The organism is Stenotrophomonas sp. Ste86 (assembly GCF_024519465.1).
Classification (GTDB): domain Bacteria; phylum Pseudomonadota; class Gammaproteobacteria; order Xanthomonadales; family Xanthomonadaceae; genus Stenotrophomonas.
Map to the genome: position 1 here is coordinate 55946 of NZ_JALJRW010000007.1, position 57339 is coordinate 113284.

Sequence of the window (57339 nt, forward strand, 5' to 3'; positions counted from 1 at the left end):
GGCAAACGCGCGATCCAGCGTCATGTCGATGTGCTCTACCCGGGTGCCCAGGTGGACGATGGCAAGCAGCTTTTCTGCTACGACGTCCGCTACCCGATCCTCGCGCCTGCGCCGATGGCCAGCATCATCATCCCGACCCGCGACGGACTGGACCTGCTGCGCACCTGCGTCGAATCGCTGCTGGCAATGACCGACTACCCGGCCTACGAGATCATCGTGGTCGACAACGGCTCTACCCAGCCCGAGACGCTGGCGTGGTTGCAGGTGATGTCGCAGCGCGGTGATTTCCGGGTCATCGACGCCGACGTGCCATTCAACTGGTCGGCGCTGAACAACCTGGCTGCCGCCCAGGCACGTGGCGACGTGCTGGTGTTCCTGAACAACGATACCGAGGTCATCAAGGGCGACTGGCTTCAGCGCCTGGTGGAGAATGCGTTGCGCCGCGATGTCGGTGTCTGCGGTCCACTTCTGCTGTACGGAGACCGGACCATCCAGCATGCCGGCGTTGTGATCGGCATGGGCGGCTGGGCCGACCATGTCTTCAAGGGCGAGGTGCCCCAGCACAACCAGAACCTGTTCGTGTCGCCGGTGCTGCAGCGTCAGGTGCTGGCCGTCACCGGCGCCTGCATGGTCATTGCCCGCGACAAATTCGAGCAGGTCGGTGGCTTCGACGAATCGTTCATCGTGTGTGGCAGTGATGTCGAATTGTGCCTGCGTGCCTATGCCGCCGGCTTCCATACGGTCTACGTGGCCGAGTCTTCGATGATTCACCATGAATCCAAGACGCGCGATCCGCGCGCCATCCCGGAGAGCGATTTCGTGCGTTCGGCGCAGGCTTATTCGCCGTACCGCGAAGAAGGCGATCCGTTCTACAGCCCCAACCTGGATTACATGGCGTCCTCACCGCGCCTGAAGCGGAGCGAGGCATGAGTCGTCTGGCTTCGCTCCTGCGACGTGTCGCCGGTCGTCTCGAGGCCGGTGGCCCGGCCAGTGTGGCCCCGGCCACCAGCGTCGGGGAAATAACGCCTTGTGATGCGCGCCACGACCCGTGGCAGGGCAGGCGGCTGAACCTGGTGCTGCCCTCGATCAACCGCCGGCACTATTTTGGCGGCATCCATACTGCAGTGTTGATCTATCGGGAGCTGTGCCGGTTCTTCCCCGCCTCGCGCATCATCCTGGTGGACAGCGAGCCAGATAAGGAGGCGCTGTCGCGCTTCGCCGACCATACCCTGGTGTCCGCCGGCACCACGTCCGATGCACAGCGCCAGATCGTTCCGTTCAGTGACCGCTATGGCAAAACCTTGCCGGTTGCGGGCGAGGACATCTGGGTAGCCACCGCGTGGTGGACGGCATATGCCGCGCAGCGGCTGTCGGCTTGGCAGGGCGCCAACGGCGGGATCGACCGTCCAATGGTCTACCTGATCCAGGATTTCGAGCCTGGCTTCTATGCATGGTCCAGCCAGTACGCGCTGTCGCTCAGCACCTACCGGTGCGACCGTGACATCGCGATCTTCAATACCGGCCTGCTCGCCGACTTCTTCGCCCATCACGGCATGCGGTATGCAACTGCCAGCGTATTCGAGCCGGTGCTGCATGACGGCCTGCGTACTGCCTTGGCCGAGGCGCGCAATGCCAACACCGCGCGCGAGCGGCGGATCGTCGTCTATGCGCGCCCGGGGACCCCGCGCAACGCGTTCGAGCTGATCTGCGAAGGCCTGCGCCTGTGGGGCTGGAAGGATCCGCGATCGGCCCAATGGCAGGTGGCCGCCCCGGGCGAGATTGAAGACGACCTGGACCTGGGGCCGTTCAAGCTCAAGGCGCTGGGCAAGCTGGACATCGATGCGTACGCCGCGCTGCTATCGACGTCGTCGATTGGGCTGTCGCTGATGGTGTCCCCGCATCCGAGCTATCCGCCGCTGGAGATGGCGGCGTTCGGCATGTCGGTGCTGACCAACCGCTACGACAACAAGCGGTTGGACGAGACCGTGGCCAATGTCCATTCGCTGGCGACTATGACGCCCGAGGCTATCTGCGCGGGGCTGAGCGCACTGGTCGACGCGTGCGAAGCGCGTGGCATGATGGCCGCGCCGGTGGCCTCGGGAGACCACCCATTGATGGCGCAGGGCAGTTTCGACCGGATCGCCGCTGGCGTGGCGCAGGCTCTGGCGTAACCACATCGATGGGCGCCGGTGCACAGGGATTGGACAGGGGACGTACATTGGATGTGTTGAAAACACGCATGCGCAGCAAGCGCTGGCTGTTCCTGCTGTACCTGGTGGTGGTGGCGCTGTTTGCCAGAACCCGTTGGCAGTTCGAATTCATGCTGCTGCTTACGGTGTCGCTGCTCACGATGTCGCTGATCGGACACCGGCTGCTCACCTGGCTGGGGATAGTGCCGCAGCCGGGTGCACCGCTGCTATTTTTCAAGGCGTTGCTGGGCCAGTTCGTACTGATCGTGGCGTGGTTGTTGTGCAGCCCGCTGACCTATGCGTGGACGCAGGGCCTGGGCCTGCCATGGGCCCTTCCGTTGCTCGTGATGGGCGTGGCCGGCGCGGCAACGTGGAGCTTACTCAAGGACAGAGGGCGCGGCCTGTCGGGCGGCAACGTTGCGCCAGGATCGGCATTGGCATGGGTCCCGGCAGTGCTGGGCGGGCTGGTCTGTCTGAAGCTGGCTGCGTATTACTCCATGCGTGCCGGCAGCCTGGGGCTGGATACGCACCAGCACATCGCTTTCAGCCTTGACCTGTTCCGCGCCGGCTATCCCAAGCTCAGCGCGGGCAGTACGGACTGGGTGGAAAAGTACCCGAAGATGTTGCACCTGCTCACCTCCTTGTGGGCGTGGCCTGGGCTGGGCCACCACATGGGACCGTTCCTGAAGGTGCAGCCGGTGCTGCAGGCGACGCTGGCGCTGTTTGCACTGTTCGAGCTGACCGGGTGCTGGTTGCGCCGGAGCCTGGTCGATCTGCGGTTGCAGACCGCCTTCGCAGCGTTGGTGTCGTTGCTGTGGTGCTACGTAATGGTGCGCGGCACGTCGTACCTGTATCCAATGCCGGACCTCAACAGTACCGGGCGGCTGGCAGCATTCGGCGTGTTGCTCGCGCCGACCTTGTGCGCCGTGCTGTGCTGGCTGGTACCTGCACGCGCGACCCAGCTGTTGGCATGGACGTTGTTTGCGTTTGCCGGTGCGATGGCGGCAAAACTCAATCCGTCACTGGTCATCGGCTATGCCAGTTATGCCGTGCCGCTGTTTGCGGTGGTGATGCTGGTGCCGTGGTGGAAAACCGGCAGCGTAGGCGGGCGGCTGGGGCGGCCGGCGCTTGGGGTGCTTGCCGGCGGCCTGCTGGGCGGCCTGTTGCTGGCATGCGATCCGTACTACCTCCAACTGCTCGCTGAAGTAAGTCCTACTGTTCATCAGTTTGTCGAGAACACCCTCGGCTTGCGCGTGCTGGAGACCTCGCACGACATCAGCTCGGCCAGTGGCGGCCTCGCGCGCGTGTGGGAAGTGCTGCGCTGGGAACTCTGGTACGGTCCGCAGCCGGCGCTATGGGACCAGGGATTGCCTGCGGCCGCACAGATATTCAGTGCAAAGCTGCTCTGGGCGACGCGTGTGGCTGCGGTCCTATCGCTGCTGCTCAGCCTGGCCTTCATGGTGCTGTTGCCGCGCAGACAGCCACAGCGTAATGGCTTCGTGCTGCTGTTCGTGTTGCAGGTAGGTGCGTTGCTGGCCGTGGTGATCGCGCTGCGCTCGTCCAACATCATCTCGCTTGTGCTGGGCCACGAGACCTTGCAGGCCAGTCTGCTCAGCACCTATACCCAGCGCTACGTGGACCTGCTGGCCATGTACAGCGTGCCGATCCACTGGCTGCTGCTGTGCGCCACCGCCGTGCTCGGCTGGGATGCGCTGCGCTCCCTGCGCGGCGCGCCGGCTGCGGCCGACGCGGCGCCGCGTTGGGCGGGTTGGGCGGTATTACTGGTCCTGCTCGCCTGCACGTTCGCCTTCCGCAAGATCGATGTCCAGGGCCCGCCACCGAAGAGCATGGGCTGGACGCTGCCGGTCACCGAGAAGAAGGTGCGTCAGTTCCGAGCTGCCGAGGCTCGGCTGCCCAAGGACGCCGTGGTCCTGGCGCCTGCCTACAGCAAAGTGCTCAACGGCCGCGAAGACTGGGTGCTGCCGGCGGGTGAAATCGCCTCCTACCTGCCGTTTGGCGCGCGCGACTACCTATTCAACGTGCGCCTGGGCAGTGGCTACTCCTTGCAGGCCCATGACCTGGACGCCGCGTTCTGCCACGCATCGCGTGCCGACGCGCGCGCGCTGCTGCGTCGGCAGGGCATTACCCACATCATTGCCACCCGCGGCAGCGCCCGCGCACCGCTGTTCGACCGGGAGTACTGTTCGCTGAGCTATCGCGACCTGGGCATCTGGGGCAGTGAGGTGTCCGAGGGCCCGGATGGCATCGTGTTCTACCGTATCCTGCCCTGACCGATGATCCGCCGAGACACGCCGATGAGTTCCCTGCCAGTTACTTCCGTCCATCCGCCGCGCGTCGCCGTGGTCATTCCTTGCTACAAAGTGACCCGGCACATCCTCGGGGTGATCGCGGCAATCGGACCGGAAGTAACCGCCATCTACTGCGTCGATGACGCATGCCCGGAGTCGTCCGCAGACCTGATTGAGCGCCAGAACACCGACGCGCGGGTGCGGGTGGTTCGCCGGGCCGAAAACGGGGGCGTGGGCGCGGCTGTGCTCAGCGGCTATGCGCAGGCGGTGGCCGATGGCATGGATGTCATGGTCAAGATCGACGGCGATGGCCAGATGGATCCGCTGCTGCTGCCGCACTTCGTCAATCCCATCCTTCGCGGCGACGCCGATTACACCAAGGGCAACCGCTTCTGGGATCTCACCCAGATCCGACAAATGCCCTGGATCCGACGGGTGGGTAATCTCGGTCTGTCGTTCCTGGCCAAAGCCTCGACCGGCTACTGGGACACTTTCGATCCGACCAACGGCTACACCGCCATCCACGCGCGCGTGGCCGAGCGGCTGCCGGTGGAGGTCATCAGCAAACGCTATTTCTTCGAAACCGATGTGCTGTTCCGGCTCAACACCATGCGTGCGGTGGTGGCCGACGTGCCGATGGACGCGCGTTATGGCGACGAACAAAGCAACCTGAGCATCGGCAAGGTGCTGGGCGAGTTCGCGGTCAAGCACCTGCGCAATCTGCTCAAGCGCATTGCCTACAACTATTACCTGCGTGACCTGTCGATCGCCTCATTTGAACTGGTCGCCGCCGCCATCCTGTTGGTCGGCGGCGCCGCCTACGGCGGCTGGCACTGGTGGCAGGCGGCTTCGCAGGACCTGCCCTCGCCAGTGGGGACGGTTGTCCTGCCGGCAATTGCGCTGGTCAGCGGCCTGCAGTTCCTGCTGGCCTTCATCGGCTATGACATCGCCGCCGTGCCACGCCGTGCTTTGCACGGATCGCTCATTCCGCTGCGCTGAGTCGTACCGGCCCCGAAGGGGCTACGCCCCTTCGGCCGATGCGGAGTGGGTGCCGTTGATTGCACCCACTGACCCGATCCGTCGTGGCGCCTCCCCTACTGGTAGTTGAAGGCGCCGCTGCAGATGCCGGGAAGCACGATCTTCATCGGGCCCGGCGCCAGCGCCGAGCGCGGCGCATAGAGTTTGAAGGGCGCGCCGTAGTCCTTGCTGTCGGCGCCCCTCTCGGGGACTGCCAGGATACCGCGGCCGATGATCCGGTCCTGTGCGTCCAGCAGGTACAGCGTGCTCAGGCTGTGTCCCAGTCGTTCGTCCACCAGGCCGCCCTGCAGGCGTGTCCACCCTTGGGACTGAGGCAGGTCCGTGGTGACCGGGGGCACCACGCCGCAGCCTGCCGCAGGCGCATCAGCGTAGACCGTGCCAATGCTCTCGGAGGCATCGTGGATCCAAGGACTGGCGAAGATGGACAGGTCCTGTGCGGCCGCCTCGTGCGCGATCTGCAGCACGCGTGGTGAATCGGGATACGTCCACATCAGCTGTTCGTCATCGCGGGCTCCCATCTCCAGCGCCATCGCGGCGACGACCCGCTCGAAATCAGCGAGTGGATTGTGCTTGAGCGCGTTCCATTGCAAGGGCACGAAGACCAACGGAATGATGAGCAGCACGCTGGCCCAGTGACCGCGCGCCCAGGCAAAGCGCGTCGACAGGCGGGCCACGCCCAGCGCCAGCACGCAGCCGATGATGAGCAGGGCCGGCGTCGTGTAGCGGCTGGCAACGGCACTCTCCAGCCCGAAAACGATCCGGCTGGTGGCGACCGCGAATGCCGAGGCCCCGAGGTAGGCCAGGAACAGCCCGATGACCAGTTCCATATCCACCGAGACGCGGCGCCGCAGCAACGCGGCCCCGCCAAGCAACGCGGCCAGTACCGTGATCAGGCCGCCACATGCAGCGGCCAGACGGACATTGGGCGCCGCGTCGGGCACCAGGTGTGCGAACGGGCTGCCCAGGTAGGCAAACAGGAACCACAGCACGCCGCGCGGCTGGCGGCCCAGGGTGACCGCCAACGAGTCCTTGCTCGGCGACACGTAGCCATGGAAATAGAGTGCGCAAACGGCGATGGCGACCAGTAGGGCCAGGCCGCTGCGGCGCCAGCCCTGACGGCCTATCACGCAGCCGGCGAAGATCAGCCAGGAGGCGACGACGCCATTGGCCATGCTGCCGGCGGCGAGCACGCCCACGCCCAGGCTTGCGGCAAACCACCAGTGCCGCCGTTGGCCAGGGAGACTGGACTTCCATAGCAACACCAGGCCCACCAGCGGCAACAGCTGGGCAAGGAAGAACTGGCTCTGGAAGCCCCAGGTGAGGTTGTTCTCCTGGGTCCAGAGAAAAGCCAGGCCCAGGATCACCGCCATGGTGATCTTCATGCTGGTGGTGACTGGCGTGGCAATGCGCGATGCGCACCAAGCCAACAGGCCGAACACCACCGCAGCCAGCAGGTAATTGACGATCAACAGGAAGACCGCCTGGCCCCCAAAATACTTGAGGTCCAGGAAGAACAATGCACGGGCCAGCACGATGCGATGCTCGTTGTGCTGTGCCCACCATGCCGATGCATCGATCTGCTGATGCATGTAGAAGCCCAGCGAGCCATCCCACATGTCCCAGAACGGCACGGGACTATGCGCACGCGCACCGGCGATAATGCCAAGCACCGCAAAGGCCAGCGCGAGTGCGAGGCCTGCACAGAACGCGGGATTGTCCGCGAGGTAGCCGAGCACGCCGCGTCGGGAAGCGGCAGACGGTGACGTCGTCATTGACGTGGTTCCTTGGTCTTCTTGAAGGTGAGGTGCTTGTGGCCGAAGTAGCTCACGATCGCCGGCGCCGCGATGCCCAGCGCATGCGCGATCGTCTCAGGGTGGAAGGTCATGCCCAGCCAGGGGAAGACGTAGTGGGTGAACAGCAGGCTGATCAGCAACGTCTGCAGCAGGGCGAGCATGTTCACCGCTACGAACCAGAACACCTGATGGCCCAAGGGCCTGTCTGCGTCCTTGAAGACGAATGCACGATTGAGCGCGAAGGCCGTGGCCATGCCGACGAGGTAGGCAAGCACGATGGACCAGGCGTAGCCCATCACATGGCTGAAGGCAATGCGCGAACCGAAGTTCGCCACCGCCGCAAGGCCGCTGGCGACAACGAACAACATGAAACGCCGATCGATCATGGCGTGGCGTCGCCGTGTTCAGGAAAGGTCATCGGGAGTTCTCCGTGGATGTTGGGGGGGCATCGGGCGTGTGCGGCTGCGCGGGTAGATCTGCCGGTGTCAGGCGGTTGTCGAAAAGGCTCTTCTCGACCAGATGTCGGCACTGGGACGCCGACAAGGGCGCATACCAGAGGTTCTCCATCCTGCCCGTCCAATGCACGGCGGGTCCCTCGCTGGCCTGGCCGGACGTGCAGCGTCGAATTTCCGCGCGCCAGTCCAGCGGGGCGTGCGTGAGACGGCCGTAGAGCACGGTCTGGTGCAAGGGCGCCAGCAGAAGCAGCACGAACAGCACACGTCCCGGCCCGCGTGCATTGAACGCCAATTGGATCAGTATCCAGGCGAGGAATACATAGGGGTAGAAGAAGTAACGCGGTCCGGCAGTGAAGGGGTCCAGCGGATCGATGGGTACCCGGGCCGCGGCGGCCGCCACGGACAGGACGAAGCAGGCGACAAGGCCGGCCAGCACATCCGACCCCTGCCGCCTCTGCGCCCAGGCAGCCAGGGCGATGACCAGAGCAAGGGCCGCCCCGAGTCCTGCAAATAGCGCCGGCTGGCTGTTTTCCGGATGCCAGTAGAGGAAATGCCCCATGAACCGCTCAAGCAGGGGCTGGATGCCCGGCAGGGTCCGATGAGCTTCCGACGCAATCGGGTTGTACAGCACCAACGCGGCCTGCACCGCTGCCGAAGTCCCGGCCGCCAGCAGCATCCACCACTCGTTGCGTTGGCGAAGCAGCAGCGCGCGCAGACCATACAGCGGTGCCATCATGACGATCAGCGGCGAGGAAAATGCGCCGATCACCAACATCGGCATGCGCCAGCGCAGGGAGGGCGCACTACGTTCATCCCAGAACAACGGGATTACAACGAGGAATGCTGCCCACCACAGCACGTAGGCCGAGGTCGTGAACACTTCAGGGTCTGTCGGGACGGCCAGCACCGCCAGCGCGCATGCCCACGCGCCGCGCAGACGCATCGGTGCAACGGCAAGGATGACCATAACTGCGACGGTAACCAGCGCAGCCAGGCCAAGGCTGATCTCCGGCAGCCACCGGAAGGAAATCGTCACCGCAAGCGCGTTGATCAGCTTGTTGGGAATCAGGATGTAGCCGGCCACCGGGTGGAAGAATGTCGCCCAGCCGTACTCAAGGAAGTGCGGCAACAGCTCCTTGCCGTCTTCGACCCACACGTAGGGATGGCTCCACTGTGATGGTCTTCGCAGCATCATCGCCGCAAGCGTCGCAACCGAGATGCAGATTGCTGTCAGGACCGATCGTCTACGACTGCGAACTTCCCGTTCGGTCCCCGGCGCTACCGAGCCGCCAAGCCGAGAGAGCCACGGGTAGAGGATCGCCAGCAGTACCAGCGTGATGCTCACCGGAGGCCATCCACCGAATCCGCCGGCAATGCCCACGCCGATCCAGCCGAAACCCTCTTTGGTCTGGTCGCTGACGACCAATCGGCTTTCCTGCGCCTGCAGTGTCGCAGGCACGTCGATGGTCCAGCGCACCCATCGATCGCCGGCTCGTGGCAGTACGACCGCCTCGCGGTGCCCGTCCGCCCCAATCAATGCGGCGCTGATCCCGGGAGTATCACCGTAGCCGGCGATGTCCACCGTCACCGATCGCGTGCCGGGCGTTATCGGCCCGACGACGAGGTCGGCCAGATCGGCATTCTGCTGGTCGCAGAATGTGATGGCCCTGGGCGAGGCGGACGTGGATTGCTTCAGGAAGTGGGAGTAGGCCTGCGAACACCCACCAGTGATGCTGCCGCGATAGCCATCGTCCGCCAGTCCTATGCTGGCGACGACGATCGCAGCCAGCAGCAGCAGAAGCCGGACGACGGCGGTTTGATTGCTGCCAAGCGCAGCGGCCAGACGTTCGACTCGCATGTTGTTCATTCGTGTTGGTTTCGTGCATTACATGGATGAGATGGACGCCCCACCAGGCAGACACCCCCTCAAGGGTGCGTGAAGGCTCAGCGCTTGAGGACGATGGAGCTGTAGCGCGGGTCGCAGTAGCTCTCACGGATCGCTTCTTCAAACGGCGTCTGGGCCACGCCGAAGATGGCCTCGGTATCGACCCCCTTGAAGTCGTCCCCGGCCGACAGCGCCTTGAGCTGGTCGGCGGTAAACGGAGGCTTGCTGCTGAAGACGCTGTACACCCGCAGCAGGAAGGCAAAGAAGCCGATGGGGATGTGCACGATCACCGTCCGCAGGTTCTTGACCTTCTTGATGGTGCGGATGATGTCCACATAGTCCACCCGGGTGGCGCCGACGATGTCGTAGGTTTCGCCGGTAGGCTCGCGCGCGATGCACTGGGCGATACAACGGCAGAAGTCGCGCTCGTACAGCGGCTGGCGCATGAAGCGGCCGTCGCCCGGGATCGGGAAGACGGGCGTGCGGGCCATGAAACGCGACAACCAGCCCAGGTGCTTGGGATCGAACCAGCCGAACATCAGGGTGGGGCGAAGCACGCAGTGCGCGATGCTGCTGGCGCGTACTTGGGCTTCCTGCAACCTCTTGGTTTCGGTGTAGTCGTCGGTGGCCACCGAGTTGACCACCGAAGAACTGATATGAACCATGAACGGCACCTGGTGCTGGTCGCACGCGGCAAGCACGCGTTCGGTCGCCTGCAGGTTGTTGCGATCGAACAGGGCGCGGAATTTGCCGGTGATCTGGGCATGCAACTGCACCACCACGCGGGCGCCGGCAAAGGCGTCGGCCCACTCGCCCGGTTCGGCCAAGTCAGCCAGGATGGTTGTCACGTCCGGATGCAGGCGGCGCAGGATCGCGAGGTTGTGCTCATGTTTGTCGATCGCCACCAGCTGGGAATACCCCTGCTGCTTCAATTCGACGATGAGGTTCTGCCCCACCAGGCCTGCGGCGCCGGTCAAGACGATCTTGTCACTCTTGTTTGCCATGGACGAACTCTGGAAATGTTGGGAGAACGGGATCAGCGCTTGTACGCCACGACCAGGGCCTGTTTGCCGAGGAAGCGCCACGCCAATGGGATACGCAGGTACAGCGACACCAGCCACGGCGCCTGCGGCAGCCGGCTCTTGGTGGTGTAGGGAAGGAACCTGGGTACGACGACCTTGGGATCCAACCCGGCCATCAGGACGCCTTCGACCAGGCTGCGATCGCTGAGCGCGGTGTGGTGATCGAAGTAGTCCCAGTACTCGTCGTACAGGAAGCGGATGTTCGGCTGCAGAATGATCACGCGGCCGCCAGGGCGAAGCATGCGTGCGCTCTCGCGCAGCGTCTGCAGGACCAGGTCCTTGCTTGGCAGGTGTTCAAGGAAGTTGCTCATGAACACCGCATCGACGCTGCCGCTGGGGATGGAGCTCACCGCCGTGCAGGATTCGTTGATGATGCGGATACCGTCGGCAGCGAACTTGCGCACGTCCGGATTCAGGTCCACGGCAATCTTATGCGCGGCCGGAATGTTGTTGATGAACTCGCAATAGCCGGCACCGATGTCGACCACGGTCTCATTAGGACTGACGAAGCGGCTGAAATACTGACCGCACAGCACCTGCCAGATGCGGTTCTTGCTCGCAAGTTCCTGGGGCGAGAACCGGTGGCGGTAGAGGACGTCGAGATCCTGGTCGATATCGGGCATCGGACATGTTCCTGGGAAGGGGGAAGGCGAAAGGAAAAGCGGATCAAGTCCACATCAAGCTGGAGCGAAGCGCTCTGGATGCAGGCACCCTGGCGCATCCGGCCCGCCACGGGGCGGTAACGGCTGTGCGCGCGTGCATCTTCCGTATGCGTTTTGTCAGCCCTTTGGAGAGCATGGTAGGTCAAGAGGACGGGCTGACGCAGTGCGTCCCCCGCCCCAAAATGAATGGGGGTTCGATCAGGCGCTGGCCACTTCCGCCAACCGGGTGCCGACCGCGATGCTCTCGTTGATGGAACGGTCCTCTGGGTAGTAGTAGGCCGTGTCGGCCATGAAGAAGCCTTCCACTGGCGTCTTCATGGGCGGCAGCATGTCCTGGAACCCCGGCGGGCAGATGGTCTGGGCGTACTCATAACGGTGGCAATGGGTGGCCCGGATCCATTCCGGCTTGAACGCCGGGTTGATCATCGGCAGGTAGCTGATCACCTCGTCGATAAGCTGCTGGTTGCTCCACTGCCACTTGGGGTGGGTTTTGGGCATGTAGTACGGGGCATAGACGATGTGCTCGCCCGGCCCATTGCCCGGGTTGAGGTTGCTGTACTCGATCAGCCCCGGGATGGTGATCCGCTCATCGCTGATGTTCATCCAGAAGTTCTCACTCACCGGCTTGGAGAGCTTGAGGATGACGCAGGCCACCGGGATGTTCTCGATCGCGCCGACCTGTGCGGCAAACGCGGCCGGCAGGCCCGGAACGAGCTTGGGCACATACTGGATCGGCGCGGTCGACACCACGCGGTCGTACGCGATGTGTCCGTCCCGGGTGACGATGCCGGTGACCTTGCCGTCGGTCGAGGCGACTTCCTCGATGGGTTGGGACAGCAGAATCCGGCCGCCGAGTTTCTGCACGTGCGCCGCCATCTTCTGCAGCAGCACGGCCGAACCACCGTCCAGGTAGCCCATGCTTTCATTGAAAAGATTGCGCCGCGACAGGGCCACGCGCTTGATGCGGGTACCAATCCAGGAGGCCGACAGGTCGTTCTGGTACTCGAAGAACTTCAGCGCGAAGGCCTTCTCCCACATCACCTTGTAGGCCTTTGGCCCGATCCAGCGGGTGATCCAGTCGCGCGCGTTTTCCTTGTCCAGCGCGGTCCAGTCCTGGATGCCCTTGGTATGCATCACGTGCAGGGCATAGCGGACCTTGTCGATCAGGCCCAGGTGCGGGAAGCCGAGCAACGCGAACGGGGTACCCCACTTGTGCAGCTTGCCGTCGTAGTAATAGCCCATCTTGGTGTCCGTCCAGTGCAGGCGGTCGGACAGCTGCATTTCATCCAGCAGCTTGAACAACGGATAGTCGGTCTTGCAGATGAAGTGGTAATAGCGCTCGATGCGCAGGCCGTCGAAATCGAAATCCGCGGACATGCCGCCAATGCGGTCGTCGCGCTCGAAGATGTCGACCTGGTGGCCGCGCTTGAGCAGCTCCAAGGCTGCCATGAGGCCCATGGGGCCACTACCGATGATGGCGAATTTGCTCATTGAGGTCATGTCCGTTCGTTGCTGTTTGTTCGGCGCTGCAGCACATTTCAGCTCCAGCGCGGCGGTCGATCAGGTTCCAGCGTGTTCCAGTTCTGTGCCTGTCTGGGCGTGCAGACTGCGCGGCGGGCGCTCGACCTCGGCGGCGGTGTGTGGTGCGTGCAAGGGCGGGCTGTATGGGCTGGCCGTGCGCCAGAGGGCCGCCAGCAGCCCGCCGCACAATGCCACCGTCCCTACGAGATAGCCGATCTGCATGCCTGGCAGGAACGCCCGATCCAGGGCATAGGCCCTCAGTGCCACGGCAATGCTGGCCAGCCCAACGACGTAGAACAACACCTTGCTGGTGCGTGCGAGGGCGACCAGGATCGCGGCCTGCATCAGCAGTCCGCCGGCATAGGCACCTTGATGGATGGAGGTGGCCCCGGCGTCAAACATCGCCACCATCCAGAACACCAGGACCAGTAGCACCGTGGCGAGGATCTTCAGCAGTTCAGTGAGGGCAGGATCGCGCACCCCGCGTGCCCGGCTGCGCCAATACAGCACTGCCAGGCAGGGCGGAAGCAGCAAGGGCGAGGCGAACCACATCGAATAGAACAGGTGGAAGAAGCTGACTTCGATGAACGATGCAGTGGCGGACGCGCTGTTGTTCACCATGACTGAGAGCGCATCCACGGGTGCACTGAGCGCGCCACGGGTGATGATCATGATGTCCTGCAGCCGCGCATGCAGCCACTGCGAAGGCGTCAGGTGTGAGTAGGCATCGACCAGCGCGTGCAGCGCGCTTTCGGTGCCGGGTGGCACCTTGCCGGCGAAATGCCATTTGATGAGACGATCACCGGGAGGATCGATGAAACGCTGGTAGGCGATCCAGGGCAGATAACCTGCCAGGGCGACAGCACCGGTGCGGGTCAGCATGACCAGGCCCGCGCGTCGGTACCATGCCAGTTGCATCAGCGAGGCGCCGGCGAGGAAGAACAGGGCGCCCCCGTGGGACAGCATCGCCATTGCAGCCGCGATACCGGCCTGGCCCCAGCGTCGCGGCATCCCACCAGCTGGGAAAAGGGCGCCGTAGTAGATGAGGCAGAACGCCGCTGCGAGCAGTTTGGGCCAGACAAACAAGGCGTTGACCAGTACCAGTGCGGACAGGCACAGCGCAAACAGGGTGAGCGTTCGAACCGATCTGCCGGCGAAACGATCCAGCAGGGCCGCCAGCGGAAGCAGGAACAGGGTCTGCGCCCAGGTCGAGATACCCTGGTAGACCAAGCCATGGGCCTGGGGCCAGGTGTCGCGCACCATCAGGTACAGGCCGGCCTGCAGCGGGGGGCGGTCGCTGCTCAGCCAGTCGCCGATCATCGGAACATCGAGCCGGCCCTGCGCGAGCATGTCGCCAAACAGCATGGGCAGCCACGCGTCGATCGGGAGCGGGCGCCATCGGCTGGCGCCTTCTGCGTTTGGCATGCCATTGCCATGGAACGGGAACAGGCCGATCCACAGCACCAGCAGCGCCAGCAGCAACACCGGCAGCAGTTCCTTCTGGATCCCTGCAAGCTCGCCGAACGTGCGGCCAGGGCGCCGTCCGGTCCGCAGGGCCCATGCAAACGGAAGTAGCACTGCCACGGCGGATACCACACTGCCGAGCGCGGCCGATCCGACGAAGGCGATGAACACCAGCAGCCAGATGCACCCTGCGGCAAGCAGCCCCGTGAGCGCCCGTTCGCGAGGTGTGCCGACGCGCGGCAGGCAGAACGACAACACGGTCAGCCACGCATTGCCCAACAGTACCGCCAGCAGCAACGGAAGCAGGCCCTGCTTGAACGTGTCTGCGAGCGTGACGGTGGATGCCCCCAACCCGGCCCATCCGTACATGCCGGTTGCGTGATCCTCAAGCACCACGCTGAATGCTTCCCGTGACACGTCCTCGGGGATGGTGAGATTCACGCGCTGCCAGCTTTCCCGAGGAGTGGGCAGCGACAGGATGGGGGCGGTTCTGCCGGATTGACCGACCGCGCTCAGGTTGATGCCGTGGACAGACGGGTAGCCGGTGAGCATCACGTCGATATGCCGGGTACCGGCAGGATAAGGCTGGGTCTGGATCCTGCCGGTCCAGTCATCGCCACCATCGCAGCGGGTGATGCGTCCTTCGACGGACGCATCAACTGGCAAAAAGGGGAAGGTCGATGGCGAGCAGCCACCCTGCATCGCCCGCGCAGGATCCGTCGGTGTGTTGCAGCCGGCCAGCATCAATACGCAGATCAGCAGGGCCAGGCAGCGCGCGCCGAGCATATTTTTGATCCTGGCCCGCGACACGCCACGTCCATCGGCATCGGCGGCCGCGCCGGTGCCTCCCCTGTTGTGCAGTGCAGTCATGTCAGAGCGAGATCTTGCGGAAGACAAACTCAGGAATGTTCTTGATCACCATCATGATCGCCCACCAGAAACCCGGCAGGTAGGCCACCGCGCGCCGCCGGTCGGAGGCGCGCACGATGCCCTGCGCGACCTTGTCGGCCGAGGCCCACAACGCGCCCTTCTTGAAGGCCTGCGTCATCGGGGTATCGACGAAGCCGGGCTTGATGGTCAGCACGTTGATGCCCAGCTTGCCCAGGCGCTGGCCTTGCCCGCTCAGGAACGCGGTGACCGCCGCCTTGGCGCTGCCGTACAGGTAGTTGCTGGCACGGCCGCGGTCACCGGCGACCGAGGAGATCACCGCCAGGTTGCTGCCGGCCGACAGGCGCTGGGCCAGTGCCGTGCACAGCGCGATGGTGGAGGTGCCGTTGGTGATGAACTCACGCATCGCCAGATCGACCGACTGGTCGCAGGCGGCCTGGTCGGGCAGGGTGCCGTGGGCGATCAGCACCGTATCGATACCACCGCTGGCCGCCCAGGCGGCGTCGAGCATGGCGGCGTGACCGGCCAGGTCGTTGACGTCAAGCGCATAGGCGTCCACCTGGTGGGCACCGCGCACGCGCAGGTCGGCGGCGATGGCGTCCAGGCGGTTCGCATTGCGGCCGACCAGGAAAATCGTGCTGGCGCGGGCGGCATACAGCCGGGCCACCGCTTCAGCGATGGCGGAGGTGGCGCCGATGATCAGAACCTTTTGCATGCTTACTCCATGACCCGGCGCCAGAAGCCGGACGAAAAACGGGGATCGATATGGTGGGAGAAGGCCTCCCAGGCCGGGAAGGCCTGGCGGAACAGGGCGCCGGACATGCGCGCATCCTTGGCCGGGTACACCGCCCCGCCCGCCTCGGCGACGATGCGGTCGAGCCGCTCCAGCATCCTGAACAGGTCAGGCCCGGTATTCGGGAAGTCCAGCGCCAGTGTCGTGCCCGGGCGCGGGAAGGAAAGCATACCCGGTGCCGGGGCATCCCCGAATTCCTTCAGGACCGCCAGGAACGAGCCGCGCCCGCTGCGCGAGATCTCCGACAGCAGGGCGGCGGTGGCGTCGCGCGCGGTTGCCGGCGGCAGCACGCACTGGTGCTGCAGGAAGCCGGCCGGGCCGTACATCCGGTTCCAGTCGTTGATGCCATCCAGCGGGTAGAAGTAGCTCTGGTAGTGCGACAGGTGGCGCGTGCGGCGGCCGGGCTGGCGCCAGTAGTACAGGGTATTGAACGGGCGCAGGGTCAGGCCGTTGACCATCGAGACCGGCGGCACGAACGGGATGCTGCGGCGGGGCATCGCGCTGGGCGTGGCCGCCCGCGGGTCGCCCCGGGCATGGTCGCCGCGCAGGAAGTGGCCGCGCCCGAGCTGCTTGCCGGTGGCCAGGCAGTCGATCCACGCCACGGTGTATTCGAAGCCCGCGGCCGAGTCGCGCGAGAGCGTGAAGAACTCGTCCAGCGAGTCGAAACGGATGGACTCGGTTTCGATCCACGGCCCAGGCACGCGCCGCAACTGCAGTTCGGCCCAGGTGATCAAGCCGGTCAGGCCCAAGCCGCCGATGGTGGCGACAAACAGCCCGGTGGCGTCATCGGCACCCAGTGCGATCCGTTGGCCGTCGCTGCGCAGCAGCTCAAAACCCCGCAGGTGGTGGCCGAAACTGCCGGCCCGATGATGGTTTTTGCCGTGCACATCGTTGGCGATCGCCCCGCCCACCGTGGCGTAGCGGGTGCCGGGCGTGACCGGCAGGAACCAGCCCTGCGGCAGCGCCACCTCGATGATCTCGGCCAGCGTCACGCCGGCCTCGCAACGCACGATGCCGGTTGCGGGGTCGAACGCGATGAACCTGTCCAGCGACCGCGCCATCAACAGCGTGCCGCCCGGGTTGAGACAACTGTCGCCATAGCTGCGCCCATTGCCATGGGGCAGCATCAGGCCATCGACGGCCGGCAGCAGGGCAGCACGGTCGGTGACCGGCGCCAGCTGCTGTGTCGCCCGGGGGTAACGCCCCCAGGACTGGCCGCCGGCAGACCTCATATCGCGGCCAGCACGATCACCACGCCCAGCGCGATGACCATCTGGCTGCCACGGTCGGTGGCGGCGAATACAATCGGGTCATCGTGCATGTCGCCGCGATGGGACACGATCCACATGCGACTGATCCAGTACAGCAGGATCGGACACAGCAGCCACAGCACCTTGGGATGGCGGTACAGCTCCATGCTCTCGGGGCTGTTGATGTACAGCGCGAACACCAGCACGCCGATGTAACCGGCTGCCGCGCCGAGCGACTGCACCAAGGGGAGGTCGGCGACCGAGTAGCCGCGTCCGATCGCCAGATCTTTGCCATTGGCCAGGGCCGAAGCCAGCTCGGTGTAGCGTTTGAGCATCGCCAGGCTGAGGAAGACGAACATCGAGAACGCCAGCAGCCAGAACGACAGTTCCGAGCCGATCGCCACGGTGCCGCCGATGATGCGCACGGTATACAGCGCGGCCAGCAGCACCACATCGATCATGACGATGCGCTTGAGCTGCAGCGAGTAGCCCAACGTCATAACGTAGTAGCACAGCAATACCAACGCGAACGACGGGCTGCACAGCAACGCCAATGCGAACCCGGCCAGGGTCAACAGCGGCGCGACCAGCAGACCGTGCAGCAGCGGCAGCGTACCGGCCGCGAACGGACGTTTGCGCTTGCGCGGGTGCATCCGGTCGGGGGTGAGGTCGAGCAGGTCGTTGAGCAGATACACGCCCGAGGCGCACAGACCAAAGGCCAGGAACGCCGTGCCGGCATCCACCAGTGCGGTGGGGTCCAGGAAGCGGTGCGCGGTCAGCAGCGGCACCAACACCAGCAGGTTCTTCAACCACTGATAGATGCGCAGCGCCTTGATCCAGGTCAGCAGGCCCCCATTCTGCGCGGGCAGGTGCGCCAGCACCTCGGTGCGCTTGGCCGCTTCGCGGGCCAGGCCCTCACCGTTGTTGACCACGATGGCGCCGCCGGCGTGCGCCCAGACCTGCAGGTCGACCCGGCCATTGCCCATGTAGTCGAAGCCGCGTTCGCCGAAGCGCTCGGCCAGCGCCTTGCCCTTGTTGTGGCCGGACAGGTTGGTGTGGCCATCGCTGGCCATCACCTCTTCGAACAGGCCCAGATGGTCGGCGATCGGCTGCACCAGCATCTGGTCCGACGCGGTGCACAGCACGCGCGGTCGCTGCGTGGTGGTCCGCAGAATCTCCAGCACGCGCTCGTCGTAGGGCAGGGTCTCGGCAGGCAGCTGCACGCGGGATGCCAGCTGGCGCTTGACCGCCGCCTTGCCGCCGAGCAGCCAGAACGGGATCAGGAACAGATACAGCGGGTTGCGGGCGAGCAGGGCGAGGAGCGATTCATAGAGGATGTCGCTGCGCAGCAGCGTGCCGTCCAGGTCCACGCAGAGGGCACGATGTTCAATGGCCAAGATTCAGGACTCCGGCGGTTGTGGGCACGTTGTGCATGGAAAAAGCAGTGTTCTCGTCCAAGGAAATCAAGCTTGCAGCGCGGTGGTCCACTCAGCGCATCCCGTGGCGGCTGGACGGCAGTTCGAGGCTGAGCATGGCCAGCATCCCCACTGCGACGGCCATCCAGAGGCTGACCAGGCGGATACCGACGGCAGCGGCCAGTGCGACATCGAGCGAGGTTCCCAATGCGCCCAACATCACCACGATGGCCGCCTCGGTGGTGCCCACGCCGCCCGGCACGAACGATACCGCACCTGCAAGCATCGCGACCGGATAGATGCCCAGCGCATGCTGCCAGGCCAGGGGGATGCCCATCGCGTGGCACAGGTAGGCGAATGCGGCTGCGGTGAGGGACCAGGCGAGCGCACCCAGGGCGATTCCTGGGCCGAGGGTGCGCAGGTGCAGCAGCGGTCCGGCATCCCTGGCGCCACTGAGCAGGAAGTTGGCGAGCTGACGAACCCGTTTGCCCGGCAGTCGGGCGGCGACGCTGTCCAGGGTGGCCTGCAGCCACGGCCAAGCGACGGCCAGGCACAGCGCCAGAAGGAATCCCAGCACGACGCCGACCAGCAGGCCAAAAGCCGGGATCAGCGTGGCCGCGCCGAGTCCAAGGAAGACTATGACCAGCAGATCGAGCCCACGCTCGTAGATGAAGGTGCCTAGCACCGTCCTGGGTGGCACCTGGAACATCCCGAAATAGCGGATCCGCAGCAGCTCCCCGGCCTTGCCAGGGGATGCGGTAAAGGCGAAGCCGGCCAGGTACGCGCGTAGGCCCGCCCACCACGGAAACGCGCGATGTCCTTGGGCGGACAGCGCGGTATGCCAGCGCTGGTAGCGAATCGCGAAGCTGAGCAGCACCAGTACCGCGCATACGGCAAGAGGGCCCGACAGGTCCGCCAGCCTCGACAGGATCCCGGTGCCGCGGTCCAGATACACCAAAAGCCCCAGATAGCCGGCACCGATAACCAGCAGAAAAGCTACCGAGCGCTTCCGCTTGGTGTCCGGATCGGGTGCGAGGGGGCTATCGTGAAGCGGGCGCATGGGTCGGAGCTCCGCTTTCTGGCAGCTGCTGGTCGAACCGCAAATTGTACCAAAATCGGGTGTCGTTTTTGAAACAGATGGGCTGGAAGGGGCGCCTCACTGCTTCAGATCCCTGGCATCCGTCGTATCCAGCGGAAGCCGGCCGAATCGGGCGATGTCGGCAACTCAGTCGACGTCGATGACCATATCCATCGACTTGTAGCGTTCGATGACTCGCTTGCTCTCTTCGTAGTAGGTCTTCTGCGACGGCGGGACGTAGTACTCCGAATAGGAGCCGTCGCCATCGGTCAGGATGTATTCGGCGCCGAGGTTGGAGACCTTGTCCACTGCGCACTTTTCGAAAAATGTGCAGCCGAGAAACAGGTTGTGGGCCTTCTTCACCCCGAGCAGGCTGATCAGCGATGGCGCCAGGTCCAGCGAATTCTTGCCGGCCACGTCGATCATCCGGTGCTCGGCACCTTTCCAGTACATCAGCAACGGGATGGTATCGACGAAGTACCCGTGAACGCGGTCATCTGCCCGGACCGCGTTGGGTCCGGGGAAGGTGGAGTGGTCGGCGGTGAACACCAGCAGCGTGTTCTCATGCAGGCGGCTTGCCATGAAACGGTCAATGAACCGGCCGAGATCGCGGTCGTAGGTATGGAAGCGGTTGAGCAGCGGGTTGTCGCCGCCCGCATAGGCGTACTCGCCATCCAGAAACGCGTGCGTCTGAAAGTTGTAGGCAGCGGCGAAGAAGGGCTGGTCGTGGGGCTGCGACTCAAGTTCGGTCAGCATGGTGTCGAACAACGCGCTGTCGGAGAGATACTTGGGACGCTCGCCTTCGCCACCACCGCTCAGGTAGTGGTCATATAGATAATCACGCCCCAGCACGCGGTCGAAGCCCAGCGTTTCGACCATCTTGTTCAGATACTCCTGCTGGGACAGGAAGAACATGCTGCGGTACCCCTGCGCGCGCAGGACCTCGGGAATGCTGATCCGCGAGATCGCGGTGATATCGTCGGAGACATCGCGCTGTCCGATTCCGGTGCCTTCCTGGTTGTAGCCATCCACCTCCTGGTGGCCCGAGGTCAACTGCCCGCGCAACCCGCGGAAGGTGGCGGCGGTGTGGTTGTAGTAGTTGCTGAACACAAGCGAGCCACCAGCAAGGCGGTCCAGATTGGGCGTTACGCCCGGGTGCCGGCTGCCGTAGGTATCCATCCACCGGGCCGACATGCCCTCGGTGAAGATCACAATGACGTTCGGCCGCTCGGGTAGCGCGTGGGTAAACGCCTCCGGGAAACCCTGCTGATAGACGGTGCGCCGCGAGAACTCGGCGCGCGCCTCGATCAGTTCGGCTGCGCTGAGCTGGACCTGGCCACTCATGCCGGCCGACGTGGCGGCCGAGCGAAGGAAAGAAGAGATCGGTGCTTCCCCGCGCGCGACCACGATGCCACGGGCCAGTGGCTGAATGGCCAACAGCGTGGCATAGCCTGTACCCAGCACCAGAATGACAACCGCGGTGATGCGACGCGATAGTGGCTTGTATGTGGTGCGGACCACGCAGGCATGTCCGATGAACGCTGTCAGGAATACGGCCAACAGCGCATAGATGCCATCGAATGCGATCAACCCGACCACTTCCTGGTTGGCGAATGCGATCGGAGGAATGAGGCCGCCGGAAATCCAGATCGAATAGAGCTGGGCCATGTAGATGCAACCAGCAAGCGCGGGCAGCACAAGCATCAGGATGCGCAACGGCACGAAGCGCAAGCGCAGCGTCAGCCGCGTTGCCAAATCCAGCAGCACAAGCTCGAGCGCGCAGCTTGCGGCAAACACAGCGAGGTCCGTAGCTGCCTGGAAGCGCAGCATTCGGAACAGCAGGACAAGGGTCGAGAGTCCTGCGACGCACGTTCCCCACGCGGGAAGCCGCCGGAGGAGGGTCGAATCTGAGATCTTCATTATCTGAACGGACGATCCAGTCGGATCTTCCCTGCAACGCTCCCTGTAAGGCCCTGCTTTCCCTGCGGCCCAAGTTAAGTCCGCGTGATGGGCAGCATCATACGGGGTGTGCCATGGGACTGAAATACTGATCGATCTTTCCGCCACGTTCTGTGTGGTCGATAGCAAATCAAGCGCACCCCAACGTATCCCCGGCACGCACCTCGTCCGATGCTGATACGCGACAACCGGCGTGGCCAAATGAAAAAAGCCGGAATCCACTGGGGATTCCGGCCTTCAAATGCCGCGCTGGCGCGTTTGCCTTACAACGCCGCTTCCAGCTCCGGCAACAACGTGAACAGATCACCCACCAACCCAATATCGGCGATCTCGAAGATCGGCGAATCCGGATCCTTGTTGATCGCCACGATCGTGCCGGCGTCCTTGATCCCGGTCAGATGCTGGATCGCACCGCTGATGCCCACGGCCACATACAGCTCCGGCGAGATGATCTTGCCGGTCTGGCCGACCTGCAGGTCGCTCGGCACGTAGCCGGCATCCACGGCGGCGCGCGAGGCACCGACGGCGGCGCCGAGCTTGTCGGCCAGCTGGAAGATCACCTTGAAGTTCTCTTCCGAGCCCACGCCACGGCCGCCGGAGACCACGCGCTTGGCGCTCTGCAGGTCGGGGCGGTCGGTGGCACCGGCGGCCAGGCCGACGAAGCGGGTGTGGGTCGGCAGGGCCGCGTCGACATTGGCCGCTTCAATCGCGGCGCTGCCGCCCTTGGCCGCTTCCGGCCAGGACGCGGCACGCACCGTGGCGACCACGATCTGGTCGGCCGGCACGTCGACGGTGATGATCGCGTTGCCCGCGTAGATCGGGCGCTTGAAGCTGTGGCTGCCTTCAACGGTCATCAGGTCCGAGACCTGGTTGACGCCCAGCAGGGCGGCCACGCAGGGCATGAGGTCCTTGCCGAAGGTGGTCGAGGGGCCGAACACATGGGTGTAGCCCTTGGCAAGCTGCGCGATCTGCGGGGCCAGCACTTGGGCCAGCGCCTGCGCGTTGGCGGGGTTGGCCACGGTCAGCACCTTGGTCACGCCAGCCAGCTGGGCGGCTTCAGCGGCCGCGCCAGCCGGGTCGGCGGCCAGCACCAGCACGTCGATGCTGGCACCGCTGATGGCGGCGGCGGCACTGACGGTCTTGGCGGTGGCGGCGTTGAGCTTGCCGTCGTGGTGCTCGGCGACAACGAGGATCTTGGTCATTACAGCAACCCCTTCTGCTTGAGTGCGGCGACCAGTTCGGCCGCGTCCTTGACCATCACGCCCTTGCTGCGCTTGACCGGCGCGGCGTACTGGGTGGTTTTGAAGGTATCGGCGGCGTCCACGCCCAGGTCGGCCAGCTGCAGGGTTTCCATCGGCTTGGCCTTGGCCTTCATGATGTCCGGCAGCTTGATGAAGCGCGGCTCATTGAGGCGCAGGTCGGTGGTGACCACGGCCGGCAGGTCCACTTCCAGCGTTTCCAGGCCGGCATCGACTTCACGGGTGACCGTGGCCTTGCCGCCGTCGATCTGCAGCTTGCTGGCGAAGGTCGCCTGCGGGCGGCCCCACAGCGTGGCCAGCATCTGGCCGGTCTGGTTGGCGTCGTCGTCGATGGCCTGCTTGCCGAGGATGACCAGGTCCGGCTGTTCCTTCTCCACCAGCTTGAGCAGGGTGCGCGCAGCGGTCAGCGGCTGGATGGCCTGGTCGGTGACCACGTGGATGGCGCGGTTGGCGCCCATGGCCAGGCCGTTGCGCAGGTGGGCCTGGGCGTCGGCGGGGGCAATGGTGGCCACCACGACTTCGGTGGCGATGCCCTGGTCGCGCAGACGCAGCGCTTCTTCCAGCGCGATCTCATCGAACGGGTTGGGGGACAGCTTGACGCCGTCGGTGACCACGCCGGAACCGTCCGGCTTGACCTGAATGCGGACGTTGTAGTCCACCACGCGCTTGTACGCGACGAGGATTTTCATCTGGTGCTGGATCCTTCAATAACGGGGGAACGTTCGGTTCTGTAGACAGCAACCGGTTCGGGGGTGGGACCGCGATTCTAACTGGCCGAAGGCAACCATGCGAATGCGTATGGTTATGTTGCGGCGCGGCACAAAATGCGCATCCCAGCGGTTTCGTTCACGTCCGGCAGGCAGTCGTGAAGACCGCCCACCTGTATCCTGTAGCGCTGCATCCGGAGCGCTGCATTGGCGGCCGGAGACTTTAGAACCGAACAGGAGAACGGGTAGTGCCCACATGGCTTGTCACCGGCGGAGCCGGATTCATTGGCGGTAACTTTGTACTCGAAGCGGTCGCCAAGGGCGTCAAAGTGGTCAACCTCGATGCGCTGACCTACGCCGGCAACCTGAAGACGCTGGCGCCGCTGGACGGCAACCCGGATCACGTGTTCGTGCACGGCGACATCGGTGATCATTCCCTGGTGGCGCGCCTGCTGGCCGAGCACCAGCCCGACGCGGTGCTGAACTTCGCCGCCGAAAGCCATGTGGATCGCTCCATCGATGGCCCGGGTGCGTTCATCCAGACCAACGTGGTCGGCACCTTGGCCCTGCTCGAGACCGTGCGCGACTATTGGAAGGCGCTGCCGGCCGACAAGGGCGCGGCCTTCCGCTTCCTGCACGTGTCCACCGACGAGGTCTACGGCACCCTAGGCGAGACCGGCAAGTTCACCGAAACCACCCCGTTCGCGCCCAATTCGCCGTATTCGGCGTCCAAGGCGGCCTCCGACCACCTGGTGCGTGCGTTCCACCACACCTACGGGTTGCCGGTGCTGACCACCAACTGCTCGAACAACTACGGCCCGTACCACTTCCCGGAGAAGCTCATTCCGCTGGTGATCGCCAAGGCGCTGGCCGGCGAGCCGCTGCCAGTCTATGGCGACGGCAAGCAGGTACGCGACTGGCTGTTCGTGAGCGACCACTGCGAAGCGATCCGCACCGTGCTGGCCAAGGGTCAGGTCGGCGAGACCTACAACGTCGGCGGCAACTCGGAAAAGCAGAATATCGAAGTGGTGCACGCGATCTGCGCGCTGCTCGATGCACGCCGCCCGCGCGACGATGGCCAGCCGCGCAGCAGCCAGATCACCTACGTTACCGACCGCCCCGGCCATGACCGCCGCTATGCGATCGACGCCAGCAAGTTGAAGGACCAGCTGGGTTGGGAGCCGAAGTACACCTTCGAGCAAGGCATCGGCTTCACCGTGGACTGGTACCTGGACAACCAGGAATGGGTCAACGGCGTGCTCGACGGCAGCTACCGCCTGCAGCGCATCGGCACCACCGCCTGAGGGCGGTGATCACCAGTAAAGAGGAAATTCGCATGACTCAACGCAAGGGCATCATCCTCGCGGGCGGTTCGGGCACACGCCTGTACCCGATCACCAAGGGCGTCAGCAAGCAGCTGCTGCCGGTGTACGACAAGCCGATGATCTATTACCCGCTCAGCGTGCTGATGCTGGCGGGGATCCGCGACGTGCTGATCATCAACACGCCGCACGAGCAGGCGCTGTTCCAGACCCTGCTGGGCGACGGCTCGCAGTGGGGCATGAACATCCAGTACGCCGTGCAGCCGAGTCCGGACGGGCTGGCGCAGGCTTATCTCATTGGTCGTGACTTCGTCGACGGTAAACCGAGCTGCCTGGTACTGGGCGACAACATCTTCCACGGCCATGGCCTGCGGGAAGTGCTGCGCAATGCCGACGAGCGCGATCACGGCGCGACCGTGTTCGGCTATTGGGTCAACGATCCGGAGCGCTACGGCGTGGCCGAGTTCGACAAGGCCGGCAAGGTCATCGACCTGGTCGAGAAGCCGGCCAATCCGCGTTCCAACTACGCGGTGACCGGCCTGTATTTCTACGACGGCAACGCCAGCCACCACGCGGCCGAGCTGAAGCCGTCGCCGCGCGGCGAGCTGGAGATCACCGATCTCAACCAGCGCTATCTGCGCGAAGGCAACCTGCATCTGGAGGCGCTGGGTCGCGGCTACGCGTGGCTGGATACCGGCACCCACCAGTCGCTGCTGGAGGCGTCCAACTTCATCGAGACCATCCAGACCCGACAGGGCCTGCAGGTCTGCTGCCCGGAAGAAATCGCCTTCGGCCAGGGCTGGATCAACGCCGAGCAACTGGAGGCGCTGGCCGCCCCGCTGATCAAGAACGGCTACGGCCAATACCTGCATAAACTGGCTGTACGAGGAGTGGTGCCGTGAAAGTAATTGAGACCAAACTGCCGGGCTGCGTGGTGATCGAGCCGGCGGTGTTCGGCGACGAGCGCGGCTTCTTCTTCGAGACCTGGAATGCCGAGCGTTTCGGCCAGCACGGTCTGCCGACCAAGTTCGTGCAGAGCAACGTCTCCACCTCGGCCAAGGGCGTGCTGCGCGGCCTGCATTACCAGTGGCCGCGGCCGCAGGGCAAGCTGGTCAGCGTGCTCGAAGGTGAGGTGTACGACGTGGCGGTGGATATCCGTCGCGGCTCGCCGACCTTCGGCCAGTGGGAAGCGGTGGTGCTGAGTGCGGAGAACAAGAAGCAGTTCTGGATCCCGGAAGGCTTCGCGCATGGCTTTGCGGTGCTGTCCGAGCGTGCGGTCTTCAGCTACCTGTGCACCGAGGTGTATCTGAAGGACTTCGATGCCGGCGTGCGCTGGAATGATGCCGACATCGCCGTGGACTGGCCGATCAGTGGCCCGACGCTGTCGGCCAAGGATGAGGCCGCGCCGTTCCTGAAGGACATCGCCGAAGACCGCCTGCCGGTCTACCAGCCGTGACGGTGCTGCTGTTCGGCGGCAATGGCCAGTTGGGCCGGGAACTGCAGCGCGCGCTGGCGCCGCTGGGCACGATCGTAGCGACCACCCGTAGTGGCGCGCTGCCCGATGGCAGTGCCTGCGAAACGGCCGACTTCAACGAGCCCGCGTCGCTGGTTGCGCTGCTGGATCGCGTTCGTCCGGACGTGGTGGTCAATGCGGCCGCCTATACGGCGGTGGACCGCGCAGAAGAAGAGCGCGATGCGGCCTGGCGCGCCAACGCCGAAGCGCCGGGCGTCATCGCGCGCTGGTGCGCCGCTGCCGGTGTGCCGCTGGTGCATTACTCCACCGATTACGTGTTCGACGGGCAGGGCACCCGCCCGTACCGCGAAGACGATGCCACTGCGCCGCTGGGCGTGTACGGCGCCAGCAAGCTGGCCGGTGAAGAAGACATCCGCGCGGCCGGCGGCCGTCATCTGATCTTCCGCACCGCATGGGTGTATGCCCCGCACAGCGCCAACTTCCTGCGCACCATGCTGCGGGTGGGCGCTGACCGCGACGTGCTGCGCGTGGTCGCCGACCAGATCGGCACGCCGACCCCGGCGGCGCTGATCGCCGATGTCACCGCGCAGGCGTTGCAGCATGCCGGTGGCCTGTCGGGCACCTGGCACCTGACCGCCAATGGCGAAACCAGCTGGCATGGTTTCGCCGAGGCCATCTTTGCCGAGGCGGTATCAGCCGGAAAGCTGGCGCGCGCGCCGAAGGTGGAGGCGATCACCACCGCCGACTACCCGACGCCGGCCAAGCGCCCGGCGTATTCGCACCTGGACGTGAGCAAGCTCGAGTCGGATTTCGGCATTGCGCTGCCCAGTTGGCAGGATGGTTTGAAGCAGGTGATCGCAGCGCTCTGAAGCTGCACTGCGGATCGCCCGCACCGCGTCAGCCATGCATGGCATGGCTCTACCGGACAATGAAAAACCCGGCCTTGGCCGGGTTTTTTTGTCTCTGCGGTGCCCATCGATCAGGTACGACCGTAGGTATCCTCGAACCGCACGATATCGTCCTCGCCCAGGTAGCTGCCGGACTGCACTTCAATCAGCTCCAGCGGCAACTTGCCCGGGTTCTTCAACCGGTGCGTCACACCCAGCGGAATATAGGTGCTCTGGTTTTCGGTGAGCAGCAGCACTTCCTCGCCGCGGGTCACTTCAGCGGTACCGCTGACCACGATCCAGTGCTCGGCACGATGGTGGTGCATCTGCAGGCTCAGCGTGGCGCCCGGTTTGACGGTGATGCGCTTGACCTGGAAACGCTCGCCATGGTCGATCGAGTCGTAGGCCCCCCACGGGCGATACACCTTGCGGTGCCAGGTCGCTTCGGGACGGGCGTCGGCCTTCAGGCGCGCCACCACCTGCTTGATCTCCTGCATGCGGTCGCTCCTGCCGACCATCACCGCGTCATCGGTTTCGACCACGATCACATCATCCAGCCCGACCAGCGCAATCAGGCGCTCGCCGTAGGCATAGGTGTTGCGGCAGTCGATGGCGATCACATCGCCATGATGGGCGTTGCCGTCGCTGTCCTGCGCCGATACATCGCGCAGCGCGGTCCACGAGCCGACATCGTTCCAACCGGCATCCAGCGGCACCACCACCGCATCGGCGGTCTTTTCCATCACCGCGTAGTCGATGGAATCAGACGGCACCGCCGTGAATGCCTCTTTGCCCAGCCGGGTAAAGTCTGCATCGCGCCGTGCCTGTTCCCAGGCGGTGCGGCTGGCCGACAGCATGGCCGGATTGAATTTCTCCAGCTCGGCCAGGTAACGCGATGCCTTGAACAGGAACATGCCGCTGTTCCAGAAATACTCGCCCGAACCGACGTATTGCCGGGCGGTCTCGGCGTCGGGCTTCTCGACGAAGCGATCCACCACGCGCACCTCGCCGCCCGAGGCGGCCTTGATGTAGCCATAGCCGGTTTCCGGCCCGGTCGGCACGATTCCGAAGGTGACCAGCTTGCCGTCGCGCGCGGCGGGCAGTGCACGCAGCACGGCGGCGCGGAAGGCCGCTTCATCGGCAATCACGTGGTCCGAGGGCAGCACCAGCAGCACCGCGTCCTCGCCGTCACGGGTGGCTTCCAGCGCCGCCACCGCGATCGCCGGGGCGGTGTTGCGGCCCACCGGCTCGAGCAGGATCGCCAGCGGCTGCACGCCCAGCTGCTGCAGCTGTTCGGCGGCCACGAAACGATGCTCTTCGTTGGCCACCACCAGCGGCGCGTGGCCGGCAATCGGTGCAACCCGCTGCCAGGTGGCCTGCAGCATCGTCAGGTCCCCGGCCAGGGCCAGGAACTGCTTGGGGTAGGCCTCGCGCGAGAGCGGCCACAGCCGGGTACCGGAGCCACCGGACAGGATGACGGGGAGCAGATCGTTCATCGGGGCGGTGCCTCAGGAGGCCGTGAGCAGCTGGGAGATTTCATCGGTGCGCTGCTGCAGCAGGGCGGCATCGCCACGCGTTTCGATGTTCAGGCGCAGCAGCGGTTCGGTGTTGGAGCTGCGCAGGTTGAAGCGCCACTGGCCGAAGTCGGCGCTGATGCCGTCGGTGTGGTCCAGTGCCGGCGACTGCGCGGCGTAATGGTCCATCACCCGGGCAACTGCGGCCTTGGCGTCGGCGACCTTGAAGTTGATCTCACCACTGCACGGGAACTTGGCCATGCGCGCTTCCACCAGATCGGCCAGCGAGCGGCCGGATTCGGAGACGAGCGCGGCAATCAGCAGCCACGGGATCATGCCCGAGTCGGCGTAGGCGAACTCGCGGAAATAATGGTGCGCGCTCATCTCACCGCCATACACGGCGTTTTCGCTGCGCATCTTTTCCTTGATGAAGGCGTGCCCGCTCTTGCACAGCACCGGCTGCCCGCCCGCGTCTTCGACCATCTCCACGGTGTTCCAAGTCAGGCGCGGGTCGTGCACGATCTTGCCGCCCGGCTGGCGTGCCAGGATCGCCTTGGCCAGCAGGCCGACCAGGTAATAGCCTTCAATGAAACGGCCGTTGTGGTCGAAGAAGAAGCAGCGGTCGAAGTCGCCGTCCCAGGCAATGCCGAAATCCGCACCGTGCTCGCGCACGGCCTGCGCGGTCAACGCACGGTTTTCCGGCAGCAGCGGATTGGGAATGCCGTTGGGGAAACTGCCATCGGGCTCGTGGCAGATGCGGATGAACTCGAACGGCAGGTGCGGGGCCAGCAGGTCGACGATCGGGCCGGCGCCGCCGTTGCCGGCATTGACCACCAGCTTGAGCGGCTTGAGGGCGGTGCGATCGACGTAGCTGAGCAGATGGTCGATGTAAGCACTCTTGTCCGGATGCGTCTGCAGGCTGCCCGTGGCATCGACCGGCGCGGCGGTATCGGCTTCGACGGCGTCGGAGATCGCCAGCAGGCCGGTGTCCGAACTGATGGGACGGGCCTGCTCCTTGACCAGCTTCATCCCGTTGTAGTCCATCGGGTTGTGGCTGGCGGTGACCATCACCCCGCCGGCCGCCTTGAGGTGGTCGACCTGGAAATAGACCTCCTCGGTCCCGCACAGGCCGATGTCCAGCACGTCGCGCCCGGCGCCGCGCAGGCCGGCGGCCAACGCGTCCTGCAGGGCCGGGCTGGTCAGGCGGATGTCATGGCCGACCACCACGGTGCCGGGGGCGAGCTGCGCGTCCAGCGCCACGCCGATGCGGCGGGCCAGGTCTTCGTTCAGTTCGTCCGGCACGCGGCCGCGGATGTCGTATGCCTTGAATGCGGGGAGCGTCATGTATTCCAGTCCTTCTGACAGTCAGTGGATTAGTGTAGCCGCAGCCATGTATGGGAATCGTTTTCATGCCGGGCCGTGGGTGGACGCTTCTCCAGGCGGGCCGGGAATGCCCTGCGTACTCGCTACAATGCCCGCTTACATCAACGAGGTGAGGGCGTAGATGAGCAAGTCCCCAGACAATGCCGGACGGCGTGGCAAGCAGTACGCCAGCGCCGCCGAAGCCCTGGACGGTGTGGTCGCCGATGGCCACACCCTGGCGGTCGGCGGGTTCGGCCTGTGCGGCATCCCCGAGGCGCTGATCGCCGCATTGCGCGACACGGGGGTCAAGGGCCTGACCGTGATCTCCAACAATGCCGGGGTGGATGGTTTCGGCCTGGGCCAGCTGCTGGAAACCCGGCAGATCCAGAAGATGATTTCGTCCTACGTGGGCGAGAACAAGGAATTCGAGCGTCAGTACCTGGCCGGTGAACTGCAGTTGGAGTTCAATCCGCAGGGCACCCTGGCCGAGCGCCTGCGCGCCGGCGGTGCGGGTATTCCGGCATTCTTCACCGCCACCGGCTACGGCACGGTGGTGGCCGAGGGCAAGGAAATCCGCGAATTCGACGGCAAGCACTACGTGATGGAAACCGCGCTGCGTGCCGACGTCGCGCTGGTCAAGGCATGGAAGGCCGACGCATCGGGCAACCTGGTATTCCGCAAGACCGCACGCAACTTCAACCCGGCCTGCGCGATGGCCGGCAAGCTGTGCATCGTCGAGGTGGAAGAGGTGGTGCCGGTCGGCAGCATCGACCCGGACCAAGTGCACCTGCCGGGCATCTACGTGCACCGCATCGTGCACAACGCGCATCCTGAAAAGCGAATCGAACAACGCACCGTGCGTGCGGAGGGCAACTGACATGGCGTGGACCCGCGATGAAATGGCCGCGCGCGCCGCGCGCGAACTGACCGACGGTGCTTACGTGAACCTGGGCATCGGCCTGCCGACGCTGGTGGCCAACCACATCCCCGATGGCGTGGATGTGTGGCTGCAGTCCGAGAACGGCCTGCTCGGCATCGGCCCGTTCCCGACCGAGGCCGAGGTCGATGCCGACCTGATCAATGCCGGCAAGCAGACCGTGACCGCACGCCCGGGCGCGAGCTACTTCGGCAGCCACGACAGCTTCGCGATGATCCGCGGCGGGCACATCAACCTGGCCATCCTCGGCGCGATGCAGGTCACCGACAAGGGCGACCTGGCCAACTGGATGGTGCCGGGCAAGATGGTCAAGGGCATGGGCGGGGCGATGGATCTGGTCGCCGGCGTGCAGCGCGTGGTGGTGCTGATGGAGCACACCGCCAAGAACGGCGAGCACAAGATCCTGCCCGAGTGCACGCTGCCGCTGACCGGCGTGGGCGTGGTCGACCGCATCATCACCGACCTGGCCGTGTTCGACGTCACCGACGCCGGGCTGGTGCTGGTGGAGGCTGCACCGGGCGTGGGCGTGGATGAGCTGAAGGAAAAGACCGGCGTGGCGTTCGCTGCCGCCTGAGGGGGATGGCGTCGCCCCGGCCAGCCGGGGCGGCACCTCACCCGCGCTTGGCGTAGGCGTACCGGCCTGCGTCCGATTCGCCCTTGCCAAGGCTGTCCAACGTAAAGCCGGCATGCATGCACACCGCACCCAGCAGGCGCTCGATCGCATGCGCCGCCGTGCCGTCGATCTGTGCTTGCTCGGGTTCGAACATGCTGCGGTACAGGTGCGCGTCCAACAGCGGGCGCAGTGCCGCCAGCCGTACCCAGAACATGCTGCCAGCGCTGAAGGGCGCGTCCAGGGGCGCCACTGACAGGCCAAGCCTGGCCTGCAATCGAGCCAGCGCCGGTGCGTTGGCACCGATGAAGTCGCGGACCGGCAGCAGGTGGCCTCGCGGTGCCAGCAGGCCCAGCGACGGGTCGTGGCCGAAGGCCTCCACGGCCTGTGCGGCGTGGCCATCGAGCAGCAGCTGCCGCAGCATTTCATCGCGCCACTGCGCGCCTTGCTGCATGTGCGTGGAGCGCTTGGTATGCAGTTTGAGCACCACGTCCTCGCCCTGCCCAACCAGCAGCTCGGCGACCTGGAGGAAGGGCAGGATGTCGCGGCCATGGTTGGGGTAGACCAGCACCTCCCCGCGCAGCTCGGCCTGCCGCAGCGCGGCGTCCACCGCGGTGCGATGCTCCGGTGCGGTGGTGATGACCAGGCGGCACGCCAACGTGCTCGTCTTGAGCTGATCGAGAAGTGTCGCCAATTCCGGCATGTGCCAGGCGTGAATCACCACGCACGGTCGCACCGCGGCCGTGCCGGCCGTCGGCGCCTGCAGCGCCTTCCGCGTCGCCTCCAGATACGCATGCCCCAGCCGTGCATCCGGCTCCAGCACTGCGCCTTCGGCCCACTCGTTCCAGGCGTTGATGAACACCAGGCGCTGGTTGGCCGGCGCGGCGGCCAGGCGCGTGTGCACGGTGGTCGACAGCCAATCGCCATACCCACGCGGCGAGGCGTGCAGGTAGACGCGGCCCTTGCCGGAGCGGCGCGCTTCGTTGTCCCAGCCTGGATTTACCCCGGGGTATAGCGTGTAGGACGGCAGCGGTCGTGCGGCGATCTCAGCTGCCAGTTCGCGCCAGTCGCGAACATCGCCGTGGAACTCGGGATTGATCAGGAACTGGTCGGCAGTCAACGCGCGCGGGTTGCTCATGTTCGGCGGGAACTCGACGGCGGCGTCGAAGCCGATGTCGCGCGGATCCGGACGCTCGAAGCCCTGCACGTAGGCCAGGTGGATCTCGCCGATGCCGTTGTCCAGGCACCACTGCCGCCAACGCTGGGCGGTGGCGCGTGCATCGGGCAGCAGGTGCGGGCGGTAGACCAGCAGCATCGGCTTGCCGTCCACCTTCAAGGCGCGGCGATCGCGCAGGTAGTCGGCGACATGGGCGATGAAGGCCAGGTCGTCCTCGGCACTGTGCTGCTGGCCGATCAGGATGTCTTCGTCGCGGCCGTCCCAGCGCCGTGCCCAGTTTTCATTGGCCCAGCACAGGCAGAACGGAAGATCGATGCTGTCGTCGGCCAGCCACTGGCGCAGCGGCGCCTCCATCAGCGTGGTGCCGCTGAACCAGTAGTAATAGAAGCAGAACGCGCCGACGCCGTATTCGCGGGCCAGCTGCGCCTGGTCGCGCATCACCTGCGGGTTGCGCAGGTCGTAGAAGCCCAGGTCGGCGGGCAGGCGCGGCTGGATGTGCCCCTCGAACTGGGGCAGGGCGCGGGTCACGTTACGCCACTCGGTGAAGCCCTTGCCCCACCACGCATCGTTCTCGGTGAAGGGGTGGAACTGGGGCAGGTAGAACGCCACCAGCGTGGCGGGCAGCGGCGCGGGAAGGGTATCGACGCGATGGGACACGTAGCCGATCGCGGCTTCATCGGCGCGCAGCACGGGGCGATGCACCTGCCCGGCGGCGGCATCGATGCGGCCGCGTGGCGGTGGCGGCACCCAGTCGCCATGGTCGCGCAGGAAGCGGGCGCGAAGCCGATCACGCTGCCCATCGGACAGCGGCAGGGCCCGGAATCCGGCGCGCAGCGCGACGAAGACCGCCTGACGCAGCCTGGCCTTGAGCGTGGTCACGCGCAACGGGCCTGGGCCCAAGGGAAAACGACAGCAGGCATGCAGGCTCCAACACTACAACGGGTGGGCCATTCTCGGGCTTTGCCCGCGCACCGGCAAATGCGGGCGTGCTAGCGTTCGCCGATGGATCTCCACCTTCCCGACGCCCAGGTCCACTGGCACCGCCACTGGCTCCCCGCCACCGACGCCGACGCCCTGCAGCGCACCCTGCGCGAGGACGTGCCGTGGGAGATCCACCGCATCCGCATGTTCGGGCGCCAGGTCGATTCGCCGCGGCTGAGCTGCTGGATGGGCGACCCGGCCGCGCGCTATCGCTATTCGGGCACCGACTTCGTGCCAGCGCCGTGGCATCCGGCGTTGCTGCCGCTGCGCGAGCGGCTGGCAGCGTTCTGCGGCACGGCTTTCAACAGCGTGCTGCTCAACCGCTACCGCGATGGCGACGATGGCATGGGCTGGCACAGTGACAACGAGCCCGAACTCGGGCCGACGCCCCTGATCGCCTCACTGAGCCTGGGCGCCGAGCGTCGTTTCCTGCTGCGGCGGCGCGAGGACCATGCGCGCAAGGCCGAGGTGACGCTGGGGCACGGCGACCTGCTGCTGATGGGCGGGCAGACCCAACGCCATTACCAGCATGCCCTGCCGAAAAGCGCGCGGCCGCTGGCCGAGCGCCTCAACCTCACCTTCCGCTGGATTGACGCAGCCGGGTCGGCATGACCTGCGCCTGCTGGTAGTCGGCCTGGCCGGTCACCAGCGTCCAGCCGACCAGCTCGGTGGTCAGGGTCTGCAGGCTCTGTTCGAACGCGCGCGCGACATCGGCGGTGGCGGTGCTCGGCACCGGCTGCTCCTGGCGGAACGTGCGGTCGGCCACCACCCTCTGGTCGACCACATGGATCAGTTTGGCGTTGACCTCGATCAGCGCGGCCGGCGTGGCCTGGCCGCGGTAATCGGCCTCGAAACGACGTACGTCCAGGGCCAGCTTGTAGTCGGCGCGGATGCCGGTGGTGGCCCGGGCGACGCCGGCGATGCGGCCGGAATCCTCGAAACCGCGCACCAGCGCGTCATCGAGCATGTCGGTGGCCGGCTGCGCCCAGCTCACGCCCTTGTACACCTCCAGCTCGGACGGCGAGGGGCGGACGTTGATGCGCGGGCTGTCGACCACGCGCGCGGCACTGGGCTTGACCACGATCAGCTGCCAGTCGACCTTCGGCCAGCCGGGATCGGCCTGGATGCGCACGATCGGCGAATAGATGGTCACCGCGCTGCGTTCATTGCTGCCCAGCAGCGAGCAGCCACCCAGGGCGGCGATCAGGGCGACCGGCAGGAGGAATCGGGGAAGGGTCGGGCGGCTCATTTGGGTTCGAACTCCTTGGGCGCGTCACGGCCCAGCAGATAGCGTGCCGGGTTGTTGTCGAGGCGGTCGCTGACCCGGCGCAGGTCGCGGATCAGCCCGCGCAGCTCGGTCAGGGTCGGGCCCAGCTGGGCCAGGCCGTCATTGGCGAAGCTGTTGATCGCCGCGCGGTTCTCGCCGAGGATCGAATCGGCGTTGCCAGCGGCAGAATCCAGCTTGGACAGGGTGGTTTCCAGCTTGTCCAGGATCGGCGGCAGCTGCTGCACCAGGTTCTTGTCCAGGCGCTGGATGGTGCCGTTGGTGCTTTTCAGGGTGACATCCAGGCTGCGCGCGGCATCGCGCGCGCTGAGCAGCAGCGCCTGGGTGCCCTGGTCGCGGTCGGCCAGGCCGCCGCTGATGGTCTCAAGGTTGGCCAACGTGGCGTTGATGCTGGCCACGTTGCGGTCGCTGAGCACCTGGTCCATGCGCTCGACGATGCGGTTGGCCACGTCGGTGATGTTCTGCAGCGCCGACGGGGTGGTCGGGATGATCGGGGCCGGGTCCTTGTTCACCGCGGTCAGCGCGGCGGACTGGGGCGTGCCGCCGCTGAGCTGGATGATCGACGGCCCGGTCAGGCTGGTGATGGCCAGCTTGGCGCGGGTGTCGGTCTTGACCGGGGTATTGGAGTTCAGGCGGATCCGCGCGACCACCTGGCGCGGATCGTCCGGCACCAGGTTCAGTTCGGTGATCGAGCCGACCGCGATGCCGTTGTACTGCACCGGGCTGCCGACCGACAGGCCGGTGACCGCCTCGCGGAACACCACCCGGTACTCGGTCCAGGTGCGGTCGGAGGAGTACTTGGCGGCCCACAGGCCGAAGGCCAGCAGCGCCAGTCCCACCACCAGGGTGAACGCGCCGATCAGAACGTAATTGGCTTTGGTTTCCATGGCTTACTCGCTCTCGTGCTTTGCATCGCGCGCAGCGCGCGCGCGTGGTCCGTGGAAATATTCCTGGATCCACGGGTGGTCCAGTTGTTCGATCTCGTGCAACGGGGCATTGGCGATCACCTTCTGGTCGGCCAGCACCGCCACCCGGTCACAGATCGCATACAGCGTGTCCAGATCGTGTGTGATCAGCAGCACGGTCAGCCCCAGCGCTTCCTGCAGGGTCTTGATCAGCCGGTCGAAGGCGGCCGCGCCAATCGGGTCAAGGCCGGCGGTGGGCTCGTCCAGGAACAGCAGCGGCGGGTCCAGCGCCAGCGCACGGGCCAGGCCGGCGCGCTTGCGCATGCCGCCGGACAGCTGCGAGGGCAGCTTGTTGATCGCATCGGCGGGCAGCCCGGCCAGTTTCACCTTGAGCAGGGCCAGCTCGTAATGCCAGCGCTCGGGCAGTTCGCGGTGGTGTTCCTTCAGCGGCACCTGCACGTTCTCGCCTACGGTCAGCGAGGAGAACAGCGCGCCATCCTGGAACAGCACGCCGGTGTTGCGTTCGATATGCAGGCGGTTGTCCGGATTGTCCGAGCGCGCATCCACGCCCAGCACCTCGATCTGGCCCGCATCGGGAACGCGCAGGCCCAGGATGCTGCGCATCAGCACCGACTTGCCGGTACCCGAGCCACCGACCACGCCGAGAATTTCGCCGCGGCGCACGTCCAGGTCGAGGTTGTCATGCACGGTCTGCGCGCCGAAGCGGTTGGTCAGCCCGCGCACGCGGATGGCCAGACCCGCGTCGTCGCCGGTGGTGTCGTCGGTCGTGGCCAGGGCGGCGGTATCGGTGGCCATCGCTTACCAGCCCATCTTCATGAACCACAACGCGGCGAACGCGTCGAGGATGATCACCAGCGAAATGGCCTGCACCACGCTGGAGGTGGTGCGCTCACCGACCGACTGCGCGGTGCCTTCGACCTTCAGGCCTTCCAGGCAGCCGATCAGGCCGATCACCAGTGCGAACACCGGCGCCTTGGACAGCCCCACCAACATGTTGCGCACTTCCATGGTCTCGTGCATCCGCGCGATGTACATCTGCGGCGGGATGCCCAGGTCGAACGCACCCACGGTGATGCCACCGGCCAGGCCGGCCACCATCGCAATGAAGGTCAGCAGCGGCAGGGTGATCAACAGCGCAACCAGGCGCGGCAACACCAGCAGGTCGATCGGGTCCAGGCCGAGGGTGCGCATCGCGTCGATTTCCTCGCGCGCCTTCATCGCACCGATCTGCGCGGTGAAGGCGCTGGCGGTGCGCCCGGCCAGCACGATGGCGGTCAGCAGCACGGCGAACTCGCGCAGGAAGGCGATGTTGACCAGCTCAACTACATAAATTTCCGCGCCGAAGTCGCGCAGGATGGTCGAGCCGAGGAAGGCGATCACCGCACCGACCAGATACGACAGCAGCGCCACCAGCGGCACCGCGTCCAGCCCGACCTGTTCCATCTGCGCCACCGTGGCGGTGAGACGGAAACGGCGCGGTTCCTTGATCAGGCGCGCGCCCTTGACCAGGTTCTCGCCGAGGAAACTGGCCAGCGCCACGATGTTGTGGCCCATCCCATGCACGCTGACGCCCAACCGCTCGAGCGCGGCCAGTACGCCGAAATCGCGTTTGGCGCGCGGACGGTCATCGGCGACTTCTTCGATGGTGGAGACCAGTGCGCGGTGTTCGTCGCGGAAGCTGACCGCATGCTCGCCAAGGTCGGCGCGACGGGCCACCCGCAGCAATTGCAATACCCCGGCGGAGTCGAGCACGGTGATGCCACTGGCATCGATGCCGGTCAGCCCGTCGGGAATGCCGCGCAGCACTTCGGCCGCGTCCAGCGCGGTGTGCAGGGTCCAGTGGCCGGAGAGCCGGACAAGTCCGGGATCCTGCGCGTCCTGTTCGAGATGGGGGGCTTGGCTTGGCGTCATGGGGCGTCCTGCGCGCAGCATACCTTGTCCGTGTCCACACCAAGTGTGTGCGCTGCGACATGATTGTTCAGCCGGGGCGGCCTTCGGGTAATACTACGAAGCATGTCTGCCGATACCGCCCCCCTTCCCACCCCCCAGGCCACCTATGCGCAGCGCGTTGCGTTCGTGTGCGAGATGGCCGGGCGCCTGCACAGTTACGGCACCACCGCGCAGCGGCTGGAGGCAGCGGTGGTCGCGCTGGCGCAGCGGCTGGACCTGGACTGCGAGCCGTGGTCGAACCCGACCGGGCTGATCCTGAGTTTCAGCGATCCGACCAAGGCGATCGGCTCGTCGGATATCACCCGCGTGATCCGCCTGGCGCCGGGTGAAAACGACCTGCATAAACTCAGCATCGCCGACCAGATCACCGATGCGGTGGCCAACGGCACCATGAGCATTGCCCAGGGCCATACGGCGTTGCGGCCGCTGGACAAGGATCCGGGCCGGCGCGGCAAGATCCGCATGATCCTGTCCTACAGCCTGGGCGCGGCTGGCGTGGCCGGGCTGTGGAAACTGCCGTGGCTGGATATCGCCACGGCCGGGATGATCGGGCTGCTGATCGGGGTCATGACGCTGTATACCGATCGTCGCCCGGCCAGCCGCGAGGCCAGCGAGGCGCTGGCGGCACTGGTGGCCGGTACGGTGGCGGCGCTGGTGGCCTCGTTCCTGGGGCCACTGAATCTCAATACGGTCATCATCGCCTCGCTGGTGGTGATGCTGCCGGGGATGTCGCTGACCAATGCGGTCAATGAGCTGGCGAGCCAGCACTGGGTGTCGGGAACGGCGCGGTTTGCCGGGGCGATCACCACGATCCTGAAACTGACGGTGGGCGCGGTGATCGCGGTGACGCTGTCGGGGATCATCGGGCTGGAGCCGCACGTGCGGGCGTCGCGGCCGCAGGCCGACTGGGTGGAATGGAGCGCGTTGCTGGTGGCCGCGTTCGCCTTCGCGATGCTGTTCAAGGCCAACCGCCGTGATTATCCGTGGGTGATGGCGGCCTCGGTGGCCGGGTATGCGATTTCCAAATTCGCCGGTCAGGCGTGGGGGCTGCCGGCGGGCATTTTCATGTCGGCGATGTTGATGACTGCTGCGGGCAATCTGTTCGGTCGTCTGGCACAGCGCCCGGGCGCAATCATCCGCCTGCCGGGCATCATCATGCTGGTGCCCGGCAGCACCAGTCTGCGCGGGGTGCTCACGCTCGTGCAGCAGCAGGACATGAGTGCCGGGCAGACGGTGTTGATGACCGTGCTCAACGTGGTGATGGCGCTGGTGGCCGGGTTGCTGTTTGGCAATCTGTTGATTCCGGCGCGGAAGAATCTCTGAGGGGTAGTGGCGTTTGGCGTTTCTTGCAGAAGCGTCAAAGCGCAGTGCCGCTTGTCCCTTGGCTGGGCGGGGATGTGCAGGTTCGCGGGACGCGCCGTAAACCCATCCATGGGCGCTCGTGTACGGCATCCCTGCCGCACACGGTCCCGCAAACCCACACATCCCCGCCCTCCACAGTGGGTCGGGGGCCATGGAAAAGACAGGGGCGAAAAAGCGCTTGGTGGCCGCTTTTCGTTGCGCACCAGCACACTGTCAAAGTGTGGGTGCGGGTGGGTTGGCGGGACCCTCAAGCCGCATGGATGCGGCTTGGGAGCCTACACGGACGTATTTACGGCGTGTCCCGCCAACCCACCCGTACCCGCCCAAGCCGGCAGGGGAAAGCACGCGCCAGTCGTTGATCCTGCAATGCTCTGGCAACTGTCGTTCGCGCAGCCCAAAAAAAACGCCGGCATCGCAGCCGGCGTTTTCCGTTTCAGTTTCCGATGAAACCGGAAACCATTACTTCTTGATCAGGAACTCTTCGACCTTCTTGCCCTTGGTGGTCAGCGCGGCCAGCCAGCGCGGCTGCTTGCCACGGCCGGTCCAGGTTTCCTTCGGGTTGGCCGGGTTGCGGTATTTCGGTGCCACCTTGCCCAGCTTGCGCACGGCCTTCTTGGCCGGGGCCTTGGTCGCCTTGGCGGCGCGGCCGCGGGCCGGGGCGGCGCCACCGAACACTTCCTCGATCGAATAACCGTGCGCCTTGGCCAGCTTGGTCAGCTGGGTACGCACCTTGGTCACCGCCGGGCGCTTGGCCACGATGGTCTGTTGTTTCTTGGCGTTCTTGATCAGGGCGCCCAGCTCTTTGGCGGACAGGCCACTCAGGTCAATGCTCATCAACTGCTCCGGAATCTAATTAAGGACGGGGTCGGCCAGTCCTTGGCTTGCGCGACAGCATACATATCCGGCGGGATGCTGCACAGAGTTAACCGGCATATTCAATCGTCCGGGCAAAAAGAAAAGCCGGGATATTCCCCCGGCTCTCTTTGTGCTGCTGTTTTCGATCAACCCGTCAGGCGCGCGAGCAGGGCATCGCGGTCCAGGCTCTCGGCCTCGCTTGCGCTGCGCGACCCGTACTCGTAGGTGCCGGCAGCCAGGCCGCGTTCGGATACCACCACCCGGTGCGGCACGCCGATCAGTTCCATGTCCGCAAACATCTGCCCCGGACGCAGGCCGCGGTCGTCCAGCGCCGCATCCAGCCCGGCGGCCTGCAACTGCGCCAGCAGCTCGGCTGCGGCGGTGGCCACCGCTTCGTCCTGCTTGGGGTTGATGATGCACACCACCACCTGCCACGGTGCCATCGCCGCCGGCCAGATGATGCCGGCCTCGTCGTGGTTCTGCTCGATCGCGGCCGCGACGATGCGCGAGATGCCGATGCCGTAGCAGCCCATCGCCATCACCGCCGCCTTGCCGTTCTCATCCAGCACGGTGGCCTTGAGCGCCTGTGCATACTGACGGCCGAGCTGGAACACGTGGCCCACTTCGATGCCGCGTGCGATTTTCAGCTCACCGCCGTCGGCGGCGCGGTCGCCTTCCTTCGCATTGCGGATATCGGCCACTTCCGGCTCGGGCAGGTCGCGGCCCCAGTTGACGCCGGCGATGTGGAAGCCGGTCTCGTTGGCGCCGATCACGAAGTCGGCCAGCGCCGCGACATCGCGGTCGGCGACGATGCGGATCGGCTGGGCCGGGTTGAGCGGGCCCAGGAAGCCCGGCTCGCTGCCCAGGTGCGCCGCGATCTCCGCCTCGCCCGCCATGCGGTAGCCCTGCAGACCGGCGACCTTGCCCAGCTTGATTTCGTTGACCTCATGGTCGCCGCGCACCAGCGCCAGCACGAAACCGCCTTCGCTCATGATCGCGATCGATTTCACGGTGCGCTCCAGGCCCAGCCCAAGCAGCGCCGCAACAGCTTCGCAGGTCTTCTGGGTGGGCGTTTCAACCTTGCGCTGTGCTTCGCTGGCCGCCGGACGCGCGCCGGGGGCGGCGGCGATCGCCGCTTCCATGTTGGCTGCGTATTCCGAGCCGGTGGAGAACACCAGCGCGTCTTCGCCGGAATCGGCGATCACGTGGAATTCCTGCGAGGCATCGCCACCGATCGCGCCCGAGTCGGCCTGCACCATGCGGAAGTCCAGGCCCAGGCGGGTGAAGATGCGGCTGTAGGCCGCCTTCATGTTCTCGTACTCGCGCACCAGGCAGTCATCGTGCAGGTGGAAGGAGTAGGCGTCCTTCATCAGGAACTCGCGCGAACGCATCACCCCGAAGCGCGGTCGGATTTCATCGCGGAACTTGGTCTGGATCTGGAAGAAATTGACCGGCAGCTGCTTGTAGCTGGACAGCTCCTGGCGCGCGAAATCGGCCGCAGCCTCTTCGGCGGTGGGGCTGTAGCAGAACACCTGCTCCTTGCGGTCCTTGATCTTCAGCAGCTGCGGACCGAACTTCTCCCAACGCCCGGTGGCTTCCCACAGTTCCTTGGGCTGGATGGTCGGGATCTGGAATTCGATCGCGCCGGCCCGTTCCATTTCCTCGCGCACGATGCGCTCGACCTTGCGCAGCACGCGCAGGCCCAGCGGCGACCAGGTGTACAGCCCCGAGGCCAGCTTGCGGATCATGCCCGCGCGCAGCATCAAGCGGTGGCTGGTGAGCTCCGCGTCGCTGGGGGTTTCCTTGGTGGTGTGCAGGTGGAACTGGGAGAGGCGCATCGTCGGCTTCGCTGAACGGCAGAAGTCGATATTCTGCCAGCCCAGCCGCTCCCCTGCCCATCACGGCTGCGGCGTAGGCCGCAGGGGCCCGCCGAGCCGGGGTTGGCGTGACTCAGCCGGCCGGCTTGCAGTACGCCTTGATGGCCGCGTCCGCCAGGTTCTTCTGCGCGCCGCGCTGTTCGTCGGTGAGGGCGGTGTCGGCCTTGCCGTCGCCGTTGGTGTCCTGCATGACCGCGCCCTTGCCGTTGAGCAGGGTCAGGTTGCTGCGCGCGGTAATGCACTCGCTGGATTCGGCCGGCGCCGCCGCCGCCGGGGCCGCGCGGGCGACCGGATCACGGCCCTCGACCTGGCGCGATTCGTACTTCTGCCCGGTCGGGGCCTTCTCCGAATACTGGGTGACGCCGTTGGCATCCTTCCACTTGTAGACGGTCCCGGCACTGGCCGAGGCACTGGCGAGCAGCAGCAGGCAGCACACAGAGGGCAGGGCACGCATGGCAACTCCGGCATCAAGGTCAGGGCGCCGATTGCAGCATCCTGGCCCGGCGCTGGCAAGCCGGCGGCGACAGGCGGGAGGCCGGGCGGTGGCAGCGGTCGCCGGGGCGGCCGGCGGCCGGGCCGCCCCAAAGCCCGCCACACCCACTAAACTGGCCGGTATGGATCAGATGAAACCCCCGCCGCGCTCGCGCAGTATTTACCTGCTGCCCAACCTGTTCACCACCGCCGGCCTGTTTGCCGGCTTCTACGCGATCATCGCGGCGGCCAACGGCGACTTCGTCAATGCCGCCATCGCCGTGTTCGTGGCGGCGGTCATGGACGGCCTGGACGGCCGCGTCGCCCGCCTGACCGGCACCAGCAGTGAATTCGGCGTGCAGTACGACTCGCTGGCCGACCTGGTCAGTTTCGGCATGGCCCCGGCGCTGGTGATGTACCACTGGTCGCTGTCGTGGCTGAAATTCGACGACCCGGTGCTGGGCCGGGTCGGCTGGGCAGTGGCGTTCCTGTATGCGGCCTGCGCCGCGCTGCGCCTGGCCCGCTTCAACACCCAGGTCAGCGTGGTCGACAAGCGCTGGTTCATCGGACTGGCCAGCCCGGCGGCCGCCGGGTTGATGATGTCCTTCGTCTGGGCGTTCGCCGATGGCAACCTGGGCTGGGACGGCAACCAGCTGCGCTATGTCGCGCTGGGGGTGACCCTGGTGGCCGCCCTGCTGATGGTCAGCCGGATCCGCTTCTGGAGCTTCAAGGGCAGCGGCGAGAAGGGGCCGCGCTCGGACCGCGTGCCGTTCCTGGCGCTGGCCCTGGTGCCGATCGCCATCGCCATCATGGTCATCGACCTGCCGCGCGTGCTGTTCGCGGTGGGCATTGTCTACGCCTTGTCCGGGCCGGGTTACTGGCTGTGGCAGCGCGCCCGCAAGACGGCCGAGCCGCGCGCGTGAGCGATATCGGCCTGCCGCCACTGTGGTCCCCGGCGCAGCAGTCGTGGCTGCAGGCGATGGGCTACACGGTGTTTGTCGACGGGCAGATCGAAGACGTGCCCGCGGCACCGGTTGAATTGAGCGTGGTCGCCGCTGCCCCGGTCCCGCCAGCGGCACGTGTCGCCGCGCCGGCCCCGGATGCCGCGCAGGCACCGGCCGAGGTGGCGCCGCCGCCGCGGCGCAGCGCCCCGACCCGGGTCGACGCGCCCGCACCGGTGGCCGGCCCGGTACGCGAGCGCGCGCCAGCCGGACGCCGTCCGGCAGTGCGCATGCCCGACCGGCTGCAGATCGCGCTGCTGAGGGCATCCGGCTGCAATCCGTCCGAACCGGAAACGCAGGTGTTGATGGCCGGCTGGAACCTGGAGGAACTGCGCGGCAATGCCGCTGCCAAGCGCGCGCTGTGGCCGCACTTGCGGGCCCTGCGCAAGCGGGGCCGTGCGTGAGCGCGGTCAGCTCACCCCGTCCGCTGTCCCTGCGCGCGCTGCGCGAGGCGGACATCGATGCGGTGATGCCGATCGAGCTGCGCGGCTATCCCTTCCCGTGGACCCGCGGCATCTTCGTGGACTGCCTGCGCGCCGGCTACCCGGCGCTGGCACTGGAAGACGACGGCGTGCTGGTCGGCTATGGCGTACTGAGCATCGCCGCCGACGAGGCGCACGTGCTCAACGTCTGTGTCGACACGCAGAATCAGTCGCGCGGCCTGGGGCGCTATCTGTTCCGCGCGCTGGTCAAGCTGGCCCGCGACCAGGGCGCGCAGCGCGTGTTCCTCGAAGTGCGACCCTCCAATACGCCGGCGGTGGCGCTGTACCACAGCGAAGGCTTCAACGAAATCGGCCGCCGCCCGCGCTATTACCCGGCCCGCGAAGGACGCGAGGACGCGCTGGTGATGGCGATGGAACTGGTGGACGACGATATCCAGACGATGCCGCCGCTGTAACGGTACGGACATCGGAGGCCGACACGAACCCGGTAGAGCCGAGCCATGCTCGGCTGCTCCCCCGTGACCCACTCGGTCCGCCGTGATCCACTCGACCGGTTTGCCGCAGCTGCGCTGCGGCAGCCGAGCATGGCTCGGCTCTACCATCATTGCCTTCCCTGGCCACCTCTGCGTCTGGCGCTGGGCCGTGGGTGCATCGTGTGCGTCAAGCGAGCCGCAACACCGCCGCACCCAGCACGATCAAGCCCGCCGCGATCCAGCGCTGCCGGGTGACCCGCTCATGCAGGATGAACGCCGAGATCAGGATGCCGAACAGGATCGAGGTTTCGCGCAGGGCGGAAATCATCGCCACCGGGGCGACCGTCATCGCCCATAGCGCCAGCGCGTAGGAGGTGAGAGTGCCGACGCCGCCGACCACTCCGTACTGCCAGTTGGCACGCGCATACGTGCGCAGCGCCGCGGCACGCGTGCACAGCGCCCAGATCGGCAACGGGAGGCCCGACAACAGGAACAGCCACAGCGTGTAGCTCAGCGCCGCACCGGAGTGACGCGCGCCCCAGGCATCCACCAGGGTGTAGGTGGCAATGACGCCGGCGTTGAGCAGTGGCAGCCACAGGTGCTGGCGTGAGATGCCACGCGTCATGCACAGGATGCCGGCGCAGATAAGCGCGATGCCGGCCCAGGCGATCCATGCCAGACGCTCGTCGATAAACAACGTGCCCACCACCGCGACCAGGATCGGCGCGCAGCCTCGCATCAGCGGGTAGGACGCGCTCATGTCGGTCAGCCGGTAAGTGCGGGCGACCAGTACGTAGTAGATGACCTGCAACGCGGTGGACGCGGCAAGCCACGGCCAACTCTGCGCTGCGGGGGCGGGCAGGAACGGCAGGCCGATCGCAGCGAGGATCGCCGCCGAGCCGGTGACCAGGATCGTGGTCAGCAGCGTGTCGGCGCCGCGTTTGACGATGGCGTTCCAGCTGGCATGCAGCAGCGCGGCGAACAGCACGATGCAGAAGATGGAGAGCGACATCGTGTCGGCAGGCAATCATTGCGTGGACGAACCCGCATGATGCCGCAGATGCGCGGTGGCGCCCAACATCGCCGCGGTAGAGCCACCCCACGGGTGACTGCACGTAACCCGGGTAGAGCCACCCCATGGGTGGCTGCACGTAACCCGGGTAGAGCCACCCCACGGGTGGCTGCACGTAACCCGGGTAGAGCCACCCCACGGGTGGCTGCACGTAACCCGGGTAGAGCCACCCCACGGGTGGCTGCACGTAACCCGCCACGGAGAGCAGCCACCCATGGGGTGGCTCTACCTCCAACCCACGCCGTGTTCCGGTATCCGGGTGGCTTCCCGGCGATTACAGCTTCGCGCGCTGTCCGCGCAGGCCGTCCAGCTGGGCGGTCCATTCGACCAGGCGCACACGCTCCTGTTCGACCACGGCCGCCGGTACCTTGTCGGTGAACTTGGCCAGCTTGGTCTCGCTCTTTTCCTTCTCCGACTCCACCCGGGCGATTTCCTTGTCCAGGCGTGCGCGTTCGGCGCCCAGGTCGACCAAGCCCTCCAGTGGCACCAGCAAGGTCAGATCGCCCACGATCGCGGCTGCGGCCGGCGGGGTGTCACTGCCGTTGGCCAGCCACTCGATGCGCTCCAGCTTGAGCAGGAAGGACAGCGAGGAGGTGAAGCGGGTCATGCGCGCGCGGTCGTCGTCGTTGCCCCCCTGCAGCAGCAGGCTGACCTGCTTGGACGGCGGCACGTTCAATTCGCTGCGCACGCGGCGCAGCGCGTTGACCATCGACTTCACCCATTCCACGTCGGCCTCGGCGCGGGCGAAATCCCCGGCGAACTCCTCGGCGGTCGGGTACGGACGCAGCGAGAGGGTGTCCTCGGTGATGCCCAGGCGCGGAGCGACCTGGCGCCACAGCTGCTCGGTGACGAACGGGGTCAGCGGGTGCAGCAGGCGCAGCAGCGCTTCGAGCACGTACAGCAGGGTGTGGCGGGTGCTGTTGGCATCGTCGGCATCGGCACCGTTGAGCGCCGGCTTGGTCAGTTCCAGGAACCAGTCGCAGAACTCGTTCCAGGCGAACTCGTACAGGCACTGCGCGAGCAGGTCGAAGCGGTAGTTGGCGTAGTGCGTCTGCGCCTCGGTCGACACCGCCGCCAGCCGCGACAGGATCCAGCGCTCGGCATCGGTGCGCGGCTGCGGCACGCCGGTGAAGCTGCTGCCCTCGGTGTTCATCAGGGTGAAGCGGCTGGCGTTCCACAGCTTGTTGCAGAAGTTCTTGTAGCCCTCGGCGCGGCTCATGTCGAACTTGATGTCGCGGCCGTGGGTGGCCAGGGCGGCGATGGTGAAGCGCAGCGCATCGGCACCGTGGGCGATGATGCCCTCGGGGAATTCGCGGCGGGTGGCCTTCTCGATCTTCGGCGCGTCCTTGGGCTTCATCAGCCCGGTGGTGCGCTTGGCGATCAGGTCCTCGAGCGAGATGCCGTCGATGATGTCCAACGGATCGAGCACGTTGCCCTTGGACTTGGACATCTTCTGACCCTGCGCATCGCGGATCAGGCCGGTCATGTAGATGTCCTTGAACGGAATCTTCCCGGTGAAGCTGTCGGTGGCCATGATCATGCGGGCCACCCAGAAGAAGATGATGTCAAAGCCGGTGACCAGCACCGCCGAGGGCAGGTAGCGCTCGAAACCGCGCGCGTCCATCGCCTGCTCGTTCGGCCAGCCCAGGGTGGAGAACGGCCACAGCTGCGAGGAGAACCAGGTCTCCAGCACGTCGCTGTCCTGGTGCAGGGCGACATCGGCGGCAAGGTTGTTCTTCGCGCGTGCCTCGGCTTCGTCGCGGCCGACATAGCAGTTGCCCGCCTCGTCGAACCACGCCGGGATGCGATGGCCCCACCACAGCTGGCGGCTGATGCACCAGTCCTGGATGTTCTCCATCCAGTGGCGGTAGGTGTTGATCCAGTTGGCCGGCACGAACTGGATCGACCCGTTCTCCACCAGCTCCAGGCCGCGCTTGGCCAGCACGTCCATCTTCACGAACCACTGGTCGGTCAGGTACGGCTCGATCACCTGCTGGGTACGATCGCCCCGCGGCACCTGCAGCTTGTGCGCCTTGGTTTCGACCAGGATGCCGAGGTCTTCGAGCTCGGCCAGAATCACCTTGCGCGCTTCGTAACGGTCCAGCCCGCGATATTTTTCCGGGGCGTTGTCGTTGATCGCCGCCGTCGGGGTGAACAGGTTGATCATCGGCAGGTTGTGGCGCACGCCGACCTGGTAATCGTTGAAGTCGTGCGCCGGGGTGACCTTGACCACGCCGGTGCCGAACGCACGGTCGACATAGTCATCGGCGATCACCGGAATCTCGCGGTCGGTCAGCGGCAGCTTCACCATCTTGCCGATCAGGTGCGCATAGCGTTCGTCTTCGGGGTGCACCATGACCGCGGTGTCGCCCAGCATGGTTTCCGGACGCGTGGTGGCCACGGTCAGGGTGCCGCTGCCATCGGCCAGCGGGTAGCTGATCGACCACAGGAAACCGTCTTCTTCCACGCTTTCCACTTCCAGGTCGGAAATGGCCGTCTTCAGCACCGGGTCCCAGTTGACCAGGCGCTGCCCACGGTAGATCAGGCCCTGCTCGTGCCAGCGCACGAAGGCTTCGATCACTGCCTCGGACGGCTGCGGGTCCATGGTGAAGGTGCTGCGCGACCAGTCGCTGGAGGTGCCCAGGCGGCGCATCTGGCGCTCGATGGTGTCACCGGACTGCGCCTTCCATTCCCACACCTTCTCGATGAAACCCTCGCGGCCCAGCGAATCGCGGGTCTCGCCCTGGCCGGCCAGCGCCAGGTTGCGGCTGACCACCATCTCGGTGGCAATGCCGGCGTGGTCGGTTCCCACCTGCCACAACGTGTCGTAGCCGCGCATGCGGTGATAGCGCACCAGCGCGTCCATCAGGGTCTGCTGGAAGGCATGGCCCATGTGCAGCGTGCCGGTCACGTTCGGCGGCGGCAGCAGGATGGTGTACGGCTCGCCCTTGCCGGACGGCTTGAAATGGCCGGCCTTCTCCCACGAGTCGTACAACTCGGTTTCAAAGGATTTGGGGTCGTAGCTGGGGGCGAGTTGGGTCATGCGGGAACCAGGATCGAAGACGAAAGGTGGGGTGCCGGAAGTTCAGCGCCCGAGGGCGCGACGGATCTTCTGGTCGGTATGGAACTGCGAGACCGCGTAGGCGGCCCAGATCGCGGCGGGCAGCCAGCCGATCAGCGTGATTTGCAGGATCAGGCAGAGGATGCCTGCGATCGGGCGGCCGATGGTGAAGAAGGCGAACCAGGGGAAGATCAGGGCGATCAACAGGCGCATCAAGAGGCTCCGGGTGCGGCGGCGGCCCGAGGGGCGCCGCGCGGGTTACATGTCGTACTTGTTCAGGTCAAAGCCCAGCGCCTTGTACTGGCGCCAGCGCTCGCGCAGCGGCTCGCGCGCTTCCGAGTCGGCCGGCACCACTTCCAGCACGCGGTCGCACTCGGCCAGGTAGGGGTCATCGCGCAGGTTGATCACCAGCGGGCGCGCCGGGGCTGGCGTGCCGGGCACGGCGATCAGCACCAGCGCTTCTTCCTCGTCCATGTCTTCGCCGGCGATCTGATGCGGGATGTAGGCGTCGTTGTCGAACGCCCACAGCAGCTCGTCCAGCTCCTCGGCCTGGGCCTGGTCGCGTGCCAGCACCAGGGTGAACAGCCCGGCGTCGTTGGCCTTGCGGGCCAGTTCGCAGACCAGGCGCAAGGGCTCGGTCAGGAAGCGGGGCTTGGCGATCAGGTAGAAATCAGCACGGGACATGGCAGGGCCTGGAGCGGAGGGAGAACCCGGCGCCAGGCCGGGCGGGATCGCGGCCACCGCCAGGCGGCCGCGATCGGGCAGGGCATCAGGCGCGGGCGACCTGGTCCAGCAGCCACTGGCTCAGCAGGCCGACCGGACGACCGGTGGCCATGCCGCGCTTGCCTTCGTCGCTGGCCACGCCGGCGATGTCCAGGTGGGCCCAGCGCTGGCCGTCGGTGAAGCGCGACAGGAAGCAGCCGGCGGTGATCGCACCGGCCCAGCGGCCGCCGATGTTGTAGACGTCGGCAAAGCTGGAATCCAGCATCGGCTGGTATTCGTCCCACAGCGGCAGGCGCCAGGCGCGGTCGAACACGTGCTCGCCGGCGGCCAGCAGTTCGTTGGCCAGGTCGTCATGCTTGGTCATCAGGCCGGCGGTCTGGTGGCCCAGCGCGACCAGGCAGGCGCCGGTGAGGGTGGCCACGTCGACCAGCGCGGCCGGCTCGAAGCGCTGGGCGTAGGTGAGGGCGTCGCACAGGATCAGGCGGCCTTCGGCGTCGGTATTGCCCACTTCGATGGTCTTGCCCGACATCGAGGTGATCACGTCCGACGGGCGGTAGGCGTTGCCGTCGATGGCGTTTTCCACCGCCGGCACCACCACCACCAGGTTCAGCGGCAGTTTGGCGGTGACCGCCGCGACGAAGGTGCCGATGACGTTGGCACCGCCGCACATGTCGTACTTCATCTCTTCGATGCCGCCCTGGGTCTTCAGGTTGACGCCACCGGTATCGAAGGTGATGCCCTTGCCGACCAGCACGTAGGGCTTGGCGTCGCCGCCGTTGCTCCACTTCAGCACCACCAGGCGCGGGCGGTTGGCCGAGCCACGGGCCACGGCCAGCAGCGAGCCCATGCCCAGCGCTTCCATCTGGTGCTCGTCCAGGATCTCCGCTTCGGCACCCTCGTGGGCCTGGGCGAACGTCACCGAGGACTCGGCCAGGTAGGCCGGGGTGCAGAAGTTCGGCGGCAGGTTGCCCAGCTCGCGGGCGTACTGCACGCCGGCGGCGATGGCCTGGCCCTGGACCAGCGCCTGGGTGTCGGTGCCGGCGATGGCCAGCTGGGTCAGGCCCGGCGCTTCGACCTTCTTCTTGCCCAGCGTGGCGCTGTAGCGGTAGGCCGCGTGGTCGGCGGTGATGATGGCCTGGCGGATGTTCCAGGCGGCATCGCGGCCCTTGACCTCGATCTCGGTCAGGGTCAGCAGCGCGTGGTGGTTGACCCCGCTCTTCAACGCGCGGCTGGCATCGCCCACCGCCTTGAGGTACTGCGGGACGCCGAACTTGGCCGGTTCGCCCAGCCCGACCACCAGCACGCGCGGCGCGTTGACGCCGGGCAGGTCGTGCAGCAGGGTGGTGACGCCGGTCTTGCCGCCGACATCGCCGCGGGCCACCAGGGCCGACAGGCGACCACCGGAGGCGGTGTCCAGGGCCTGTGCCGCCGGGCTCAGGGTCTGGTCGGCATAGGCGCCGACGATGACGCAATCGAACGCGGCCGAGGCCGGCGTTGCGTGGTTCAGGGTGAATTCCAGGGCCATTGATCAGATTCCGTTGGCAAATCCGTACAATCGCGAGCTGTTTACGTCCCGTCGGTAGACTGGGCAGCATCGCGAACGAATCCGAGAGTTTAAACCACCGCCCCATGTCGAAGCTCGATCGCTATCTCCTGCGTGATTTCGTCCAGAGTTTCCTGGCCACCCTCATCGTTCTGCTGGTGGTGAGTGTCGGCGGTGTCCTGGTGGACATCCTCGGCAACATCGCCGACGGCCGCCTGCCCGCCCGCCTGCTGTTCTCCCAGCTGGGCCTGCAGTTCATCGTCTACATGCCGCTGATCCTGCCGCTGGCGCTGATGCTGGGGCTGATGCTGGCCACCGCACGGCTCTACCGCGACTCGGAAATGGCGGTGCTGACTGCGATCGGGGTGGGCCCGAAGCGGCTGCTGCGCCCGGTGCTGATGCTGGTGCTGCCGGTGGTGGGGCTGATCGCCCTGTGTTCGCTGTGGCTGGGCCCGTGGGCCGACCGCACCGGCGAGACCATGATCGAGGAGGCCAACCGCAGTGTGGTGATGGCCGGCCTGGAGTCGGGCAAATTCACTACCCTGCCCAACGGCGGGGTGGTCTACCTGTCCTCGGTATCGCCCGATGGCACCCAGCTGGGCAAGGTGTTCATGCAGCGGCAGAAGGAAGACCGCATCGAGGTGGTGTCGGCCGATCGCGGCCGGATGTTCTTCGAGGGCGCCCGCCAGCGCTACCTGGAGCTGGAAGACGGCCACCAGGTCGAAGGCCCGGCCAACGGCGCCCTGGACTACAAGCTGATGACCTTCGCGCGCAACGATGTGGCCATGCCCGACGGCGCCGACACCCGCGACAAGGACGACCCGGAGCTGCTGCCGACCGGGCAGCTGTTCGGCGATGCGCGCCCGGCCGCGCAGGCGCAGCTGCATTCGCGCATCACCCCGCCGCTGATCGCGCTGGCCTTTGCGTTGATGACGCTGCCGCTGGCGCGCAGTTCGCCGCGCCAGCAGCGCTACGGGCGGATGATGCTGGCGTTCCTGGCCTACATGGTGGGCATGAACCTGATGTTCATCGGCACGCGCTGGATCGCCGATGGAAAATTGTCCGGCAGTGTCGGCTTGTGGTGGCTGAGCCTGCCGCTGCTGGCGCTGGCGATCTGGATGTACCTGCGTGATGGCAAGCTGTCGCGCCCGCGGAGGACCGCATGAAGCTTCACCCGATGCGGTTTGATCTCTATCTCGGCCGGGCGGTCTTCAGCACCGTGCTGCTGACCTGGGCAGTGCTGGTGGGCCTGGACGTGGTGATGGCGTTCTCCGGCGAGTTCAAGGACGTCGGCAAGGGCAGCTATACGCTGGGCCATGCGGCGGCGTGGGTGTTGTATACGGTGCCGCGCCGGGCCTACACGTTCTTCCCGACGGCGGCGGTGATCGGCTCGCTGATGGGCCTGGGCCAGCTGGCGGCAACCTCGGAGCTGACCGCGCTGCGTGCGCTTGGCCTGTCGCGCAAACGCCTGAGTGCCTCGGTGGCGATCGCGCTGTCGTTGCTGACGGCGGTGATGGTGTTCAGCGGCGAGACGCTGGCGCCGTGGGCGCAGAGCCGGGCCGACGACATCAAGATGAGCGCCAAGTGGGGCAACAGCATGGCCGTGGCGCGCTATTCGGGCGTGTGGGCGCGCGAGGGCGATACGTTCCTCAATGCCGGCGCGGGCGATGAGCAGTTGCTGCCCGGCGGTGGCACCAAGCTGGTGCTGCGCGATGTACGGCTGTACAAGATTGGCGAGGACGGGCGGTTGGCCTCGTTGACCTATGCCGGTTCGGCCGAGCATGACAAGGACGGCTGGGTGCTGAAGAAAGTGCGCCGGGATACGTTCGGCGAGCGCTCGGCGACGCGTGAGACGGTGGAATCCGAACCGTGGAATTCGCGCCTGGATGCGGCGGCCTTGGCCAGCGGTATTTCCAAGCCGCGCAACCTGACGGCGATGGATCTGCGCACCAGCATCGAGTACCGCAAGCGCAACGGGCTGGATTCGCGCGATTACGAAGACATCTACTGGAGCCGGTGGTTCTATCCGGTGAACGTGCTGGCGTTGTGTCTGGCAGCGGTGCCGTTCGCGTTCGGGTCGCTGCGCAGTGGCGGCATGGGCAAGCGGCTGTTCCTGGGCATCCTGTTCGCGCTGGGCTTCTGGTTGCTGCAGTTGTTCTTCGGCCGCATGGCCGGTGCGTTGAAGTTCGACTACCGCATCGCCTACGCGCTGCCGCCGATCGTGATGCTGGCCGTGTCGGGGATGCTGTTCCGGCGCAAGTCGGGGTAATTGAGCGGCTGGAGTTTTGCGTGATCCTGATGGTTCATGGCTGGCGCCTCCCTGTTATCGCGGGAGAGGGCCAGGTAGCCCCATCCAGGACACGCCGTAAACCCATCCCTGGGGGCTCGTTCACGGCATCCATGCCGTGCACGGTCCTGGAGGGGGCTGCCTGACCCTCTCTGCACGGTTTGTCGTGTGCGGGGAGGAAGAGCGTCGCCCCAGCGCGCCGTATACGCCCCCGACCAGCACCAGGCCTGCCGGCACGGAACGACGCGATCGCAGAACGGCCGGTAGAGCCACGCCATGCGTGGCTGCCCTTCGCGCGTCAATCAAATGCCAATGTCCCCCATGCCGACCCAACAGTCAGCCTCCACGCGTTGCGTGGTTTCACCGCTTCGGCAGGCGTCGCACCCGAGTGCCGCTGGCACGGTCGTGCCAGCTCAGGCGTTGGCGGTCGATCAACGTCCACCACAAACCCAGGCCGCCGAGCAGCAGCGACACGGTGCCGACGCTGTAACGCAGCCACAACTGGCGGCGGGTGGGGGGCGTTCCAGCGGGCGTGGTCACCTGCAGCCGCCATGGGCGCATGCCCAGGGTCTGGCCACCGCGACGCCAGCTCAACGTGGCGTACAGGCCGGTGATGATCCAGCAGCACAGCCAGAGCAGCCATTGCAGGGCGCTGAAGGCCGGGATGTTCTCGCGCTCGGCATGGCCGGTCAGGGTGTAGGCCACGGTGAACACGGTGCCGACCAGCATCCACAGCGCGAGCGCGGGAAACAGGTCGTAGAGCAGGGCCAGCAGGCGCCACAGCAGCAGCGTGGCGGGGCGGTCGGCGGTTGCGCTGGGGACGGTGGTGGCCATGGGCCGAGCATACCTGCGCGCTGGCGTCGGTTCGATGGCTGCGATGCGCCCGGCTCCGTATGCTGGTGACATGTCCGATGCCACTACCCCCGCGCTGCGCCGTCAGTTGGTCCAGCAGCTGCCGCCCTTGCGCGACGACGACAACCTGCTGATCCAGCGCTTCCTCGATGCGATCTGGGCCGAGCAGGGGCTGGCGCGCGCCAGCCTGGACAGCTACCGGCGCGACCTGGAAGGGCTGGCGCGCTGGCGTGACGGGGCCGGCGGCGGGCTGGCCGCGATCGATCGGGCCGGCTTGTTCGATTACCTGGCCTGGCGCGCGCGGCACGGCTGGTCGCCACGCAGCAACGCGCGGCTGCTGTCTGCCTTGCGCGCGTTCTTCGCCGATGCGCTGCGGCGCGGTCAGCGCAGCGAGGACCCCAGCGCGCTGCTGGACCCGCCGCGGTTGCCGCGGCTGCTGCCCAAGGCGCTGGCCGAAAACCAGATCGACGCGCTGCTGGATGCGCCGGATATCGCCTCCCCGCTGGGCCTGCGCGACCGGGCGATGCTGGAGCTGATGTACGCCGCCGGGCTGCGCGTGAGCGAGCTGGTGGAACTGCCGGCCAACGCGGTCAACCTGCGGCAGGGCGTGCTGCGGGTGACCGGCAAGGGCAGCAAGGAGCGCCTGGTGCCGCTGGGCGAGGAATCCCAGCACTGGCTGGAGCGCTACCTGGCCGAATCGCGCCCGCAGCTGGCCGGCAAGCGCACGGTGCCAGGCGGTGCGGACGGGTCGGTGCCGATGTTCGTGGCCCCCTCGCTGCAGCCGCTCAGCCGCCAGCAGTTCTGGGCACTGGTGAAGAAGTACGCGGTGCTGGCCGGGATCGATCCGGTCCGGATCAGCCCGCACGGGCTGCGCCATAGCTTTGCCACCCACCTGCTCAACCGGGGCGCGGACCTGCGCGCGCTGCAGATGCTGCTGGGCCACAGTTCGCTGTCCACCACCCAGATCTACACCCTGGTGGCGCGCGAACACCTGCAGAAACTGCACGCCAGGCACCATCCGCGCGGCTGAGGTGGTGGCGGCGCGGCAGCTGACGCCGGTCACTGTTCCACTGCGGTCCAGCTGCGGGTGTGGGCGGCTGTGCGAGAATCAGCGCCATCTTCTTTGTCCCCGGATCGCTCGATGCTCCGTGTTGCCATTGCCGCGCTCCTCGGCGCGCTCAGCCTGACTGCCTGCGCGCAGCAGCCCTCCGCTCCGGCCGCCAGCAAGGGCGCGTCGGCCCCGGCCAGTGCGGCGGCCCCGGCCGACGGCAACGCCGACCAGCGCGTGCGCAAGGCGCTGCAGCAGCTGGACCCCAAGTTCACCCCGGACTACATCGGCGCGGCGCCGTTCCCGGGCTTCCGCGAGGTGCTGGTGGGCGGGCAGGTGCTGTATGTGACCGACGACGGCCGCTACCTGATGCAGTCCCAGCCGTACGACATCCAGAACAAGGCGCCGGTCAGCAGCGCCGGCCTGCTCAGCTACCGCCAGAAGCTGCTGGCGAAGGTGCCGCAGAGCGAGCGCATCGTGTTCGCCGCGCCCAACGCCAAGTACACCATCAGTGTGTTCACCGATATTGAGTGCGGCTACTGCCGCAAGCTGCACCAGGACATCGCCGAGCTCAACCGCAACGGCATCAGCGTGGAATACCTCGCCTTCCCGCGCATGGGCCTGGGCAGCCAGGACTACACCGACATGATCTCGGTGTGGTGCGCGGCCGATCGCAAGCAGGCGCTGACCGCGGCCAAGACCGGCAAGCCGGTCACGCCGAAGAACTGCACCAATCCGGTGGCCATGCAGTACACGTTGGGCCAGCAGATGGGCGTCAACGGCACCCCGGCGATCTTTGCGCCCGATGGCACCCAGCTCGGCGGCTACGTGCCGCCGGCACAGCTGAAGGCCGCGCTGGAGCGGATCACCGCCGGCGGCAGCCGCTGAAACAAACAACGCCCCGGCATCGCCGGGGCGTTGTTGCAAGGGGGCATGCCCGACCGTGGGTCGGTTCCCCGTCAGTTCAACCCGTCGCGGATCGCCTTGGTCAACGTGCCCTGGGCGTCATCCCCGCTGAACTCCCAGAAGAACGCGCCGCCCAGTCCCTGGGTTTTGACGTAGCCCATCTTCTCGGTGACCATCGCCGGAGTGTCGAAGCTCCAGAACGTGGTGCCGTTGGAGATCCACGTGGCCTTGGCGACGCTGTCGGTGTAGCCCGGCCAGGCCAGGTTCTTGAGCACCTTCCAGTCTTCGATGCCGGCCTCATACGTGCCCGGCGCGGCGCCGCTGGCGCTCTTGTACAGGCCGTTGTTGCCGCTGGCCACGCCGGTCCAGCCGCGCCCGTAGTAGCCGATGCCCAGGTTCAACTTGGACGCCGGCACGCCGCGGCTGAGGAAGGCCTCCATCGCATCGTTGCTGTTGTAGAGCTTCTGGTCGCCGGTGGACGGATCGGCCGGTGAGTCGAACAGCGCCGAGTGATGGTTGGTCTGCGGATCCCACGCACCGTGGAAGTCGTAAGTCATCACGTTGATGAAGTCCAGGTACGGGTGGTACGCGGCCGGGTCGGTCACGCGCACCTTGTCGATGCCCGCACCCACCGCCACCGTCAGCAACAGCCCCGGGCGCACCGCATCGAGCTGGCGGCGGAACTCGGCCAGCAGCGCGGTGTAGTTGGCGTTGTCGGCCGGGGTGCCGCAGCTCAGCCCGCAGGCCACCGGATACTCCCAGTCGATGTCGATGCCATCGAACACACCGGCCGCCGCGCCCACGCCACCGGCGCCGTCGGTGACCGGCAGGTTGCCCTTGATGTAGGCATCGATGCACGAGGCGACGAAGGCCTGGCGGTTGGCGGGCTGCGCCGCGCTGGAGAACCCGCGCGACCAGGTCCAGCCGCCCAGCGAGATCAGCACCTTTACGTTCGGGTGCTTGGCCTTGAGCTGCTTGAGCTGGTTCCAGTTGCCGCGCAGCGGCTGGTCCCAGGTATCGGCGCCACCGCTCACGCTCTCGCCGGCACCAAAGGCCTTGGTGTAATCGGCGAAGGCATCGCCGCCCACCCCCGTGTTCGGGTCCGAGGCCTGGGTCACGCCGACTTCGCAGCGGTTGTTGCGCACGTTGCCGAAGGCGTAGTTGATGTGGGTCAGGCGCGCGGCCGAGCCGCT

The 57339-nt window shown here is 66.2% G+C and carries 49 protein-coding genes and 1 pseudogene (2 of these 50 only partly in view); 19 read left to right on the forward strand and 31 right to left on the reverse strand.

The features are described from left to right. From NR101_RS08925 to NR101_RS08940, 4 genes are all read left to right on the forward strand, one after another. Positions 1–930, forward strand: partial view of a glycosyltransferase family 2 protein gene (locus NR101_RS08925; RefSeq protein WP_306175470.1) — the 3' portion only. It extends 639 nt beyond the left edge of the window; 930 of the gene's 1569 nt are visible here — the last part of the coding sequence; its start codon lies beyond the left edge, outside the window; it ends in the stop codon at positions 928–930. 140 nt (positions 931–1070) lie between these two features. Then, positions 1071–2171: a hypothetical protein gene (locus NR101_RS08930; protein ID WP_256775400.1), complete on the forward strand. Its 1101-nt coding sequence runs from the start codon at positions 1071–1073 to the stop codon at positions 2169–2171. A gap of 68 nt (positions 2172–2239) precedes the next feature. Continuing rightward, positions 2240–4480, forward strand: a complete 2241-nt coding sequence (locus NR101_RS08935) for a hypothetical protein (RefSeq protein ID WP_256775318.1) — start codon at positions 2240–2242, stop codon at positions 4478–4480. A gap of 24 nt (positions 4481–4504) precedes the next feature. Then, a complete protein-coding gene (locus NR101_RS08940; protein ID WP_256775319.1) occupies positions 4505–5497 on the forward strand; it encodes a glycosyltransferase in 993 nt (330 codons plus the stop codon). 95 nt (positions 5498–5592) lie between these two features. On the opposite strand, the gene NR101_RS08945 is transcribed toward NR101_RS08940, so the two are convergent. From NR101_RS08945 to NR101_RS09010, 14 genes are all read right to left on the reverse strand, one after another. Then, the gene (locus NR101_RS08945; RefSeq protein ID WP_256775320.1) at positions 5593–7308 is read right to left on the reverse strand and encodes a hypothetical protein; all 1716 of its coding nucleotides are present in this window, start codon (positions 7306–7308) and stop codon (positions 5593–5595) included. Continuing rightward, positions 7305–7715 (reverse strand): GtrA family protein, encoded by a 411-nt coding sequence (locus NR101_RS08950; protein WP_256775321.1) that lies wholly within the window; start codon positions 7713–7715, stop codon positions 7305–7307. Before NR101_RS08950 ends, NR101_RS08945 begins: the two co-directional genes overlap by 4 nt. Before the next feature lie 28 nt (positions 7716–7743). Beyond that, positions 7744–9651 (reverse strand): hypothetical protein, encoded by a 1908-nt coding sequence (locus tag NR101_RS08955; protein WP_256775322.1) that lies wholly within the window; start codon positions 9649–9651, stop codon positions 7744–7746. A gap of 77 nt (positions 9652–9728) precedes the next feature. Beyond that, positions 9729–10673, reverse strand: coding sequence for an NAD-dependent epimerase/dehydratase family protein (locus NR101_RS08960; RefSeq protein WP_256775323.1), 945 nt, complete (start codon positions 10671–10673; stop codon positions 9729–9731). Positions 10674–10705: 32 nt separating this feature from the next. Then, a complete protein-coding gene (locus tag NR101_RS08965; RefSeq protein WP_123731243.1) occupies positions 10706–11374 on the reverse strand; it encodes a class I SAM-dependent methyltransferase in 669 nt (222 codons plus the stop codon). A gap of 237 nt (positions 11375–11611) precedes the next feature. After that, positions 11612–12904 (reverse strand): NAD(P)/FAD-dependent oxidoreductase, encoded by a 1293-nt coding sequence (locus NR101_RS08970; RefSeq protein ID WP_256775324.1) that lies wholly within the window; start codon positions 12902–12904, stop codon positions 11612–11614. 69 nt (positions 12905–12973) lie between these two features. After that, positions 12974–15268: a hypothetical protein gene (locus tag NR101_RS08975; protein WP_256775325.1), complete on the reverse strand. Its 2295-nt coding sequence runs from the start codon at positions 15266–15268 to the stop codon at positions 12974–12976. 1 nt (position 15269) lies between these two features. Continuing rightward, positions 15270–16001 carry an SDR family oxidoreductase gene (locus NR101_RS08980; protein WP_256775326.1) on the reverse strand — a complete coding sequence of 244 codons (732 nt, stop codon included), beginning with the start codon at positions 15999–16001 and terminating at the stop codon, positions 15270–15272. 2 nt (positions 16002–16003) lie between these two features. Then, on the reverse strand, positions 16004–17311 hold the full coding sequence (locus NR101_RS08985; RefSeq protein ID WP_256775327.1) for an FAD-binding oxidoreductase: 1308 nt from the start codon (positions 17309–17311) through the stop codon (positions 16004–16006). Continuing rightward, positions 17308–18699 carry a UbiA family prenyltransferase gene (locus NR101_RS08990; protein ID WP_256775401.1) on the reverse strand — a complete coding sequence of 464 codons (1392 nt, stop codon included), beginning with the start codon at positions 18697–18699 and terminating at the stop codon, positions 17308–17310. The genes NR101_RS08985 and NR101_RS08990 overlap by 4 nt, the downstream gene beginning before the upstream one ends. 118 nt (positions 18700–18817) lie before the next feature. Beyond that, positions 18818–19804, reverse strand: coding sequence for a lysylphosphatidylglycerol synthase transmembrane domain-containing protein (locus NR101_RS08995; RefSeq protein ID WP_256775328.1), 987 nt, complete (start codon positions 19802–19804; stop codon positions 18818–18820). A 165-nt stretch (positions 19805–19969) separates the two neighbouring features. Further along, positions 19970–21652, reverse strand: a complete 1683-nt coding sequence (locus tag NR101_RS09000; RefSeq protein WP_256775329.1) for an LTA synthase family protein — start codon at positions 21650–21652, stop codon at positions 19970–19972. 392 nt (positions 21653–22044) lie between these two features. Then, complete coding sequence (locus tag NR101_RS09005; RefSeq protein WP_256775330.1) at positions 22045–22983, reverse strand: electron transfer flavoprotein subunit alpha/FixB family protein; 939 nt, start codon at positions 22981–22983, stop codon at positions 22045–22047. After that, positions 22983–23729, reverse strand: coding sequence for an electron transfer flavoprotein subunit beta/FixA family protein (locus tag NR101_RS09010; protein ID WP_256775331.1), 747 nt, complete (start codon positions 23727–23729; stop codon positions 22983–22985). Before NR101_RS09010 ends, NR101_RS09005 begins: the two co-directional genes overlap by 1 nt. Positions 23730–23995: 266 nt before the next feature. Between NR101_RS09010 and rfbB the strand changes: the two genes are divergently transcribed. The 4 genes from rfbB to rfbD are packed head-to-tail and all read left to right on the forward strand — an operon-like array spanning position 23996 to position 27412. Next, positions 23996–25051, forward strand: a complete 1056-nt coding sequence (gene rfbB, locus NR101_RS09015) for a dTDP-glucose 4,6-dehydratase (protein WP_256775332.1) — start codon at positions 23996–23998, stop codon at positions 25049–25051. A 32-nt stretch (positions 25052–25083) separates the two neighbouring features. Further along, positions 25084–25971 carry a glucose-1-phosphate thymidylyltransferase RfbA gene (gene rfbA / locus NR101_RS09020; RefSeq protein ID WP_256775333.1) on the forward strand — a complete coding sequence of 296 codons (888 nt, stop codon included), beginning with the start codon at positions 25084–25086 and terminating at the stop codon, positions 25969–25971. Beyond that, positions 25968–26525, forward strand: coding sequence for a dTDP-4-dehydrorhamnose 3,5-epimerase (rfbC, locus tag NR101_RS09025; RefSeq protein ID WP_256775334.1), 558 nt, complete (start codon positions 25968–25970; stop codon positions 26523–26525). The genes rfbA and rfbC overlap by 4 nt, the downstream gene beginning before the upstream one ends. Then, positions 26522–27412 (forward strand): dTDP-4-dehydrorhamnose reductase, encoded by an 891-nt coding sequence (gene rfbD / locus NR101_RS09030; RefSeq protein WP_256775335.1) that lies wholly within the window; start codon positions 26522–26524, stop codon positions 27410–27412. The genes rfbC and rfbD overlap by 4 nt, the downstream gene beginning before the upstream one ends. 110 nt (positions 27413–27522) lie before the next feature. On the opposite strand, the gene NR101_RS09035 is transcribed toward rfbD, so the two are convergent. Further along, a complete protein-coding gene (locus NR101_RS09035) occupies positions 27523–28926 on the reverse strand; it encodes a mannose-1-phosphate guanylyltransferase/mannose-6-phosphate isomerase (protein ID WP_256775336.1) in 1404 nt (467 codons plus the stop codon). Between the two features lie 12 nt (positions 28927–28938). Next, positions 28939–30288, reverse strand: a complete 1350-nt coding sequence (locus tag NR101_RS09040) for a phosphomannomutase (RefSeq protein WP_256775337.1) — start codon at positions 30286–30288, stop codon at positions 28939–28941. A 160-nt stretch (positions 30289–30448) separates the two neighbouring features. On the opposite strand from NR101_RS09040, the gene NR101_RS09045 reads away from it, so the two are divergent. Then, the gene (locus tag NR101_RS09045; RefSeq protein WP_256775338.1) at positions 30449–31183 is read left to right on the forward strand and encodes a CoA transferase subunit A; all 735 of its coding nucleotides are present in this window, start codon (positions 30449–30451) and stop codon (positions 31181–31183) included. A 1-nt stretch (position 31184) separates the two neighbouring features. Continuing rightward, entirely contained in the window at positions 31185–31817 is a 633-nt protein-coding gene (locus NR101_RS09050; protein WP_256775339.1) for a CoA transferase subunit B, read from the forward strand. Positions 31818–31854: 37 nt separating this feature from the next. Here the strand turns inward: NR101_RS09050 and NR101_RS09055 are convergent, their stop codons facing one another. Further along, positions 31855–33915 (reverse strand): glycoside hydrolase family 99-like domain-containing protein, encoded by a 2061-nt coding sequence (locus NR101_RS09055; protein ID WP_256775402.1) that lies wholly within the window; start codon positions 33913–33915, stop codon positions 31855–31857. A 117-nt stretch (positions 33916–34032) separates the two neighbouring features. Here NR101_RS09055 and NR101_RS09060 point away from each other — a divergent pair, with 117 nt between their 5' ends. After that, positions 34033–34623, forward strand: a complete 591-nt coding sequence (locus tag NR101_RS09060) for an alpha-ketoglutarate-dependent dioxygenase AlkB (protein WP_256775340.1) — start codon at positions 34033–34035, stop codon at positions 34621–34623. Here NR101_RS09060 and NR101_RS09065 read toward each other — a convergent pair. The 4 genes from NR101_RS09065 to NR101_RS09080 are packed head-to-tail and all read right to left on the reverse strand — an operon-like array spanning position 34586 to position 38133. Continuing rightward, entirely contained in the window at positions 34586–35260 is a 675-nt protein-coding gene (locus NR101_RS09065; RefSeq protein WP_256775341.1) for an ABC-type transport auxiliary lipoprotein family protein, read from the reverse strand. The genes NR101_RS09060 and NR101_RS09065 overlap by 38 nt on opposite strands. Next, on the reverse strand, positions 35257–36183 hold the full coding sequence (locus NR101_RS09070) for an MlaD family protein (RefSeq protein ID WP_121042588.1): 927 nt from the start codon (positions 36181–36183) through the stop codon (positions 35257–35259). Before NR101_RS09070 ends, NR101_RS09065 begins: the two co-directional genes overlap by 4 nt. Before the next feature lie 3 nt (positions 36184–36186). Next, entirely contained in the window at positions 36187–37017 is an 831-nt protein-coding gene (locus NR101_RS09075; RefSeq protein ID WP_256775342.1) for an ABC transporter ATP-binding protein, read from the reverse strand. Positions 37018–37020: 3 nt separating this feature from the next. Next, a complete protein-coding gene (locus NR101_RS09080) occupies positions 37021–38133 on the reverse strand; it encodes an MlaE family lipid ABC transporter permease subunit (protein WP_256775343.1) in 1113 nt (370 codons plus the stop codon). Between the two features lie 102 nt (positions 38134–38235). Between NR101_RS09080 and NR101_RS09085 the strand changes: the two genes are divergently transcribed. Further along, positions 38236–39495: a threonine/serine exporter gene (locus tag NR101_RS09085; RefSeq protein ID WP_256775344.1), complete on the forward strand. Its 1260-nt coding sequence runs from the start codon at positions 38236–38238 to the stop codon at positions 39493–39495. A 501-nt stretch (positions 39496–39996) separates the two neighbouring features. Here the strand turns inward: NR101_RS09085 and NR101_RS09090 are convergent. The 3 genes and pseudogenes from NR101_RS09090 to NR101_RS09100 all read right to left on the reverse strand — a co-directional run. Next, positions 39997–40368: pseudogene (locus NR101_RS09090) on the reverse strand (H-NS histone family protein); the annotation flags it as partial. Positions 40369–40535: 167 nt separating this feature from the next. After that, complete coding sequence (locus NR101_RS09095; protein ID WP_256775345.1) at positions 40536–42227, reverse strand: proline--tRNA ligase; 1692 nt, start codon at positions 42225–42227, stop codon at positions 40536–40538. A gap of 112 nt (positions 42228–42339) precedes the next feature. Continuing rightward, complete coding sequence (locus tag NR101_RS09100; protein WP_256775346.1) at positions 42340–42720, reverse strand: DUF4124 domain-containing protein; 381 nt, start codon at positions 42718–42720, stop codon at positions 42340–42342. A gap of 160 nt (positions 42721–42880) precedes the next feature. On the opposite strand from NR101_RS09100, the gene pssA reads away from it, so the two are divergent. Genes pssA through rimI form a run of 3 tightly spaced genes read left to right on the forward strand, consistent with a single transcriptional unit; the run spans position 42881 to position 44636 of the window. After that, the gene (pssA, locus tag NR101_RS09105) at positions 42881–43660 is read left to right on the forward strand and encodes a CDP-diacylglycerol--serine O-phosphatidyltransferase (RefSeq protein ID WP_256775347.1); all 780 of its coding nucleotides are present in this window, start codon (positions 42881–42883) and stop codon (positions 43658–43660) included. Next, positions 43657–44142 (forward strand): hypothetical protein, encoded by a 486-nt coding sequence (locus NR101_RS09110; protein WP_256775348.1) that lies wholly within the window; start codon positions 43657–43659, stop codon positions 44140–44142. The genes pssA and NR101_RS09110 overlap by 4 nt, the downstream gene beginning before the upstream one ends. Further along, positions 44139–44636 carry a ribosomal protein S18-alanine N-acetyltransferase gene (gene rimI / locus NR101_RS09115; RefSeq protein WP_256775349.1) on the forward strand — a complete coding sequence of 166 codons (498 nt, stop codon included), beginning with the start codon at positions 44139–44141 and terminating at the stop codon, positions 44634–44636. Before NR101_RS09110 ends, rimI begins: the two co-directional genes overlap by 4 nt. Positions 44637–44841: 205 nt before the next feature. Here the strand turns inward: rimI and NR101_RS09120 are convergent, their stop codons facing one another. The 5 genes from NR101_RS09120 to NR101_RS09140 all read right to left on the reverse strand — a co-directional run bounded on the left by NR101_RS09120 (position 44842) and on the right by NR101_RS09140 (position 51035). Continuing rightward, positions 44842–45666 carry a DMT family transporter gene (locus NR101_RS09120; protein WP_256775350.1) on the reverse strand — a complete coding sequence of 275 codons (825 nt, stop codon included), beginning with the start codon at positions 45664–45666 and terminating at the stop codon, positions 44842–44844. Positions 45667–46000: 334 nt separating this feature from the next. Then, on the reverse strand, positions 46001–48769 hold the full coding sequence (locus NR101_RS09125; protein WP_256775351.1) for a valine--tRNA ligase: 2769 nt from the start codon (positions 48767–48769) through the stop codon (positions 46001–46003). Positions 48770–48811: 42 nt separating this feature from the next. After that, positions 48812–49000, reverse strand: coding sequence for a YqaE/Pmp3 family membrane protein (locus tag NR101_RS09130; RefSeq protein ID WP_088432079.1), 189 nt, complete (start codon positions 48998–49000; stop codon positions 48812–48814). Positions 49001–49045: 45 nt separating this feature from the next. Next, entirely contained in the window at positions 49046–49471 is a 426-nt protein-coding gene (locus NR101_RS09135) for a DNA polymerase III subunit chi (RefSeq protein WP_256775352.1), read from the reverse strand. Between the two features lie 85 nt (positions 49472–49556). Continuing rightward, positions 49557–51035 (reverse strand): leucyl aminopeptidase, encoded by a 1479-nt coding sequence (locus NR101_RS09140; protein ID WP_256775353.1) that lies wholly within the window; start codon positions 51033–51035, stop codon positions 49557–49559. Between the two features lie 104 nt (positions 51036–51139). On the opposite strand from NR101_RS09140, the gene lptF reads away from it, so the two are divergent. Together lptF and lptG are read left to right on the forward strand one after the other, a co-directional pair. After that, on the forward strand, positions 51140–52219 hold the full coding sequence (gene lptF, locus NR101_RS09145; RefSeq protein ID WP_256775354.1) for an LPS export ABC transporter permease LptF: 1080 nt from the start codon (positions 51140–51142) through the stop codon (positions 52217–52219). After that, on the forward strand, positions 52216–53322 hold the full coding sequence (gene lptG, locus NR101_RS09150; RefSeq protein WP_256775355.1) for an LPS export ABC transporter permease LptG: 1107 nt from the start codon (positions 52216–52218) through the stop codon (positions 53320–53322). Before lptF ends, lptG begins: the two co-directional genes overlap by 4 nt. A gap of 378 nt (positions 53323–53700) precedes the next feature. On the opposite strand, the gene NR101_RS09155 is transcribed toward lptG, so the two are convergent. Continuing rightward, a complete protein-coding gene (locus NR101_RS09155; RefSeq protein ID WP_256775356.1) occupies positions 53701–54174 on the reverse strand; it encodes an RDD family protein in 474 nt (157 codons plus the stop codon). Positions 54175–54244: 70 nt separating this feature from the next. Between NR101_RS09155 and xerD the strand changes: the two genes are divergently transcribed. Together xerD and NR101_RS09165 are read left to right on the forward strand one after the other, a co-directional pair. Next, complete coding sequence (xerD, locus tag NR101_RS09160) at positions 54245–55222, forward strand: site-specific tyrosine recombinase XerD (protein WP_256775357.1); 978 nt, start codon at positions 54245–54247, stop codon at positions 55220–55222. 111 nt (positions 55223–55333) lie between these two features. Beyond that, on the forward strand, positions 55334–56128 hold the full coding sequence (locus NR101_RS09165; protein WP_256775358.1) for a thioredoxin fold domain-containing protein: 795 nt from the start codon (positions 55334–55336) through the stop codon (positions 56126–56128). A 71-nt stretch (positions 56129–56199) separates the two neighbouring features. Here NR101_RS09165 and NR101_RS09170 read toward each other — a convergent pair whose 3' ends face one another. Then, positions 56200–57339 carry the 3' portion of a glycosyl hydrolase family 18 protein gene (locus tag NR101_RS09170; protein ID WP_256775359.1) on the reverse strand. Its footprint extends 972 nt past the window's final position, so 1140 of the gene's 2112 nt are visible here — the last part of the coding sequence; its start codon lies off the right edge, out of view; the stop codon is at positions 56200–56202.

Bases quoted from the DNA above. Each gene is read 5' to 3' on its own strand.
- NR101_RS08935 (WP_256775318.1), top strand. From the start codon at position 2,240: ATGCGCAGCAAGCGCTGGCTGTTCCTGCTGTACCTGGTGGTGGTGGCG.
- NR101_RS08940 (WP_256775319.1), top strand. From the start codon at position 4,505: ATGAGTTCCCTGCCAGTTACTTCCGTCCATCCGCCGCGCGTCGCCGTG.
- NR101_RS08945 (WP_256775320.1), bottom strand. From the start codon at position 7,308: ATGACGACGTCACCGTCTGCCGCTTCCCGACGCGGCGTGCTCGGCTAC.
- NR101_RS08950 (WP_256775321.1), bottom strand. From the start codon at position 7,715: ATGATCGATCGGCGTTTCATGTTGTTCGTTGTCGCCAGCGGCCTTGCG.
- NR101_RS08955 (WP_256775322.1), bottom strand. From the start codon at position 9,651: ATGAACAACATGCGAGTCGAACGTCTGGCCGCTGCGCTTGGCAGCAAT.
- NR101_RS08960 (WP_256775323.1), bottom strand. From the start codon at position 10,673: ATGGCAAACAAGAGTGACAAGATCGTCTTGACCGGCGCCGCAGGCCTG.
- NR101_RS08965 (WP_123731243.1), bottom strand. From the start codon at position 11,374: ATGCCCGATATCGACCAGGATCTCGACGTCCTCTACCGCCACCGGTTC.
- NR101_RS08970 (WP_256775324.1), bottom strand. From the start codon at position 12,904: ATGAGCAAATTCGCCATCATCGGTAGTGGCCCCATGGGCCTCATGGCA.
- NR101_RS08975 (WP_256775325.1), bottom strand. From the start codon at position 15,268: ATGACTGCACTGCACAACAGGGGAGGCACCGGCGCGGCCGCCGATGCC.
- NR101_RS08980 (WP_256775326.1), bottom strand. From the start codon at position 16,001: ATGCAAAAGGTTCTGATCATCGGCGCCACCTCCGCCATCGCTGAAGCG.
- NR101_RS08985 (WP_256775327.1), bottom strand. From the start codon at position 17,311: ATGAGGTCTGCCGGCGGCCAGTCCTGGGGGCGTTACCCCCGGGCGACA.
- NR101_RS08995 (WP_256775328.1), bottom strand. From the start codon at position 19,804: ATGCGCCCGCTTCACGATAGCCCCCTCGCACCCGATCCGGACACCAAG.
- NR101_RS09000 (WP_256775329.1), bottom strand. From the start codon at position 21,652: ATGCTGCGCTTCCAGGCAGCTACGGACCTCGCTGTGTTTGCCGCAAGC.
- NR101_RS09005 (WP_256775330.1), bottom strand. From the start codon at position 22,983: ATGACCAAGATCCTCGTTGTCGCCGAGCACCACGACGGCAAGCTCAAC.
- NR101_RS09010 (WP_256775331.1), bottom strand. From the start codon at position 23,729: ATGAAAATCCTCGTCGCGTACAAGCGCGTGGTGGACTACAACGTCCGC.
- rfbA (WP_256775333.1), top strand. From the start codon at position 25,084: ATGACTCAACGCAAGGGCATCATCCTCGCGGGCGGTTCGGGCACACGC.
- NR101_RS09035 (WP_256775336.1), bottom strand. From the start codon at position 28,926: ATGAACGATCTGCTCCCCGTCATCCTGTCCGGTGGCTCCGGTACCCGG.
- NR101_RS09040 (WP_256775337.1), bottom strand. From the start codon at position 30,288: ATGACGCTCCCCGCATTCAAGGCATACGACATCCGCGGCCGCGTGCCG.
- NR101_RS09045 (WP_256775338.1), top strand. From the start codon at position 30,449: ATGAGCAAGTCCCCAGACAATGCCGGACGGCGTGGCAAGCAGTACGCC.
- NR101_RS09050 (WP_256775339.1), top strand. From the start codon at position 31,185: ATGGCGTGGACCCGCGATGAAATGGCCGCGCGCGCCGCGCGCGAACTG.
- NR101_RS09060 (WP_256775340.1), top strand. From the start codon at position 34,033: ATGGATCTCCACCTTCCCGACGCCCAGGTCCACTGGCACCGCCACTGG.
- NR101_RS09065 (WP_256775341.1), bottom strand. From the start codon at position 35,260: ATGAGCCGCCCGACCCTTCCCCGATTCCTCCTGCCGGTCGCCCTGATC.
- NR101_RS09070 (WP_121042588.1), bottom strand. From the start codon at position 36,183: ATGGAAACCAAAGCCAATTACGTTCTGATCGGCGCGTTCACCCTGGTG.
- NR101_RS09075 (WP_256775342.1), bottom strand. From the start codon at position 37,017: ATGGCCACCGATACCGCCGCCCTGGCCACGACCGACGACACCACCGGC.
- NR101_RS09080 (WP_256775343.1), bottom strand. From the start codon at position 38,133: ATGACGCCAAGCCAAGCCCCCCATCTCGAACAGGACGCGCAGGATCCC.
- NR101_RS09085 (WP_256775344.1), top strand. From the start codon at position 38,236: ATGTCTGCCGATACCGCCCCCCTTCCCACCCCCCAGGCCACCTATGCG.
- NR101_RS09095 (WP_256775345.1), bottom strand. From the start codon at position 42,227: ATGCGCCTCTCCCAGTTCCACCTGCACACCACCAAGGAAACCCCCAGC.
- NR101_RS09100 (WP_256775346.1), bottom strand. From the start codon at position 42,720: ATGCGTGCCCTGCCCTCTGTGTGCTGCCTGCTGCTGCTCGCCAGTGCC.
- pssA (WP_256775347.1), top strand. From the start codon at position 42,881: ATGGATCAGATGAAACCCCCGCCGCGCTCGCGCAGTATTTACCTGCTG.
- NR101_RS09120 (WP_256775350.1), bottom strand. From the start codon at position 45,666: ATGTCGCTCTCCATCTTCTGCATCGTGCTGTTCGCCGCGCTGCTGCAT.
- NR101_RS09125 (WP_256775351.1), bottom strand. From the start codon at position 48,769: ATGACCCAACTCGCCCCCAGCTACGACCCCAAATCCTTTGAAACCGAG.
- NR101_RS09130 (WP_088432079.1), bottom strand. From the start codon at position 49,000: ATGCGCCTGTTGATCGCCCTGATCTTCCCCTGGTTCGCCTTCTTCACC.
- NR101_RS09135 (WP_256775352.1), bottom strand. From the start codon at position 49,471: ATGTCCCGTGCTGATTTCTACCTGATCGCCAAGCCCCGCTTCCTGACC.
- NR101_RS09140 (WP_256775353.1), bottom strand. From the start codon at position 51,035: ATGGCCCTGGAATTCACCCTGAACCACGCAACGCCGGCCTCGGCCGCG.
- lptF (WP_256775354.1), top strand. From the start codon at position 51,140: ATGTCGAAGCTCGATCGCTATCTCCTGCGTGATTTCGTCCAGAGTTTC.
- lptG (WP_256775355.1), top strand. From the start codon at position 52,216: ATGAAGCTTCACCCGATGCGGTTTGATCTCTATCTCGGCCGGGCGGTC.
- NR101_RS09155 (WP_256775356.1), bottom strand. From the start codon at position 54,174: ATGGCCACCACCGTCCCCAGCGCAACCGCCGACCGCCCCGCCACGCTG.
- xerD (WP_256775357.1), top strand. From the start codon at position 54,245: ATGTCCGATGCCACTACCCCCGCGCTGCGCCGTCAGTTGGTCCAGCAG.
- NR101_RS09165 (WP_256775358.1), top strand. From the start codon at position 55,334: ATGCTCCGTGTTGCCATTGCCGCGCTCCTCGGCGCGCTCAGCCTGACT.